This window comes from Robertkochia solimangrovi (genome assembly GCF_007279655.1).
Classification (GTDB): Bacteria; Bacteroidota; Bacteroidia; order Flavobacteriales; family Flavobacteriaceae; genus Robertkochia; species Robertkochia solimangrovi.
Genome location: NZ_QKWN01000006.1, coordinates 403700 through 457827 on the forward strand (window position 1 = coordinate 403700; position 54128 = coordinate 457827).

General features: G+C 40.5%; 45 protein-coding genes and 1 other RNA gene (1 of these 46 cut by a window edge). 23 read left to right on the forward strand and 23 right to left on the reverse strand.

Translation table 11 applies throughout. The features are described from left to right. The 3 genes from DMZ48_RS10020 to DMZ48_RS10030 form a co-directional block, all read right to left on the reverse strand. Positions 1–1983, reverse strand: the 5' portion of a protein-coding gene (locus DMZ48_RS10020; protein WP_143954996.1) for an adenosylcobalamin-dependent ribonucleoside-diphosphate reductase. The gene continues 573 nt to the left of window position 1, outside the view; the window shows 1983 of its 2556 coding nt (coding positions 1–1983); its start codon is at positions 1981–1983; its stop codon lies off the left edge, out of view. A gap of 373 nt (positions 1984–2356) precedes the next feature. Continuing rightward, a complete protein-coding gene (locus DMZ48_RS10025; protein WP_143954997.1) occupies positions 2357–3535 on the reverse strand; it encodes an AIR synthase related protein in 1179 nt (392 codons plus the stop codon). A gap of 310 nt (positions 3536–3845) precedes the next feature. Next, complete coding sequence (locus DMZ48_RS10030; RefSeq protein ID WP_143954998.1) at positions 3846–6032, reverse strand: glutamine synthetase III family protein; 2187 nt, start codon at positions 6030–6032, stop codon at positions 3846–3848. A 277-nt stretch (positions 6033–6309) separates the two neighbouring features. Here DMZ48_RS10030 and DMZ48_RS10035 point away from each other — a divergent pair, with 277 nt between their 5' ends. Beyond that, entirely contained in the window at positions 6310–7332 is a 1023-nt protein-coding gene (locus tag DMZ48_RS10035; RefSeq protein ID WP_143954999.1) for a glutamine synthetase beta-grasp domain-containing protein, read from the forward strand. Between the two features lie 788 nt (positions 7333–8120). On the opposite strand, the gene DMZ48_RS10045 is transcribed toward DMZ48_RS10035, so the two are convergent. Beyond that, positions 8121–9056, reverse strand: a complete 936-nt coding sequence (locus DMZ48_RS10045) for a calcium/sodium antiporter (RefSeq protein ID WP_143955001.1) — start codon at positions 9054–9056, stop codon at positions 8121–8123. A 185-nt stretch (positions 9057–9241) separates the two neighbouring features. On the opposite strand from DMZ48_RS10045, the gene DMZ48_RS10050 reads away from it, so the two are divergent. From DMZ48_RS10050 to DMZ48_RS10060, 3 genes are all read left to right on the forward strand, one after another. After that, a complete protein-coding gene (locus DMZ48_RS10050; protein ID WP_143955002.1) occupies positions 9242–9604 on the forward strand; it encodes a BlaI/MecI/CopY family transcriptional regulator in 363 nt (120 codons plus the stop codon). Positions 9605–9680: 76 nt separating this feature from the next. Beyond that, positions 9681–11714: a M56 family metallopeptidase gene (locus DMZ48_RS10055; RefSeq protein WP_162558700.1), complete on the forward strand. Its 2034-nt coding sequence runs from the start codon at positions 9681–9683 to the stop codon at positions 11712–11714. 120 nt (positions 11715–11834) lie between these two features. Further along, the gene (locus tag DMZ48_RS10060; RefSeq protein ID WP_143955004.1) at positions 11835–11987 is read left to right on the forward strand and encodes an SsrA-binding protein; all 153 of its coding nucleotides are present in this window, start codon (positions 11835–11837) and stop codon (positions 11985–11987) included. Here DMZ48_RS10060 and DMZ48_RS10065 read toward each other — a convergent pair. Next, complete coding sequence (locus DMZ48_RS10065) at positions 11984–12496, reverse strand: adenine phosphoribosyltransferase (protein ID WP_143955005.1); 513 nt, start codon at positions 12494–12496, stop codon at positions 11984–11986. The two genes, DMZ48_RS10060 and DMZ48_RS10065, sit on opposite strands and share 4 nt — an antisense overlap. 190 nt (positions 12497–12686) lie before the next feature. On the opposite strand from DMZ48_RS10065, the gene DMZ48_RS10070 reads away from it, so the two are divergent. The 3 genes from DMZ48_RS10070 (at position 12687) to DMZ48_RS10080 (ending at position 16109) form a co-directional block, all read left to right on the forward strand. Beyond that, on the forward strand, positions 12687–13478 hold the full coding sequence (locus tag DMZ48_RS10070; protein ID WP_143955006.1) for an N-formylglutamate amidohydrolase: 792 nt from the start codon (positions 12687–12689) through the stop codon (positions 13476–13478). Positions 13479–13480: 2 nt separating this feature from the next. Further along, a complete protein-coding gene (hutF, locus tag DMZ48_RS10075; RefSeq protein WP_143955007.1) occupies positions 13481–14860 on the forward strand; it encodes a formimidoylglutamate deiminase in 1380 nt (459 codons plus the stop codon). Positions 14861–15113: 253 nt separating this feature from the next. Next, complete coding sequence (locus DMZ48_RS10080) at positions 15114–16109, forward strand: 2-hydroxyacid dehydrogenase (protein ID WP_143955008.1); 996 nt, start codon at positions 15114–15116, stop codon at positions 16107–16109. 57 nt (positions 16110–16166) lie between these two features. Here the strand turns inward: DMZ48_RS10080 and rny are convergent, their stop codons facing one another. The 4 genes from rny to DMZ48_RS10100 all read right to left on the reverse strand — a co-directional run bounded on the left by rny (position 16167) and on the right by DMZ48_RS10100 (position 18562). Then, complete coding sequence (rny, locus tag DMZ48_RS10085; RefSeq protein WP_143955009.1) at positions 16167–17732, reverse strand: ribonuclease Y; 1566 nt, start codon at positions 17730–17732, stop codon at positions 16167–16169. A gap of 49 nt (positions 17733–17781) precedes the next feature. Further along, a non-coding RNA gene (gene ssrS, locus DMZ48_RS10090) (6S RNA) lies at positions 17782–17901 on the reverse strand. A gap of 63 nt (positions 17902–17964) precedes the next feature. Next, positions 17965–18255, reverse strand: a complete 291-nt coding sequence (locus DMZ48_RS10095; RefSeq protein ID WP_143955010.1) for a cell division protein ZapA — start codon at positions 18253–18255, stop codon at positions 17965–17967. A gap of 16 nt (positions 18256–18271) precedes the next feature. Continuing rightward, on the reverse strand, positions 18272–18562 hold the full coding sequence (locus DMZ48_RS10100; protein ID WP_143955011.1) for a hypothetical protein: 291 nt from the start codon (positions 18560–18562) through the stop codon (positions 18272–18274). A 173-nt stretch (positions 18563–18735) separates the two neighbouring features. On the opposite strand from DMZ48_RS10100, the gene DMZ48_RS10105 reads away from it, so the two are divergent. The 3 genes from DMZ48_RS10105 to DMZ48_RS10115 all read left to right on the forward strand — a co-directional run bounded on the left by DMZ48_RS10105 (position 18736) and on the right by DMZ48_RS10115 (position 23548). Next, a complete protein-coding gene (locus DMZ48_RS10105) occupies positions 18736–20421 on the forward strand; it encodes a M23 family metallopeptidase (protein WP_143955012.1) in 1686 nt (561 codons plus the stop codon). Positions 20422–20489: 68 nt separating this feature from the next. Next, complete coding sequence (locus tag DMZ48_RS10110) at positions 20490–22898, forward strand: TonB-dependent receptor (RefSeq protein ID WP_242009175.1); 2409 nt, start codon at positions 20490–20492, stop codon at positions 22896–22898. Continuing rightward, the gene (locus DMZ48_RS10115) at positions 22898–23548 is read left to right on the forward strand and encodes a hypothetical protein (RefSeq protein WP_143955013.1); all 651 of its coding nucleotides are present in this window, start codon (positions 22898–22900) and stop codon (positions 23546–23548) included. The genes DMZ48_RS10110 and DMZ48_RS10115 overlap by 1 nt, the downstream gene beginning before the upstream one ends. 3 nt (positions 23549–23551) lie before the next feature. Here DMZ48_RS10115 and DMZ48_RS10120 read toward each other — a convergent pair whose 3' ends face one another. Beyond that, positions 23552–24700, reverse strand: a complete 1149-nt coding sequence (locus DMZ48_RS10120) for a cysteine desulfurase family protein (RefSeq protein ID WP_143955014.1) — start codon at positions 24698–24700, stop codon at positions 23552–23554. A 91-nt stretch (positions 24701–24791) separates the two neighbouring features. Between DMZ48_RS10120 and DMZ48_RS10125 the strand changes: the two genes are divergently transcribed. Continuing rightward, complete coding sequence (locus tag DMZ48_RS10125) at positions 24792–25700, forward strand: hypothetical protein (protein WP_143955015.1); 909 nt, start codon at positions 24792–24794, stop codon at positions 25698–25700. Between the two features lie 12 nt (positions 25701–25712). Here DMZ48_RS10125 and DMZ48_RS10130 read toward each other — a convergent pair whose 3' ends face one another. Both DMZ48_RS10130 and DMZ48_RS10135 read right to left on the reverse strand, forming a co-directional pair. Then, positions 25713–26261: a Smr/MutS family protein gene (locus DMZ48_RS10130; RefSeq protein ID WP_143955016.1), complete on the reverse strand. Its 549-nt coding sequence runs from the start codon at positions 26259–26261 to the stop codon at positions 25713–25715. Between the two features lie 35 nt (positions 26262–26296). Next, positions 26297–26485: a hypothetical protein gene (locus DMZ48_RS10135; RefSeq protein ID WP_143955017.1), complete on the reverse strand. Its 189-nt coding sequence runs from the start codon at positions 26483–26485 to the stop codon at positions 26297–26299. Positions 26486–26594: 109 nt separating this feature from the next. Here DMZ48_RS10135 and DMZ48_RS10140 point away from each other — a divergent pair, with 109 nt between their 5' ends. Further along, entirely contained in the window at positions 26595–26882 is a 288-nt protein-coding gene (locus tag DMZ48_RS10140; RefSeq protein ID WP_242009176.1) for a DUF2752 domain-containing protein, read from the forward strand. A 10-nt stretch (positions 26883–26892) separates the two neighbouring features. Beyond that, positions 26893–27231, forward strand: a complete 339-nt coding sequence (locus DMZ48_RS10145) for a CCC motif membrane protein (RefSeq protein ID WP_143955018.1) — start codon at positions 26893–26895, stop codon at positions 27229–27231. Between the two features lie 67 nt (positions 27232–27298). On the opposite strand, the gene DMZ48_RS10150 is transcribed toward DMZ48_RS10145, so the two are convergent. Beyond that, positions 27299–27751, reverse strand: a complete 453-nt coding sequence (locus tag DMZ48_RS10150) for a DUF5362 family protein (RefSeq protein WP_143955019.1) — start codon at positions 27749–27751, stop codon at positions 27299–27301. A gap of 79 nt (positions 27752–27830) precedes the next feature. Next, complete coding sequence (gene rocD, locus DMZ48_RS10155; protein WP_143955020.1) at positions 27831–29075, reverse strand: ornithine--oxo-acid transaminase; 1245 nt, start codon at positions 29073–29075, stop codon at positions 27831–27833. A gap of 156 nt (positions 29076–29231) precedes the next feature. Here rocD and rlmD point away from each other — a divergent pair, with 156 nt between their 5' ends. From rlmD to DMZ48_RS10170, 3 genes are read left to right on the forward strand one after another with little or no spacing between them, the layout of a single operon-like run. Next, a complete protein-coding gene (gene rlmD, locus DMZ48_RS10160) occupies positions 29232–30644 on the forward strand; it encodes a 23S rRNA (uracil(1939)-C(5))-methyltransferase RlmD (RefSeq protein WP_143955021.1) in 1413 nt (470 codons plus the stop codon). A gap of 10 nt (positions 30645–30654) precedes the next feature. Then, on the forward strand, positions 30655–31179 hold the full coding sequence (locus tag DMZ48_RS10165; RefSeq protein WP_143955022.1) for a DUF6452 family protein: 525 nt from the start codon (positions 30655–30657) through the stop codon (positions 31177–31179). Beyond that, positions 31160–31927, forward strand: a complete 768-nt coding sequence (locus DMZ48_RS10170; protein WP_143955023.1) for a DUF6048 family protein — start codon at positions 31160–31162, stop codon at positions 31925–31927. Before DMZ48_RS10165 ends, DMZ48_RS10170 begins: the two co-directional genes overlap by 20 nt. A 2-nt stretch (positions 31928–31929) precedes the next feature. Here DMZ48_RS10170 and DMZ48_RS10175 read toward each other — a convergent pair whose 3' ends face one another. Beyond that, on the reverse strand, positions 31930–32160 hold the full coding sequence (locus DMZ48_RS10175; RefSeq protein WP_143955024.1) for a hypothetical protein: 231 nt from the start codon (positions 32158–32160) through the stop codon (positions 31930–31932). A 24-nt stretch (positions 32161–32184) separates the two neighbouring features. After that, positions 32185–33342: a THUMP domain-containing class I SAM-dependent RNA methyltransferase gene (locus DMZ48_RS10180; protein WP_143955025.1), complete on the reverse strand. Its 1158-nt coding sequence runs from the start codon at positions 33340–33342 to the stop codon at positions 32185–32187. Between the two features lie 165 nt (positions 33343–33507). On the opposite strand from DMZ48_RS10180, the gene DMZ48_RS10185 reads away from it, so the two are divergent. From DMZ48_RS10185 to DMZ48_RS10200, 4 genes are all read left to right on the forward strand, one after another. Next, positions 33508–34197: a ZIP family metal transporter gene (locus DMZ48_RS10185; protein WP_143955056.1), complete on the forward strand. Its 690-nt coding sequence runs from the start codon at positions 33508–33510 to the stop codon at positions 34195–34197. Between the two features lies 1 nt (position 34198). Continuing rightward, entirely contained in the window at positions 34199–34627 is a 429-nt protein-coding gene (locus DMZ48_RS10190) for a DUF4268 domain-containing protein (RefSeq protein ID WP_143955026.1), read from the forward strand. Positions 34628–34764: 137 nt separating this feature from the next. Beyond that, positions 34765–36933: an Ig-like domain-containing protein gene (locus DMZ48_RS10195; protein ID WP_143955027.1), complete on the forward strand. Its 2169-nt coding sequence runs from the start codon at positions 34765–34767 to the stop codon at positions 36931–36933. Positions 36934–37050: 117 nt separating this feature from the next. Then, positions 37051–39213 carry an Ig-like domain-containing protein gene (locus tag DMZ48_RS10200; protein ID WP_143955028.1) on the forward strand — a complete coding sequence of 721 codons (2163 nt, stop codon included), beginning with the start codon at positions 37051–37053 and terminating at the stop codon, positions 39211–39213. Positions 39214–39314: 101 nt separating this feature from the next. Here DMZ48_RS10200 and DMZ48_RS10205 read toward each other — a convergent pair whose 3' ends face one another. From DMZ48_RS10205 to DMZ48_RS10225, 5 genes are all read right to left on the reverse strand, one after another. Beyond that, on the reverse strand, positions 39315–40814 hold the full coding sequence (locus tag DMZ48_RS10205) for a class I adenylate-forming enzyme family protein (RefSeq protein ID WP_143955029.1): 1500 nt from the start codon (positions 40812–40814) through the stop codon (positions 39315–39317). Positions 40815–40828: 14 nt separating this feature from the next. Continuing rightward, on the reverse strand, positions 40829–41815 hold the full coding sequence (locus DMZ48_RS10210) for a 3-oxoacyl-ACP synthase III family protein (RefSeq protein ID WP_143955030.1): 987 nt from the start codon (positions 41813–41815) through the stop codon (positions 40829–40831). A gap of 90 nt (positions 41816–41905) precedes the next feature. Beyond that, entirely contained in the window at positions 41906–44371 is a 2466-nt protein-coding gene (locus DMZ48_RS10215; RefSeq protein WP_143955031.1) for a TonB-dependent receptor, read from the reverse strand. A 49-nt stretch (positions 44372–44420) separates the two neighbouring features. Continuing rightward, entirely contained in the window at positions 44421–45350 is a 930-nt protein-coding gene (locus DMZ48_RS10220; protein ID WP_162558701.1) for an alpha/beta fold hydrolase, read from the reverse strand. 4 nt (positions 45351–45354) lie between these two features. After that, on the reverse strand, positions 45355–46917 hold the full coding sequence (locus DMZ48_RS10225) for a sodium:solute symporter family transporter (RefSeq protein WP_143955033.1): 1563 nt from the start codon (positions 46915–46917) through the stop codon (positions 45355–45357). A 426-nt stretch (positions 46918–47343) separates the two neighbouring features. Here DMZ48_RS10225 and DMZ48_RS10230 point away from each other — a divergent pair, with 426 nt between their 5' ends. The 3 genes from DMZ48_RS10230 to DMZ48_RS10240 all read left to right on the forward strand — a co-directional run bounded on the left by DMZ48_RS10230 (position 47344) and on the right by DMZ48_RS10240 (position 51835). Beyond that, positions 47344–48081, forward strand: a complete 738-nt coding sequence (locus tag DMZ48_RS10230; protein WP_143955034.1) for a beta-ketoacyl-ACP reductase — start codon at positions 47344–47346, stop codon at positions 48079–48081. Next, positions 48081–49472: a hypothetical protein gene (locus tag DMZ48_RS10235; protein WP_143955035.1), complete on the forward strand. Its 1392-nt coding sequence runs from the start codon at positions 48081–48083 to the stop codon at positions 49470–49472. The genes DMZ48_RS10230 and DMZ48_RS10235 overlap by 1 nt, the downstream gene beginning before the upstream one ends. A 203-nt stretch (positions 49473–49675) precedes the next feature. Continuing rightward, on the forward strand, positions 49676–51835 hold the full coding sequence (locus DMZ48_RS10240) for an Ig-like domain-containing protein (RefSeq protein ID WP_143955036.1): 2160 nt from the start codon (positions 49676–49678) through the stop codon (positions 51833–51835). Positions 51836–51899: 64 nt separating this feature from the next. Here the strand turns inward: DMZ48_RS10240 and trhA are convergent, their stop codons facing one another. Both trhA and DMZ48_RS10250 read right to left on the reverse strand, forming a co-directional pair. Next, complete coding sequence (trhA, locus tag DMZ48_RS10245) at positions 51900–52520, reverse strand: PAQR family membrane homeostasis protein TrhA (RefSeq protein WP_143955037.1); 621 nt, start codon at positions 52518–52520, stop codon at positions 51900–51902. A gap of 112 nt (positions 52521–52632) precedes the next feature. Next, the gene (locus DMZ48_RS10250) at positions 52633–53895 is read right to left on the reverse strand and encodes a serine hydrolase domain-containing protein (RefSeq protein ID WP_143955038.1); all 1263 of its coding nucleotides are present in this window, start codon (positions 53893–53895) and stop codon (positions 52633–52635) included. Between the last annotated feature and the right edge of the window lie 233 nt (positions 53896–54128).

Here is a 54128-nt window from a genome sequence, read left to right on the forward strand (position 1 = left end):
CTCTTCTTTCTTTTCTTCATTGGAGATAAGCACTCCTGAACGGGAACCGTCACGATATACGGTTACTCCTTTACATCCAACTTTCCATGCTTCAAGATATAGAGAACCTACCAATTCTTCAGATACATCATTTGGAAGGTTGATCGTTACACTTATCGAATGATCGACCCACTTTTGAACCTGACCCTGAAGACGAACCTTACTCAGCCAGTCGACATCATTTGACGTCGCTTTGTAATATGGAGACTTTTCGACAAGCTTATCCAGTTCTTCCTGAGAATAGGCAATAGAAGTATCGATACCGTTCACTTCCATCCATTGTTTGAATCGGTGATGGAACACTACATATTCTTCCCATGAATCTCCAACTTCATCCACAAAGTCAATACGAACATCCTTATCGTTCGGATTCACCTTTCTTCTTCTTTTATATACGGGGAGGAATACCGGCTCGATACCCGAAGTAGTTTGTGTCATTAAGCTTGTAGTTCCGGTAGGTGCAATGGTAAGCAATGCGATATTTCTTCTACCGTATTCAAGCATTTCATAATATAATTTTTCATCTGCTTCCTTAAGACGCAGGATGAATGGATTATTCTTTTCCCTTTCGGCATCAAATATTTTAAAGGCACCTCTTTCTTTTGCCAGGTGAACTGAACCTTTATAAGCTTCAATCGCCAATGTCTTGTGTACAAGTACCGAGAATTCTACTGCCTCAGGACTACCATATCTAAGGCCGAGTGCTGCAAGCATATCTCCTTCAGCGGTAATTCCGATCCCTGTTCTTCTACCCTCTTCAGCTTTTTTTCTGATGTTAAGCCAAAGATTACGCTCTACACCTTTGATCTCAGCAGATTCAGGATCTGCATCGATCTTAGCGATAATGGCATCGATCTTTTCGAGTTCCAGGTCGATGATATCATCCATCATACGCTGTGCCGCCGCTGCATGTTTCCCGAAAAGCTTAAAATTGAATTTCGCTTTTGACGTAAACGGATTCTCTACATAAGAGAAAAGGTTGATCGCCAGCAAGCGACATGAATCATACGGACATAACGGGATCTCTCCACAAGGATTCGTAGAAACGGTCTTATAGCCCAGATCAGCATAGCAATCCGGCACTGACTCCCTGATAATCGTATCCCAGAACAGGATACCGGGCTCAGCAGACCTCCATGCATTGTGAACGATCTTAGACCACAGATTACGAGCTTTGATCGATTTAGTCACCACAGGATCCTCAGTATCGATCGGATATTGTTGGGTATAATCGATATCCGCGTCAACGGCTTTCATAAAGTCATCATCGATACGCACAGAGACATTTGCTCCAGTCACTTTCCCCTGCTCCATCTTGGCATCGATAAAATCTTCCGCATCCGGATGTTTAATGGCTACGGAAAGCATAAGCGCTCCTCTTCTTCCATCCTGCGCCACCTCTCTGGTAGAATTTGAATAACGCTCCATGAACGGCACAAGTCCGGTTGATGTCAAAGCTGAATTCTTTACTTCAGATTTCTTTGGTCGTATATGAGATAGGTCATGGCCTACCCCTCCACGACGTTTCATCAATTGTACCTGCTCCTGATCGATCTTCATCACTCCGCCATAAGAATCGGAGTTGCCCTCGTTTCCGATCACAAAACAATTGGAAAGTGAAGCGATCTGGAATGGATTCCCTATTCCCGCCATCGGACTCCCCTGAGGAACGATATATTTAAAATTTCGGATAAGCTCAAAGATCTCATCCTCTGACATCGGATTGGCATATTTTACTTCGACCCTTGCCAGCTCACGAGCGATCCTGCGGTGCATATCGTCCGGAGTTAATTCAAAAATATTTCCTTGAGAGTCTTTAAGGGCATATTTATTTACCCATACTCTTGCTGCAAGATCATCTCCCTTGAAGTAAGCAAGCGATGCCTGATAAGCTTCTTCCTGAGTATAAATCCTTTGCGTGGCAGTAGCAGTACCTGATTGCATAATTATACGGTTTGAAATGAAAAGTTAAACTGAGAAATCTGTTCAAAAGTAGCTAAAAAATGAATAGTCGTAAAAATAAAATTTCTCAAAGTTTACAAGTAAATTGATTTATTAAATTGATTATCAATCATTTATGAATTTATCAACACAAGAAAGTTTACAACTTTTACAACTTAATGAAAAATGACATGTATCATATTTTACAAAGCTTTTCCCGGTGAAAACAAAATTAAAAATGAAGAAAAATCCCACATATCGATAGTATGTATGAGTGATGTCAGGCGATTATCCAAAGTATTTCATCTATGGCAATACCTTCCCGTTCCGAAAACACTATCTTCGAAACCATACACTCAAAACATGGAACTGAATTTTAATACTCGAAGGTTCCCTTATCGCTTTTAATGGTAAGTTTTTTAGTAGCAGATGCTTCAACTCTTCCGATGATACGCGCCTCGATTCCAAAAGACCTCGAAATTTCCATGATATCATCTGCAGCACCCGGATCAACATACAGCTCCATGCGATGTCCGCAATTGAAGACCTGATACATTTCTTTCCAGGAAGTTCCGGACTCCTTCTGAATGAGTTCAAAAAGCGGCGGAACCGGGAAAAGGTTATCTTTAACAACATGGACATTATCTACAAAATGCAATACTTTGGTTTGCGCCCCACCACTGCAATGCACCATTCCATGGATAAAAGAGCGATCGATCTCAGAAAGGACCTTCTGGATAACCGGCGCATAGGTACGGGTTGGTGACAACACAAGTTTACCTGCATCAATAGTAACCCCTTCTACGGCATCGGTAAGTTTAACGGTTCCGGAATAGACAAGATCATCGGGTACATCATGGTCAAAACTTTCCGGATACTTTTCCGCGAGATATTTAGCAAATACATCATGCCTTGCCGAAGTAAGTCCGTTACTCCCCATCCCGCCATTATATTCCGACTCATAAGTCGCTTGTCCGAAAGATGCGAGTCCGACGATCAGATCACCATCTTTGATATGAGCATTATCGATCACATCACTGCGCTTCATTCGAGCGGTAACTGTTGAATCAACAATAATGGTTCTAACGAGATCGCCGACATCGGCAGTCTCTCCTCCGGTAGAATGAATCTCAACACCATACTCCTTCAGTTCAGCGATAAGCTCTTCAGTACCATTGATGATCGCTGCGATCACCTCTCCCGGGATAAGATTCTTATTCCTTCCTATAGTAGAGCTTAGTAGTATATTCCGGGTGGCTCCAACGCATAAAAGGTCATCGATATTCATTATAAGTGCGTCCTGAGCGATCCCTTTCCACACAGAAAGGTCTCCGGTTTCCTTCCAGTACATATAAGCCAGAGAAGACTTGGTACCGGCACCATCAGCATGCATAACCAGACAATAGTCTTCGTCTCCCGTCAGATGATCAGGAACGATCTTACAGAATGCCTTTGGGAATAATCCTTTATCGACATTTTCAATTGCTTTATGAACATCTTCCTTAGAGGCAGAAACTCCTCTCTGGGCATACCTTTTACTTACTTCAGAACTCATTCCAGAATATTTTGCACAAAAATAACCTTTAAAAAAAAAGCACACAAACAAAAGTTTGTGTGCTTAAACGAGAGTTTTACCTCTCTTACCCCTTTTTGTGATTCCGAAACTTCCTTAGACCAAGTCTTTAGAAGACTCTGAAATCACCAGATTAAATTGATTAATAGCATTTCAAATATAGTAAATCGTCATTAACATTTATTATTCCGATCCATTAAATTAGACGGATTGCACAACATTTCGACAAACTTTTTAAAAACTCAGTTTAAATACCCTTTTCAAATAAAAGTCGGTCATACACCGATTTTCATTACTTTGTAAACAGTAATTCGCGATATTTTGTCAGCGGCCAAAGGTGATCATCGACCATTAATTCGAGCTTATCACAATGGTATCGGATATCTTCAAAGAACGGCAACACCTTCTCGCAATATGCATCGGCCTTCAATTGTGCATTCTCCATTTTATTGGCCAATCGGCGCTCTTCGGTCATATTGTTCACTTTGGAATTTATCTCTGCAATATGGTGTGAAACCGATTCGATGATATCCATCTGCTCCGATGCGAGTTTTTTGAAATCTGACCCGAACACTTCTTTGAGTCCTTTAACATTTTCAATCAACATATTCTGATATCGGATCGCTGTCGGGATCACATGATTCCTTGCGATATCTCCCAACACCCGCCCCTCGATCTGGATTTTCATGGCATATTCTTCCAATTCAATTTCATGCCTTGCTTTTAACTCCACAGAGCTCATCACTTCCAGCTTTTCAAAAAGTTCGACAATCTCTTCAGTGATCCCTGCTCTTAATGCCGCTGGTGTCGTTTTGTAATTTGTGAGTCCGCGTTTAGCTGCCTCCTTCTCCCAGAGTGCGCTATACCCGTCTCCTTCAAAACGAATTCTTTTGGATGCTTTGATATATTCCCGAAGCACATTAAATACAGCCTCATCTTTCTTTAAACCCTTCTTATCGATAAGCTGATCGACCTCAGCTTTAAAGTCCTTCAACTGTTTTGCCATGATCGTATTTAGTACTGTCATTGGTTTAGCACAGTTCGCTTTGGAACCCACAGCCCTCAATTCAAATTTATTTCCGGTGAAAGCAAAGGGTGAAGTCCGGTTTCTATCGGTATTGTCGAGGAGGATTTCCGGGATCTTACCTACTACATTCAGTTTAAGATCGGTCTTTTCCTGAGGGGAGAGCTTACCCTTAGATACATCTTCCAGCTCATCCAGCACTTTTGTAAGTTGTGACCCTATAAAAACGCTGATGATAGCGGGAGGCGCTTCATTAGCTCCCAGCCTGTGATCATTACTTGCAGAAGCAAAGCAGGATCGTATCAGTGCTTCGTTGTCATGAACTGCTTTGATCGTATTGATAAAGAAAGTCAGAAACTGCAAGTTCTTCATCGGTGTACTCCCCGGACTCAAAAGGTTTACCCCGGTATTTGTGGATAGTGACCAGTTGTTATGTTTACCGGATCCGTTGATGCCGGCAAAAGGTTTTTCATGAAACAAGACCTTAAAATTATGTTTATCGGCAATCTTATCCATTACATCCATCAATAATGAATTATGATCGACCGCCAGATTAGCCTCTTCAAAGATCGGGGCAATTTCAAACTGATTCGGCGCTACTTCATTATGACGGGTCTTTACCGGAATTCCCAATAACATACATTCCTGCTCAAGATCTCTCATATAATTAAGGACACGATCCGGGATCGATCCGAAATAGTGATCATCGAGCTGCTGCCCTTTTGCAGGTGAATGCCCTAACAACGTTCTTCCCGCCAGCACGATATCAGGCCTCGAACTGGCCAAAGCCTTATCGACCAGAAAATATTCCTGCTCCCACCCGAGTGTCGCATTTACCTTGGTAACATTTTTATCAAAATATTTAGCTACTTCGGTGGCTGCCTGGTCTACTGCCTGAAGCGCCCTTAGCAACGGCGCCTTATTATCCAGCGCTTCACCGGTATAAGAAACAAAAACAGTAGGTATACACAACGTAGTACCATATACAAAAGCGGGAGATGTAGGATCCCAGGCGGTATACCCTCGGGCCTCGAACGTATTCCGGATTCCTCCATGAGGAAAACTGGAAGCATCAGGCTCTTGCTGCACCAGTTGATCTCCCCCGAATTTTTCTACGGCATGCGCATTGGAAACCGGTTCAAAAAAGGCATCATGTTTTTCTGCAGTAGCACCGGTAAGCGGCTGAAACCAGTGTGTATAATGAGTCGCCCCCTTTGAAAGCGCCCAATTCTTCATCGCTGCTGCAACCTCATCAGCCAGCTTTCGATCGATTCTGGCTCCCACTTCCATAGAATCCATCACGCTCTTAAAGGCATCCTTTGAAAGAGTTTCCCGCATGACCATTTCATTAAAAACATTTTTCCCGAATAACTCAGAACGCTTCCCTTTTATGGTAACGGAAACCGGCTTTCTTTTATAGGTTTCGTGTACCGCCTTAATACGAAATGTCGCCATAATTTGTTATAAATTATTATATTTAAGTACCTATTGTTCTATAAATAACAACCGACAGAAAAACCGGTTTTGAAATGACAGCAAAAGTCTGAAAATAATTTATTTTTTGGGCTGTCAGCCGGATAAAATTAATAAATTTCGAAAATACCCCTTTAATAAATAGGGTATCCGTAAAAATATTTATGCCCTCAGGAAAATCACCCTTCATTTATTATGGGTTTCAGAAAAAAATATATTTTTGCTTATTAGAATGTTCAATTTAAACTAAATCTAAGTTATGAGTAAGGCTAAACTTGAGTACATCTGGTTGGATGGTTATCAGCCAACACAGGAACTTCGAAGTAAAACCAAAATCGTCAATGATTTTGACGGTAAATTAGAAAGCTGCCCGATGTGGTCTTTTGACGGTAGTTCTACACTTCAGGCTGAAGGAAATTCTTCCGACTGTCTTTTAAAACCTGTTGCGATCTACCCTGATCCATCAAGAGAGAATGGTTATTTCGTTATGACCGAGGTTTTAAACCCTGACGGAACTCCACACCCATCGAACGGTAGAGCGATGATCGATGATGATGATAATGATTTTTGGTTTGGATTTGAGCAGGAGTACTTTATTATGGACAATAAAACAGACCTTCCACTTGGTTTCCCAAGAGGTGGTTTCCCTGGTCCACAAGGACAATATTATTGTTCTGTAGGTGGTCGTTACACCTGGGGTAGAGATCTTGTTGAAGAACATCTTGATCTTTGTCTGCAAGCCGGACTCAACATTGAAGGGATCAACCAAGAGGTTGCTCCGGGACAATGGGAATATCAGAACTTCGCAAAAGGCGCTAAAAAAGCCGGTGATGAAATCTGGGTTGCCCGTTACATCCTTAACAAACTGACAGAAAAATACGGTTACTATATCGAATTACACCCGAAACCAATCCACGGAGACTGGAACGGGTCAGGAATGCACGCTAACTTCTCTAACGGAACACTTCGTACTGCTGGAAGTAAAGAAGTTTACGAAAAGATCTGTGAAGCGTTCAGACCTGTTACTAAAGAACATATCGCCGTTTACGGTGCCTACAACGATCAACGTCTAACCGGAAAGCACGAAACTCAATCTATCGATCAGTTCTCTTACGGAGTATCTGACCGTGGTGCTTCAATCCGTATTCCAATCGCAACTGTAGAAAGCGGATGGAAAGGATGGTTAGAAGATCGTCGTCCAGCATCTAACGCCGATCCTTACAAGGTTGCTGCAAGAATTATCAAAACTGTTAAGTCTGTAGACGTACCTGTAGAGGCATAGTAGATTTTAACTAATTCCATGATCGAAAAGGCTATTCTGTTTAACGGAATGGCCTTTTTATCTTTTATGTTACAATGTAACAGGTTGCTTTGTGCCTTAGTCGGTAAACAGAAAACGATAAACAGAAAACGGTAAACGGATCACAGCTTACTGCTTCACTGCTTTACTGCTTCACTGCTTTACTGCTTTACTGATTTACTTTGTTACCATGTTACGGGGTGACTTGTGACGGGATACAGATAACGGAAAACGGAAAACGGAAAACAGAAAACAGAAAACAGAAAACAGAAAACAGAAAACAGAAAACAGAAAACGGAAAAACAGATAACAGAAAACGTTCAACGCTATTTAGGGATGTTCAGGAGAACAGATTACAGTTTACTGCTTCACTGATTTACTGATTTACTTTGTTACCATGTTACGGGGTGACTTGTGACGGGATACAGATAACGGAAAACGGAAAACAGAAAACAGAAAACAGAAAACAGAAAACGGAAAAACAGATAACAGAAAACGTTCAACGCTATTTAGGGATGTTCAGGAGAACAGATTACAGTTTACTGCTTCACTGCTTTACTGATTTACTTTGTTACCATGTTACGGGGTGACTTGTGACGGGATACAGAAAACAGAAAACGGAAAAACAGATAACAGAAAACGTTCAACGCTATTTAGGGATGTTCAGGAGAACAGATTACAGTTTACTGCTTCACTGATTTACTGTTTACCAACGTCACAATGTAACATCGTAAAAGGCTACACCGTGACGAAAAAACCTAATCGCTCAATCACCGAACGGTAAGATAAACGAACACAGCATAGCACCCCAGTAATACAATACCATCTCTCCACCCAAGTCGTAATCCTTTCGGAAAAAATACAAGTGGAAGAATCAGGAATGATACAGCAAGCATCCAGTATATATCGTTAGTAAGCAATCCGGCATCTACTATGGTTATAGGTGTAATCATAGAAGTTATTCCAAGCACTGCCAGAATATTGAATATATTTGATCCGATCAGATTCCCCAGGGAAATCGCCTTTTCCTTTTTTAATACCGCAATCACAGAGGCAGCCAACTCAGGTATACTCGTGCCTACCGAAACTACGGTCACTGCAATAATACGTTCGCTCACATTATAGAAACGCGCCATCCCTACAGCCCCCCTGATCAACAATTCAGAGCCTCCCCAGAGTGCTACACCTCCAAACAACAGGTACAGAACCAACTTCACTGCCGAAAGCGGCTCCCCTACCTCCTCCACCTCATCAACAACAGCAGGCTTTTGAAAACGCAAAAGATAAATAAGAAATACAATAAGAAAAGTAAACATCATCCCGCCTTCCAAACGATCGAGCTTTGCATCTGTAATGACAAAACCAAACAACATAATGGAGGCGATCATCATCATCGGCCAGTCAGTTTTATAGAAGCTTCGCTCCACATCAATCGATGATAACACTACCGTTATACCCAGTACGAAACCGATATTGGCAAGATTCGACCCAATAACATTTCCCATCGCAATATCAGGAAACCCTTCAAGCGCAGCATTAACACTCACTATGAGTTCCGGAGCTGATGTTGCAAACGAAACAACGGTCATCCCGATCACGATTTTCGGTATCTCGAGCTTCAGTGAGAGATCCACGGCAGCTTTAAGCAACCAGTGTCCACCCATAACCAATAATACGAGTCCGATAACAATAAGAAGAAAGTTCATAGAGGTCTGTTTAGCCTGTAAATATAAGCATACCAAAATTTCTTTCCATCGAAATTACCCGATTAACCTTCTCCTCATTTCCGGGCAGCACAAAAGCTGAAAACTATAATTTTAGTTAAAAAACTACAAATATAGTTGTATAACTAAAAATCTCGTTATATATTCGAACTCAAGAAAACAGTGTTATGCAAAAACTGACAAATAAAGAAGAGGAGGTGATGAAGATCATCTGGAAACTCGAAAAGGCTTTCGTCAAAGAAATCCTCGAGGAGTTTGCCAATGATGACCAGAAACCACACTACAACACCTTGTCAACGATCGTAAGAAATCTGGAAGAAAAGGGATTCGTCGGTCACAAAGCCTTCGGAAAGACCCATCAGTATTTTCCTTTGGTTGCCAAAGAAGACTATAGGAGCAAATATATCAGCACCGCTATAGAGGATTATTTCAATAATTCCTACAAGAACCTGGTATCCTTCTTTGCCAGGGAAGAAAAGATCAGTGCTGCCGAGCTCAGAGAGATCCTTGATAAAATCGAAAATAAATGATATTGGAATTATGATAGTATATTTAATAAAATCAAGCGCTCTTTTAATATTGTTCTGGGTCATTTACCGGGTATTTTTGAGCAAAGAAACTTTCTTTAAACACAATCGATTATTCCTCATGACAGGCTCCGTTATCGCTGTGTTGCTCCCTTACTTTGAAATAATCAAAACAAAAACAATCACCCTGCATCAGAATCTGATACAACCCTCTTTCAACATTTCCGAGACTACACCGGAAGCCCCTGCCGTTTCGACCGAAGACCTCCTAACCTATATATATGTTGGTGGATTGCTATTTTTTGGAATACGCTTTTTGATACAATTATTATCGTTATACAGACTTAGCAGACAATGTAAAAGATCCATTGACCGAAACTTTGTGCTTCTAACGCATAAACACATAGAAACTCCCTTCTCCTTTTTCAGATACATCCTGATCAACCCTGATCTTTATGATGAAAATGAATTCCATACCATCATGGAACACGAGAAGATACACGTACGCCAATGGCATTCACTGGATATTATATTTATGCACCTCCTCACCATTGTGCTATGGTTCAATCCATTTACATGGCTCTACCGTAAGTCCGTTGCTCAGAATCTTGAATTTCTTGCAGACAAAGGTGCCAGTGAGATCACAGAAAGCAGTAAAGCCTATCAATATATCTTATTGAAACAACACACAAATCATAATCAATTATCGATCATCAATCCATTTTTTAATTCATTAATCAAAAAACGAATAGTTATGTTACATCAAAATCCCTCTAAGAAAAGAGACTTATTCAAGCTTGTCCTACCACTACCCTTCCTGTTAATTTTCACACTGATGTTCAATACCAGAACCGTGGCTCAGTATAAGGTAATTCAGGAAGAAAAAATGGTAAACAATGAAGCGCCGATCACCAAAACTTCCTTTATTCTCTCCAATAAAATGTCAGACAGCGACCTGGAAAGTTTAAAAAAAGATCTTAAATCGGAATACGATCTGGACTTCGATTATAGTCGGGTAAAACGCAACGAGGACGGACTCATATCCCGACTCAAGGTAAAACTACAGCAAGGCAGCAACAAAGCAAGTGCCAGCTATGAAGTACCTGATGGGATTCCTGCGCTGGAACTCGGAGTAAAGAATGGAGATCAAATCTTTATTCATAAGAATCATGAAGCACCTGCAAGTACCGGGAATTTTGTGATTAAGACCGCTGGGAATGGTGGAGCCGACACCATTCAGGAAGTGATCGTTAAAGGATATGGCTCTTCAGGAGCATCGAACGATCATAATGCCGTTTGGGTTACAGAAGAGTCTGGTGATGATTCTTTGAACAAGGCAGTTACGGTTACCGGTTATATCTTCAAGAATAATAACGATAGTACAACCGTCAAGGGACTCGACACTTCTTCTACGAAAACTTTTACATTCACCACTGAAAATGACGACGCGCATACCATCGTCAAAAGTACCGGAGGAAACACTGCACAATGGATCCAATCTGATAGCGCTAACACTCCTTACCAGATTCAGATCAAAGAGGTAAACGAAACAAAATCTGAAAATGGTGAAAAGCAATTTAATGTCACCGTAAGTGAAGATTCAGGCAATGGAATGACCTGGGTAACCCGTGAAGAACAGGATACCGTAAAAACTAAAAATAAGATCGTGATCCGTCAGACTTCTGAAAAAGGGAATGGCATGGTTGTGACCACCAATCAGGAAGGTACTCCCTTATACATTCTTGATGGTAAAGAGATCACCCAGGAAGAATTGCAGAATCTCAGCCCTGAGAACATCGCTTCCATAAGCGTACTAAAGGATCACAGCGCTACAAATGTCTATGGAGAAAAAGGAAAAAACGGAGTTATCCTGATCACATCAAAGACCAATGCGGGTCAGGCTAAAACCATCACGGAGAAATCTACATTCATTGTTGATGCAGAAATGGAAGGAGCCTATTTCGAGATCGATGGAAAACCCGCTACTTCTGAACAGGTTAAGAATCTTGATCCTTCAAAAATTGCTTCCGTAATGGTCTTTAAAGGAGAACAAGCCATTACCAAATATGGTGATAAAGCTAAAAAAGGTGCGATCATTATCAAGATGAACTAAAATACCCACTTCCATACTTTGAGAACACCCGAATACAAATCGGGTGTTTTTTTTTTGGATGAAACATCAGATAAACAGGATGCTTACACCAACTCGAAAAAAATTGGTATTTTCACATTTATGAAAAAATCAATCTACAAGTTTCTGGCAAAATTGAATAAAATCGTTCTGCCATCCTATACAAAGAAAAGACTGGATCTCGCTAAAGCCAGTAAATTACAGCTAGCCATTATCGGCTGGAGGGCCTGGGTCACCAAAAGGGCTATCGACTAATATTGTAGCAGGCTTTCGATCGATCTTCCTTTAAGCAGCTCTGCACCTTTCAGAAAGGTCAATTCCATCAAAAAATTCAACTGGATCACCTCCCCTCCTAAACGTTCCACAAGGTCGCAGGCAGCTTTTGCGGTACCTCCGGTAGCGAGTACATCATCATGTATCAAAACACGCTCTCCAGGTTGGATTGCATCGGTATGCATTTGCAAACTATTCGTTCCATACTCAAGGGAATAATCTTCTGTAATCGTTTCAGCAGGTAGCTTCCCCGGTTTACGTACCGGAACGAAACCACATTGCAAACGCTCTGCCAGCAGCATTCCAAAGAAGAATCCGCGGCTTTCCATAGCAACGACACGATCGATATTTTTTCCCGAAGAGAATTCATACAACTGATCTACCACATAACGAGTAGCCTTATAATCATTCAATAGCGGGGTTATGTCCTTAAATAGTACTCCCGGCTTTGGAAAATCGGGAATATCCCTGATAAATGTAGTGAGTTCCATAGTTTGATAACCGTAATTTCTACGCTATAAATATACGTAAACTTTGTGCGTTTATAAATCTTATAACAGAGTTGCCCTATAGGATAAAGACTTAAAATTTAGCGACTAATCCACAAAAATTACTTTGCTTCCATTGAGCTGAAGCCATTAAGGTTTCTTATTTTCGCCCTCAATAAATGAATGATCGATCATGGAAATCTATACAATTACAGAACCTACCACCACTCCGGTTCCGATAATTATCAGTTCCCCGCATTCAGGAACTGCATTCCCGGAGGATATACGTGCCCAATACAAGAAGGAAGCTGTCGATAATCCTGATGACACCGATTGGTTCATCGACCGGCTTTACGATTTTGCTCCTTCTATGGGAATTAAAATGATCTCTGCAAATTACAGCCGATGGGTGATCGATCTGAACCGGGATCCCGAAAGTAAACCCTTATATAATGACGGCAGGGTGATCACTGCACTAACTCCGGAAACCGATTTTAATGGAAATTCCATTTATGTGGGCAGTACACCTGATTCAGAAGAAGTAAGCAGACGTATAAAAACCTATTACCAACCTTATCATGCAAAAATCGCCGGCATGCTGGCGGAATATCAGGCAAAATTCGGAAGGGTACTGCTCTTTGACGCACACTCCATTCGGAAAGTAGTTCCGGGGATTCGCTCTGAAGCCTTCCCTGATCTAATTCTGGGAGATAATGACGAAACATCTTGCAGCAAGGAACTAATCGATATCGCATATAACGCACTTTCCACTGCTGATTACGAACTCATGCATAACCACCCGTTCAAAGGCGGATATATAACAAGGTCGTTCGGTGATCCGACTCAGAATATACATGCGTTACAATTGGAAATGGCAAAAACGAACTACATGAACGATGATGAGACCGAATACCATGAAGAAAGGGCAGCTGCAATACGAAAAGTATTGCAGGGAGTCTTTAACAACCTGATTGAAAAGATCTGAATATGAAAGCGCAAAAAGAACTATATTTTAAAGGACTACTCCAAAAAGAGGGATGGCTGGAAAATGTTCGTGTCGACCTGGATGATGAAGGGAAAATTTTAAACATCTGCCCAGATATTAAGCATGACACAGCTTCGGGATTTGCGATACCGGGATTCCAGAATGCCCATTCACATGCATTTCAGTACGCAATGGCCGGACTGGCGGAATACCATCGCACCGGTGCCGCTGCCGATGATTTCTGGTCCTGGAGAACTGCGATGTACGATCTCGCGTTAAGCATTTCTCCGGAAGAACTGGAATCCATCGCCACGATGCTTTACGCAGAAATGCTAAGGCACGGATACACTTCCGTGGCAGAATTCCATTACCTTCATCACGATCCTGATGGTAAACCATACAGTGACCTTTCAGAAATGGGATCGCGACTGATCGCAGCTGCAAAAAAGACTGGAATACGTATCACCTTGGTCCCTATGTTCTATCAGACCGGAGGTTTCGGACTTCCCCCCACTGAAAAACAACGCCGCTTTCTTTCTTCCTCCCCCGATGATTATTTTAAACTGCTGGAAGCTACTGAAAAAGCAACAACCTCCTATGAGGGCGCAAGTAGTGGAATCGGGCTCCATTCTTTACGTGCAGGCAGCACTGATGCTATCAAGGAAATATGCCGCACCTATAAAAAGGACCGACCTTTCCATATTCACCTTTCAGAACAATTGAAAGAGATCGAAGATTGTTTTGCTTACTATGGCAAAAGACCGGTAGCCTGGTTCTCTGAACAGGTAGCTCTGGATAGTAACTTCCACCTGGTTCATGCCACGCATCTAGACGACAGTGAATTAAAAACCATTGCAGGATCCGGAGCCAATGTGGTTATCTGTCCTTCCACCGAAGGAAACCTGGGAGACGGGCTGTTCAGGTTCAGAGAATATATGGACCTTAAAGGCAATTGGTCTATTGGAACGGATAGCCATGTCGGACTCAACCCTCTTGAGGAACTAAGGATCCTGGACTACGGCCAACGATTGATTTCCCACAAAAGAAATACCTTTGTCACCCCTGAAAGCGGCGACAGCGGCTTGAATGCAATCACCATGGCATGGGAGTCCGGCAGAACTGCAATGGGAGCCTCTATAGAATCATTCTTCAAAAAAGGTGAACCATTTGATGCCGTAGTCATGAAATCAGAGAGTCCATTGATCACCACCGCTTCCACAAAATATCTGTGTAACACCTTCCTCTATAGTGCAGATGTTTCCGATATGGAGGGCACCATTGTCAATGGTAACTGGAAAGTGAAGTCAGGAAATCTTCCGGAACAAGATAACATCCAGGCTTATTTTAAGGATACATTACTCAAACTCGGAACACGAAAATAAAATCAATTCAGGCAGGCAATTCTTCATCTGCCTGGGTTTTAAGTTACAATGTTACTTGTTACTATGTTACTTGTTGCGGGTTACTGGTTACTGGTTACTATAAAACGTAGTTACAAACCTCATAACTGATAATTCAAAACTTACAACTTATCTTAATTCACATAACGAAGCAGTATGCTGTAAACTGTTTTGCATAAACTATTTTCTGTTTTCTGTTTTCTTAATAAATTTATGGAAATAAGTAGTGACTATTATGAGAATAGCTGTTTTCAGTACCAAGTCCTTCGACCGTGAATTCTTTGAGCGATCGAATAAGAATTTCACTGATATTCATTTGAAATTTTTCGATGTCCCCCTCAATACAGACACCGCTAAGTTGACTAAAGGATATGAAGGTATCTGTGTTTTTGTAAACGATCAGCTCAATGCGGAAACCATTGCTTTATTAAAGGAAAATGATGTAAAACTGATTGCCTTACGTTGTGCAGGATTTAATAATGTCGACCTTAAGGCAGCTGAAGAACACGGTTTGAAAGTCGTCAGGGTTCCAGCATATAGTCCACAGGCAGTAGCGGAACATGCTCTTGCGCTCATCATGACCTTGAACAGAAAGACCCATAAGGCTTATAACCGCGTCAGGGAAGGAAATTTTTCACTGGAACGCCTGATTGGCTTCGATGTACATAATCGGACGGTAGGCGTAATTGGAACCGGTAAGATCGGCATGCATTTTTGTAAGATTATGCAAGGGCTTGGTTGTCGCGTTATCGCTTATGATAAATACCCTTCAGACACGGTTAAAGGTATGGGGATACCATACGTCACTCTGGACGAACTCTTTGCACAAGCCAATATCATTTCACTACATTGTCCGCTGACTGAAGAAACAGAACACCTGATCAATGAAGTTAGTCTTAGTAAGCTTAAGAAAGGCACCATGCTAATCAATACAAGTCGTGGTGCCCTTATCGACACCACCTGCGCCATAGAAGCACTAAAGTCAGGACAGCTAGGTTATCTAGGCATTGATGTATACGAGCAGGAAGAACAACTATTCTTCCGGGACCTTTCGGAAAGTATCATCAAAGATGATCAGATCATGCGACTGATCTCCTTTCCCAATGTATTGATCACCGCTCATCAGGGATTTCTAACCAACGAAGCACTGGAACAGATCGCAATAGTGACCTTAACCAATATCGAACAGTTCTCCAAAGGCCAGAAACTGGAAAACGAAGTTGTATTATAAAAAAAGGGATGCTGTCACTACGTCAGCATCCCTTCTATATGGTTAATTCCGAAGAATTTATTTTGCGATATTAACCGCTCTTGTTTCTCTTATCACGGTTACTTTTACCTGTCCGGGATAGGTCATATCCGTTTGGATCTTCTGAGAAATTTCAAATGACAGTTCAGAAGCTTTGTCATCACTTACTTTCTCACTTTCAACGATCACACGAAGTTCTCTACCTGCTTGAATAGCATAGGCCTTTTTAACTCCAGTGAACGCAAATGCGATATCTTCAAGGTCTTTAAGACGTTGAATATATGAATCAAGCACTTGTCTTCTGGCTCCAGGTCTGGCGCCGCTGATCGCATCACAAACCTGAACGATAGGCGCAAGAAGCGTTTTCATCTCTATCTCATCGTGGTGAGCCCCGATAGCGTTGCACACATCCGGTTTCTCTCCGTATTTCTCTGCCCATTCCATACCCAGGATTGCGTGAGGGGTCTCAGTTTCAGAATCCGGTACTTTACCGATATCATGGAGCAACCCTGCGCGTTTCGCAAGTTTTGGATTAAGTCCGAGTTCAGCTGCCATCACCCCACAAAGTTTAGCAACTTCTCTGGAGTGCTGTAACAGGTTTTGCCCGTAAGAAGAACGATATTTCATACGTCCAACCGCTTTGATAAGCTCCGGATGTAACCCATGTATACCGAGATCTATTACGGTTCTTTTTCCAACTTCGATGATCTCTTCTTCGATCTTCTTAGACGTCTTTTTAACGACCTCTTCAATTCTCGCCGGGTGAATACGACCGTCTGTCACTAGTCTGTGTAGCGATAAACGTGCAACTTCACGTCTTACGGAATCAAAGCAGGAAAGAATGATCGCTTCCGGCGTATCATCAACGATGATCTCAACACCGGTGGCAGCTTCGAGTGCACGAATATTTCGCCCTTCTCTACCGATAATACGTCCTTTAACGTCATCAGATTCCAGGTTAAATACCGAAACACAGTTTTCGATAGCTTCTTCGGTTCCAATACGCTGAATGGTATTGATAATAACTTTCTTAGCCTCTTGTTGCGCGGTAAGCTTTGCCTCTTCCATGGTATTCTGAATAAAGGCCATAGCATCGCTTTTCGCATCGCTTCTAAGCGATTCGATCAATTGAGCTTTCGCCTCTTCTGCTGAAAGTCCGCTGATCACTTCTAATTGTTCGATCTGGCTTTTATGAAGTTTCTCCACTTCACTTTGTTTCTTATCCAGATAATCCAGTCGGTAATCATAATCCTTTACCTTCTGTTCGATCTCTGTATTGAGCTTTTTATTTTTAGCCAGCTCGTTGGAAACCTGAGACTCTTTATCTCTGGTTCGTTTTTCGGCATCTGCCAGTTTTTTATCCTTGGCAATGATCACCTTTTCGTGTTCTGCCTTCAGTTCGAGGAACTTCTCCTTAGCCTGGAGTATTTTATCTTTCTTAATACTCTCCCCTTCGTTCTTCGCTTCCTTTACTATATTATCGGCTTCTTTCTTAGCGTTTGAAATGACCTTTGAGGCATTTCCTCTTTCGAGCACTTTAGCTATTACAAACCCAATGACTATTCCTAAAACCCCAACGATAATCCATAATTGCGTTGTATCCATCTTAATTTATATTTAAAAAAAAAGCCTACATCGGCCTTGAGTTTTGTACAAACTCCATAAAACAGGTTTAAGGCTACCAGACTGATCAAGGATCCGCCCATTCGGTAAAACCGAAAGCGGCTTGCTTTAACAATCCGAACTCACCTTTTTTATAGTATTCTTGTTGAGTTTGTCAAAAAAAATGCAACCAATGTAGGCAGTAACATTATACTATTTAAAAGAACGTAAGAACTTAGCTCATATGCTTAGATAGCAAACTATCAAGCGCTTTTAAGCGCTCTTCGAGTACTACGTTTGTATTTTCTTTATCGATACTCTTTTGTTCCACCTGAGACGCGAATTGCAGTGCGCACATCGCCAGAACGTCCTGTTTATCTCTAACAGCATAATTCTGTTCAAATTTCTTTATCAAAATATCGATGTTCTTTGCAGCCTTACGGAGCCCCTCCTCCTGGTCGGGGTCGATCGTCAGGGGGTAAACCCTGTCCGCTATAGACAACTTAATTTTAAGTTTCTCTCCCATAGGTTATTTTAGAACATTATTCGGAAAGCTGCGCGATACACTGATCAATTTCCCGAATTAAAGTATTTATTTTAAGCTTAGCTTCAGTCTTGCTTTCATTACTGCCAAGCATTGAATTCGCAAGTTTGAGTGAGCGGTATTTCTCCTCCCATTCCTCTATGGAATGCTGGAGATCTTTGACCTTGCCTTTAGATTTCATCAATTCTTCAGACAACCTGATATTTTCACGGCGTTGCTCTTCGATTTTTAGCAACAACCGATTTACTTTACTTTCCAGTGAATCAACGATTTCCAGAATATCACTCATGAATGCTCTATTCAATACGTATATTTACAAAGTTAACATACCTGAGTATACCTCGCAATACCTGAGAAAAATTTCTTTACCTGTTAATATTTGCATGAAAAATCCGTTAAACCTCATATAGTTTTCATCTTTTTAAAGCATTTAATTATTTTAGCTTCCCAATGATTTATGTTATGCGGTACACCCTTTTATGTCTGACCTTATTCGTCTCCTTTATTCACGCACAATCTTCGTATCCAACGGATGCCTTCGCACCACCACTGGACATTCCTATAGTATTGGCGGGGAATTTCGGAGAATTACGGTCGAACCACTTTCATGCAGGACTCGACATAAAAACAGAACAACGCGAAGGTCTGAAGGTACATGCTTCTGCCACAGGATACATTTCCAGGATCAAAATTCAGCATTACGGCTATGGGAAAGCTATATACATTCAGCATCCCAATGGCTACACTTCTGTCTATGCCCACTTACAAAAATTTGCTCCAGAGGTTGAAGCTTATATCAAAAAACTGCAATATGAAAAGCAGTCTTATGAGGTAGAAGCTTTCCCTAAACCCTCAGACCTGAGAGTGGAACAAGGTGACATCATAGCCTACAGTGGGAATACCGGGGGGAGCGCAGGGCCACATTTACATTTTGAGATTCGTGACGGAGCACAAAAACCTATAAATCCACTTTTCTTTGGTTTTGACGTTAAAGACACCGAAGCCCCCCGTGTTCTGGGTATATTCGCATTTCCTCTTTCCGAAGATGCCAGCGTAAATCACAGTGGTAATACGATGCAGTTACAATTGCTCGACCAGCATGATGGTACTTTCATCACACAAAAAGTCAATGCTACCGGCACCATAGGATTCGGTGTCAATACTTACGACAGACAGGATCTCGCTTTTAATAAAAATGGCGCCTATACGGTCAGACTTACCGTTAACGGAACTCCAAACTTCGGTTATAGTTTCAACACCTTTTCTTTTGGAGAAAGCAGCTACATAAACACGATGATCGACTATGATCGTTACACCAGTAAAAATGAACGTGTTCAAAAACTCTTCCTCGAACCCTACAACAAGTTAAAGATCTATGACACCAACATCAATAACGGACTGGTAAAGATCGAAGAAGGTCAATTCTATAAAATTATGCTGGAAGTCTCAGACTTTATGGGAAATACTTCTACAGTAATCATCCCCGTTGAAGGTAAAAAGGAAACTATTACAGATCCTAAAAAAGAGGAAAAGACGGAATATTATCTGTTATGCAACCGAGACAATATGTATGCTACTGAGAAAGCAACGGTATTCTTCCCTGATGGTACCTTCTATCATAATTTCTACCTGAACCTGAAAGAAGAGAACGGTGTGGTCAAAGTACACAGCGATAATCTTCCTGTCAAAAACAGATATACACTGAGTATAAAGGATGCTTCTGTACCGGAAACAGAAAGAAGACAAACCTTTATCGCTCATCTGAATGACAACGGAACACTTTCCTATCAAAACACCTACAGAAAGGGAGACGTATACAGTACAAGAACGAAATCTCTCGGTAGTTTCACCCTGGCTAAAGACACTACTGCACCCGTAGTTAGACCGGCCAACTTCCGCGATGGACAATGGCTCACCAACTATAATTTTCTAAAAATAAAAATATCAGATGACCTCAGTGGAATCAGTTCCTATGATGGCTATATCGATGGCAAATGGGTTTTGATGGAATACGAATACAAGGACAATTCCCTCAGTTTCAATTTTGATGATCTGCATTTCGAAGGAACAAAACACACTTTAGAAGTAAGAGTAAAGGATAATGTAGGAAATAGTACTATTTTTAAAGCAGACTTTTACCGGAAATAAACGTGCTCAAATTCAAAGGCTTCCGATTCATTCTTTTTGTCACATTTTCAATGCTGACCCTGAATTGCATGGCACAGACCGCCAATGTCAGAGGAATCATTCTCGATGAGGAGCAACAACCTATCGCCGGTGTCGCAATTCATTCCGATCATTTCCTGGGTAATAGTGACGAAAACGGATTTTATTCCATCGATCTGAATACCAACCACCAAACAGAACTTATCTTTTCTCATATAGGTTATAAAAGTGTGCGTATTAAGATGGCACTCCAACCTGGTGAATCCTTAGAATTCAACCCGGTGATGTCGGTACACATCGAGCAAATCGGGCAGGTGATCATAACTGCTTCAGGGAACAGACAGATCGACGGCTCTGTAAAACATCTAAGCCCGGAAACCATTCGCCGTATTCCCGGAGCCAATGCTGGAGTGGAAAATTTACTGCGAAGTCTGCCTGGAGTAAATTCAAATAATGAACTCAGTACTCAGTATAATGTAAGAGGTGGTAATTTTGATGAAAATCTTGTTTATGTGAACGGTATTGAAGTCTATCGACCTTTTCTTATCCGATCAGGACAACAGGAAGGATTGAGCTTTATCAATACAGATCTGATCTCCAATATCGCTTTTTCTGCAGGAGGTTTTCAGGCTAAATACGGAGACCGGATGTCTTCAGTTCTCGATATCACCTATCGCGAACCTGAAAAATTCGGGATCGGTGCGGAAGCCAGTCTCCTGGGTGGAAGTATTTTTTTTGAGACCGCTTCCAAAGACGGCAGTTTTACTGCTCTTGTGGGTGCACGTTACCGCGACAATCGCCTATTGGTTAACAGCAAGCAAACAGAAACGAACTATAATCCGGTTTTTGCAGATGTTCAGGGATTGATCAGCTACCGCCTGAATCCCCAACTCAAACTTAGCTTTTTTGGAAACCTAAGCACTAACCGATATAATTATGAGCCCTTAACACGTCAAACCAATTTTGGCACCATTGCGGAACCCATGGCTCTGGTCGTCTATTATCAAGGCCAGGAAAAGGATCGGTACAATACCCGTTTTGGAGCACTTCAGGCCGATTACCATCCCGGTAGTAAAACACGATTAAACTTCACAGGCTCTGTTTACCACACCACTGAACAGGAATATTTTGATATTCTTGCACAATATCGTCTCGGCGAGGTAAACTCAGATATAGGTAGTGAAGACCTCGGCCAGGTGGGTTATACCACTGGCATCGGTTCTCAATTGAACCATGGGCGTAATCTGCTGGACGGACTCATCATTTCTGCATCGCATAAGGGAAGCCACGATATTGAAGGAAACCTTATCGAATGGGGTATACGCTACACTCATGAGAATTTCCGAGACCGCTTGCAGGAATATGAGATCATCGATTCTGCCGGATTCTCTATAAGACCTCCATTGCCACAATTTCAAAATGACCAGCCATACTCTCCCTATTCAGGTGAGCTGGAAGCATATCAAAACATACAAGCGCAGAATGATGTAAATACCGATCGAATAGCCGGATTCATACAATGGAGCAAACGATTTCAAATGAATGCAGGTGTCCTACAATTCAATGCAGGACTCAGAACACAGTATTGGAACGTGAATGACGGTCATGAAAATTCCTCCCAAATGATCTGGAGTCCGCGCGCACAGATCTCTTATAAACCGGATTCCGGAGCAGATATGGTATTCCGCATGATGGGTGGTTTATACCAACAACCGCCATTCTACCGGGAACTCAGGGATTCAACAGGTACGGTAAGACCACATGTAAAAGCACAATCCTCCTGGCATATTGTTGCCGGTCATGATATCGCTTTTAAAATCTGGAAACGTCCTTTTAAACTCACCTCAGAACTCTATTACAAGAACCTATGGGATGTCAATCCGTACACACTGGAAAATGTAAGGATCAGGTACAGAGCTACCAATAATGCGAAAGCTTATGCCTACGGAGCGGATCTCAGGCTTAACGGTGAATTTGTGGAAGGCACAGATTCCTGGTTTAGTGTTGGTTATATGAGAACCGAAGAAAATATCGATGGACAAGGATTTATTCCCAGACCTACTGACCAGCGCCTGAAATTTGCCCTATTGTTTCAGGACTACGTTCCGACGATTCCGAATCTAAGACTATACCTGAACGCCGTTTACAATACCGGGGTGCCAGGAGGATCTCCCAGCTATGCCGATCCGTACGATTATCAATTCCGACTACCGGATTACAAAAGAGTGGATCTGGGTATCAATTATGTGTTCACCGATGCCAGAAAGCGTTACCCAAAAGGACATTGGCTATATAAATTCAAGGAATTGTACGCCGGGTGCGAGATTTTCAATATTTTTGACATCCGGAATTCGATAACGAACACCTGGGTGAGGGATGTATATTCCAAAAGACAATATGCAATTCCAAACTATATGACCGGAAGGGTGTTCAACGTAAAACTTGGAATGAAGTTCTGATGAACAAAAAAATCTTATTATTGCTGATTGCCTTTTCAGGCATAATGACGGGGTTCGCACAGAAAAAGAATATATACGAAAGCAGCTCTTTTGATGAATTGAGTAAAGATCATAAGACCGTTGCCATTCTCCCTTTCAAATCAAGACTCGAACTTGACAACTCTGATCACCTTTCAAAAGAAGAAATCCATGAAATGGAGATCATTGAGGCTTATGAAGTTCAGAATGCTTTGGAGCACTATTTCCTTAAACGTGATAACCGCAGGAGCTATCGCGTGAACTTCCAAAATGTAAAGAACACGAACGCCATTTTAGCCAAAGCAGGAATAACCCCTGAAAATCTCGATATCCACACGGTTCATGAGCTTTGCAAAATCCTCAATGTGGATGCATTGATCACTGGAGATATAAGTTTAAATACGCTGATTTCACAGGGAGTTACCGATTCATTCAGTTTTGTGGACTTCTTTACCGGAAAAAGTGATTATGGCCGTATTGCCATAAAGCTAAGTGACGGAGCCACCGGAAAACTTCTCTGGAAATATGAAAAAGAGATCAATAAAAAATCGGGTAAGAATACCAATGCAATCATCGAATCCATGATGCGTCAATCCACAAGAAAATTCCCGTATTCCCGGAACAACGATTAAGTTTCAGGATTCACCATATTCCTTTAGAACCTCAACAACGGTATCCAATTCTTCTTTGGTATTATACCTGGAAAAGGAAAATCGAACTGAAGGTTTTTTCATTTCCGTCTCATCCAACATTTCCTGTAACACATGAGACCCTAAACTACTTCCGCTTTGACAAGCACTACCTCTGGAACAAGCGATACCTTTCAGATCGAGCTGAAACAATAAAAGGGAGGCCTTATCTTCAGAAAAAGGCAATCGAACATTTACCACATTGTAGGTGCTCAATTCCGGATCTGCTCCTCCTCCATTGATGATTGTTCCCGGAATAGCATTAGTCAGCGCTTCAATAAAGTAACTTTTCAAACCGGAAATATAGGCTTGTTCCTCTTCGAGATTCGCATAAGCCTGTATCAATGCCTCTTCCAGTCCGATGATATTATGATAAGATTCAGTACCTGCCCTCATCCCACGCTCTTGTTCACCTCCAAGAATTAACGGATTAATTCCGATACCTTTACGAATGAACGCAAACCCGACCCCTTTTGGTCCATGAAATTTGTGGGCAGCGGCGGTTATAAAATCCACTGGAGTAGTACTGAGATCCAGTTCCCAATGACCCACCGACTGCACCGTATCTGAATGGAAATATGCATTATGCTCCTTACAGATCTTGCTGAAGGCTTCCAGGTCTATTCTGTTTCCGGTTTCGTTATTGATATGCATAAGACTCACAAGTGCTGGCCCCTCCGAATCGCTTAATATCTCCTTTAATGAGTCCGGGTCTGCACTACCTAACGAATTCAATGCCACATAGGAGATACGTGTTCCGAACTGCTTACTCAAAGCTTCGAGTGTATGAAGCACAGCATGATGTTCAGTTTTGGCACTTATAATATGCTTCACTCCAAGGTCTCTGACAGCAGCGACCAATATCATATTATCGGCTTCAGTTCCTCCGGAAGTGAATATAATCTCCGCAGGAGACACCTTAAACTGCCTGGCGATGGTTTTCCTGGCTTTTTCGATCTGAGCCTTGGCGGCTCTACCAAAACTATGGGTAGAAGAAGGGTTTCCATAACATTCTTCCATGCCTTTCACCATTCTTTCCAGTACTTCAGGACGAATTCTTGTAGTCGCTGCGTTATCGAGATAAATATTTTGCATAGGGGCAAAATTACTTGAAATAAAATTATCAGCAATAAATTTCGTTATCCATAGGGATATCTTACTTTTGCTCTGGAAGAAAATTAAAGGGATGAAAAAAATCTTTCTGTCACTATCACTGTTATTCTTTGTTGCTTGTAACGACGGGGATTTCACCATTGAACAATTAAACTTTGATGACGCTCCGGTTGAGACCCCCTGTGGAAGTCTCCTTTTATTTAAGATCGGAGATGGTGATAATGAGGCCTTAATGATAGAACTTCAGGGAGAGAGCACCGACATTTTCACTTCCCTACCTTCCGAAGGCAATACAAGAACCTATACGATCGATAACAGCAGCGTAAAGGTACTTTACAGAATATTTGACGGAGATGTATCTACTTCTTACTTCTGTAATGATGTACCTGCTACTACCCCTAAACTCTCTGAAGAATGGTATGCAACGGGTGGAACCATTCAAATCGTTACCAGTTTGGTGGAAGATGATGATGATGGCTTACCAGCCAGTATGGAAGGAGCGGTTTACAATGAGGACGGATCGATCGACTGGGAAAATTCCCAGGATACCGACGGAGATGGCATTCCCGATTGTCTTGATATCGATGATGACGGTGACAACGTACTCACGGAAGACGAATATACAATCGTAGATAATGAGTTGGTGTTAACGGATACCGACAATGACGGAATCCCTAACTATCTGGACACCGATGATGATGGTGACGGTGTTGATTCAAGACTGGAAGATCTCAACGGAAACAATAACCCTGCCGATGACATTCAAACCGGAAACACCGAGCCAAACTACCTCATCAGTTCCTTAACCGATATTACTTCTCAAACCATCGGCAGAAGAACTCACAGGTATATCGTTACGTATACTAATGAAATAAGTATCATAGACGGGTTCCAACTGATCAGTGATGATAAGAAAGTAAAGTACGACGTGCCGAGTTATGAATTCGGAACTTATGAGATTTCGACGACCGTTACCGAATAGATCTTAGTTCAACTATAACCGGGTGTTCTGTGGAATATAAACCTCGGTGGCACCTAAACCGTATTTCTGATAATCTGCATCATACCAGGAAAGTCCTTCATATCTTGAAAAAAGGTATTCCAATTCGGTACGCAGTACACCTTCCCCTACGCCATGAATAAAAACCACCCGCTGAATTCGTTTGGATATTGCGAAGTCCAGTTTTCTTTTAGCGGTGTCCACCTGCAGTATAAGCATATCGTGATTCGCGAGATTTCTATACTCATTAGTGAGCTTGTGGATATGCAGATCGACCTCCATAGGAGGTTGAGTCTTATCCCTTTTTACAGAGGTCTTTCGCTTTTTCAAACCCTGCTGCTTATCTTTCAACGCACGATAAGCCTCTAAATTACTAACCTCCATAATTCCGTCATTCGGCAGCAATATCAACTCTCCCGGACTAAGTCGAAGGTCGAAACCATCCTCTGTAGTGACCAGTACCTCACCCCCGACAACACCGGTTACCACACCTTTGAGTTGATCATCTATTGTTTCTACCCTGTCTCCCGACTTAAATGCCATATCCTGAATTTTTTAAGAATCTAATAAGGGAAGTCTTACTCCTGATCAGCCTTCCTGTTATCTTTGGGATTATCCTTTACCCATAATTGAGTAGATCGATAGAGTCCGAACATCATCAAAACAAAGCCAAGAATTTTCAGGTAGATATGATAAGCCTCTTCATTATCGAAAGTAAAAACAAGAATCGCTCCGGCTATCACACAAAGTATAGAAATAATCTTCATTATATGAGTTTTTGTTAAAATTCCGGTAACTTTAACCGGGCTACAAAAATAAGACTTTGTAACCAGAGGGAAGTCTGAAGCGAAAAAATAATCTGAAATCAACTGAAAGATGCTATTAGTCGATAGATTTATGCTCCCCTGTCTCAACAAGAAGCTTTTTGGTGTTGAGTGTATGGGTTGTGGAATGCAAAGAGCATTCTGGCTTTTGATCGATGGTAAATTTTCAGAAGCTTTTTTCATGTATCCTGCCATATACACCCTCATCCCCCTATTTGCATTCCTGATCGTAAAAAACTTTTTAACCATAAAATACGCTAATAAAATATTGGTTATTTTAGTTACGATTAATATCGCAATAATAGCAGGCAATTACTTATTAAAACTATTAAATCACTAAATATTCAACTATGGAACAAAAAATGCCAAATACAACCCTGATCATAATTCTGGGGATCTTCGGTTATATATGTTGCTGTTTTGCCGGACTGGGAATCATCCCTTCTGTAATCGCTTTCTTTCTCTCCAGAAAGGCTGAACAGATCTATGCTGCAAACCCCGAAGTTTATCAGGATAAAAAGAGTACGATACAAGCAGGGAAGATCGTCGCTATCATCGCGGTAGTACTCAATGTGCTACTGATCGCCCGAATCATTTATAACATCGCTTCGGTAGGCTGGGATGAATGGATTCAAAATATACAAGATGCTTATCAGGAAGCTATGGAACAGGCTGCGCAGCAACAATAATATTCTCATAGTTCAAAAATAATAAAGGGGGCTTTCGCCCCCTTTATATTTAGATATGGACCTCGGCCTACATCATAGAGGCTCCGGCTAAAAATATCATCGAAAAAATAAAGATTAAGCCATATAAACTTAGCATCACAATCATAAGAATACCGACGTACTTAAATTGCTTCTTTAAAAATTCAAAACCATCCTGAAGCATCATTGAATCATTACCGTTCAGAGCTCCTTTTAATTTCTCAGAGAATTTAAACAGATAATAAACAGGAAAGAAATATATCACCGCTAGAACAAGATAGACTATTGTGAAAACGGAGCCTCCTGCAGCCATCATGGCATCGTCATAATTTGGCATGAAAGCAAAAATAGCTCCATAGAAGAACGCTAAAATAACCATCAGGCCGATTCCGATAAATCCTACGATCGCAAGGAATTTCCCCCATTTGGCTACTTCTTTTAAAAAATCGATGCTTTTATGGGTCAAAGCTAAACCTTCATTGATGTTTGGTTGGTTATCCATAGTAGATGTGTATTAATTATTATAAAAAAGCCGACTTTTCGGTCGGCTTTCAAAAATAACAGAATTTTTTAATTAAGATCTACTTTTCAAATTTTCTGAGCGTATTTGTGATGATGGATACGCAATCCATCAATTGATCTTCAGTCATTACCAATGGAGGAGCGAATCGAATGATATTTCCATGAGTTGGTTTAGCGAGTAAACCATTTTCTTTTAGGGCAAGGCATATATTCCAGGCCGTTGAACTTTCAGGATCATCATTGATCACAATTGCATTGAGCAGTCCCTTTCCCCGTACGAGTTTAGCAATACTACTGGTCTTAATATATGTATTCAATTTATCACGGAAAATAGCACCCAGTCTTTCTGCATTTCCTGCCAGATCTTCATCCAGCACCACCTGCAACGCCTCCATCGCAACGGCTGCGGCCACTGGATTTCCTCCATAAGTACTTCCGTGTTGCCCCGGCTTGATGACTTCCATAATGGAATCATTTGCCAGCACGGCGCTTACCGGGTAGGCACCGCCACTTAGTGCTTTCCCTAATACCAGCATATCTGGTTTGACCTCCTCATGATCAACTGCGAGGATTTTGCCGGTTCGCGCAATCCCGGTCTGAATCTCATCTGCGATAAACAGGATTCCATATTCTTCACAAAGAGCCTTGGCTCCCTTCAGGTAACCCGCAGAGGGCACATATACTCCCGCTTCTCCCTGAATGGGCTCCACCAGAAATCCCGCGATATGTGGGGTATTTTTAAAAACCGTTTCAAGCGCATCGAGATCATCATAAGCCACCTTAACAAATCCAGGCGTGTAAGGACCAAAATTCTTTCTGGCCTCTTCATCATTTGAGAAGGAAATGATAGTGGTTGTCCGACCATGAAAGTTATTTTCACAAACTACGATATTCGCTTTTTCTTCCGGTATACCTTTTTTCTCATAGGCCCATTTACGACAAATCTTGATCGCGGTCTCAACCGCTTCTGCTCCCGTATTCATCGGCAACAACTTATCAAAACCAAAGAATTCCGTGGCATACGCCTCAAATCTTCCCAGCATATCATTATGAAATGCTCTTGATGTGAGTGTTAGGGTCTGAGCCTGCTTTGTCATCGCTGCGACGATTCTCGGATGACAATGACCTTGATTCACCGCAGAATAGGCGGAAAGAAAATCATAATATTTCTTTCCTTCCACATCCCACATATAAACACCCTCGCCCCGGCTTAATACGACCGGTAACGGGTGATAATTGTGTGCTCCATGTTTAGCTTCAAGTGCAATTGCATCCGCTGAAGTTAACTTTTCCAATACTTGCATTGTTGTATTTTAAAAATGATACTTTACCATTCCTTCTTTAAGGAGAGAAATCATCCGTAGGAGTGCATGCAATTTACGTTTTTTTCGACGTTCCATCAAAACCGGGAACTTAAATCTCTCCCTTAAAAACTCAACAAAATACCCTATTTTTGCCGCATGTCGAGAAAGAACAAAAAACAGTATTTTGAGAAGGTGACCGTGATCGATGCGGGTGCCAAGGGAAAAGGTGTGGCAAAGGCGCCAGACGGAAGGGTTATTTTTCTTCCGCATGCTGTTCCCGGAGATGTCGTGGATGTACAGACTTTCAAGAAAAGACGGGCTTATTTTGAAGGTGAAGTGGTCAAAATACATGAAGCATCACCCCGAAGAACTGCACCGGTTTGTGTTCATTTTGGAGTATGCGGAGGGTGTAAATGGCAAAACATGGCCTATGAATCACAACTTTATTTCAAGCAAAAGGAAGTTGAGAACAATCTTCGCAGGATCGCTAAAGTGGAATTGCCGGAAATGAGTGATATCCTTGGGTCAGAAAAGCAATATTTCTACCGAAATAAAATGGAATTCTCCTTTTCAAACAACCGCTGGCTTACGCGCGCAGAGATTGAAAGCGGCGAAGATGCAGGTAGTAAAAATGCTCTTGGGTTTCATATTCCCGGCATGTGGGATAAGATTCTCGACCTGAAGGAATGTCACCTTCAGGAGGACCCATCCAATGCGATGCGTCTCGAGATCAAACGTTTTGCTGAAGAAAATGATCTCTCTTTTTTCAATACACGGGAACAATCCGGATTATTAAGAACATTGATGGTTAGAACGGCCTCCACCGGTGAGATCATGCTTTTGATCCAATTCTATGATGACGACCATGAAAAAAGGGAATTGCTGTTAAACCATATCGAAAAAACGTTTCCTGAAATAACGTCATTGCTCTATGTAATCAATCAAAAGGCCAATGATACTATCTATGATCAGGAAATAATTTGCTTCTCAGGCAGGGATCATATCTACGAAGAAATGGAAGGCCTCCGCTTTAAAATAAATGCAAAAAGCTTCTATCAAACAAATTCCGATCAGGCCTATGAACTTTATAAACTGACTCGGGAATATGCAGGATTAACCGGTGATGAACTGGTGTATGACCTGTATACCGGAACGGGAACCATCGCACAGTTCGTGGCAGCAAAAGCCAAAATGGTGATCGGTGTAGAGGCGGTGCCAGAAGCTATTGAAGATGCAAAAACCAATGCTAAAAATAACGGAATCGAAAACGTACGTTTCTATGCGGGAGATATGAAAGAAGTCTTCAATGAAGGTTTTATCGATGAGAACGGACATCCCGATGTCATTATTACAGACCCGCCGAGAGACGGTATGCATAAAGATGTTGTGGAGACTATTCTGAACATTGCACCACAGAAAGTAGTCTATGTAAGTTGTAACAGTGCAACACAGGCGAGAGATCTTGCAATGATGGATCACCTGTATCAGGTTACTCGTGTAAGACCTGTGGATATGTTCCCTCAGACCCATCACGTAGAAAATGTTGTACTTTTAGAACGAAGATCTTAATTTTAGCCTCGTGAAGAAAATTCTAGTGATCCTTTCAATTGCCGTGATTCTGTTCACGGTTATCAGTGCCTGTGAAAAAGATGATATTTGTCCGCCCGGCTCCGGAACCACACCGTTACTGGTGGTAGGCTTCTATGATATTCAGGATCAGGAAACCGAAAAAAGTGTCGTACGATTGAGAGTTGTCGGTGAAGGCCAGGATGATCCTGTGAATACCTTTACTGATAGAAGCTCCGTATCAGAGATCAGTTTACCCCTGAAAAGTTTTGAAAACTCCACCACTTTTGCGGTTATCAGTGATTCGGCGGATGACGATAATGGAGTCGAAACAGGTAATATTGATTCTATTCGATTTGATTATAATGTTCAGGAAAAATACATCTCCCGCGGATGTGGATATTCCGTGACATATACCCTTCAGGAAGTCACCTTAAACCCAGGCGGATCCGACGATGATGAATGGATCGTTTCCTATGAGTTACCCGTAAGAGACATAACACCTTTAGACACAATTCATGTTAAAATATACCATTAATATACTTTTCATATTCGTTTCCGTATTTGCTTTGGCACAGGAACAAGACAGCATTGTCACCAGTACCGGAGAGGTATATCGACAGAAATACGGATTACGGGTTGGTGTCGACCTGAGTAAACCGTTACGTTCGTTTCTCGATGACGATTATAAAGGGCTTGAACTGGTGGGAGATTTCCGAATTTCGCAAAACCTCTATGTCGCTGCTGAGCTAGGAACCGAAGACAAGATAACCCGTGAAGATTATTTCACCTTTCAAACACAGGGTAGTTATCTTAAGGCCGGGATAGACTGGAACACCTATGAGAACTGGTATGGTATGTCAAACATCATCAATCTTGGGGCTCGTTTCGGAGTCAGCACCTTTAGTCAGGACCTCCAGGAATATCAAATATATTCTGAGAATCAATATTGGAATGAAACCGGAAGCGGATTACGGGGAGAACAATTTCTTGGAGAATATAGCGGTTTATCGGCACAATGGATTGAATTCGTACTCGGCATGAAGGTAGAACTCTTCAACAACCTGTTTTTAGGGGGGAGTGTAAGACTGAACTATCTCATCAATGATGTATCTCCAAATGAATTGGACAATCTTTACATTCCCGGATTCAATAAGGTCACCGATGGAAGTAAGATCGGCGTGGGTTATAATTACACGCTAAGCTACCTTATTCCTATTTTTAAGACGAATAAGCCTGCCCCCAAAAAAGAGGAATCTGAAGAAGTTCCTGCTCGCAAGAACTGATATTATTTGATCTCGGTTACCCCTTTTTTAAAGATCCATTTCATAAATAGCTTTTCTCCCTTCATACCGTTGACGACGGTAAATTTTGGTGCAAGAAAAATGGTAAGAATACCCGAAAGAATAAAGGTGATTATATAAGGAACTGCCAAATACGTCAACAGGAAGCGAAAGATCAGATAAATAGGAATGAACACCAGAACGTTCAACAAAAGAGATTTCGTTTTCAGATTCATTTTCATCAGAATAAAGATCAGGTTTTAATTATTATATTTTGCCTTTTTACTACCCGCATAGATCTCGAACTTAAGCAAACGGCTATCCAGCTTTCCATTATAGAGATGTATCTTTCTGGAAGGACGTAAACCAACGCTTTTTATCGCTTCCAGATTGGAAGAAATGAACCAGGCCTCTGTATTTGGATACCCCTGTTTAAGGGTATCGCCAATATGTTTATAGAAATTCTCTATATCGATCTCCAGACGTTGCCCATAGGGTGGGTTGAATACCATATGAAGTTTCTCCTCTCCCTCTTTGGTACTCTCAAAGAAGTCTTGTTGATCTACAGTAATATAATTTGAGAGATTCGCATTCTTGACATTATCAAGAGCTTTGCGAACAGCAGATGGTGCTTTATCGAAAGCGCGTATCTTAAAATGGAATTCACGTGTCTTTTTCATACAACTGTCAAAGATCTTTTCAAACAGCTCTTCATCATAATCCTGCCATTTTTCGAATGCAAATTCTCTTCTATTAATGTTTGCAGGTATATTACAAGCGATCATAGCCGCTTCAATAGCCATGGTACCACTTCCACACATCGGATCCATGAAATCGCATTGTCCATCCCATCCACTTAACAGAAGAATCCCAGCTGCCAATACTTCATTAATCGGTGCCATATTGGTCGCTGTTCTGTAACCACGATGATGCAATGAGCTTCCGCTGCTATCGAAGGAAACATTACACTGATTTCCGTGAATATGAATATTGATACGCAGATCCGGATGTTTAAGATCCACATCGGGGCGTTTCCCATAACTATCCCTGAACCGGTCAACGATAGCATCCTTGGTTTTCAATGCTATATAATGGGAGTGATTGAATAATTTTGAATTCACCGTGGCATCGATCGCAAAAGTCCCGTCTACTTTCAGGTATTGTTCCCATTCGATACGATTGATACGGTTATAAAGATCCTGCTCGCTTCGGATAAAAAATGACTTCATAGGCTTCAGGATCTTGATCGCTGTACGGAGACTTAAATTAGCCTTATACATAAAGCCCAGATCTCCTTCAAAGGAAACACTTCGTATCCCTTTCTCCACATTGATCGCACCCATTTGTTTGAGTTCCTTTTCGAGGATCTCTTCCATCCCATGCATGGTCTTGGCCAGCATCTTGTAATTATTTGCCATTTAAATATCCGATTGAAACGCAAAAATACGTTAATTTAGCTGCGTGGGTAAACTTTATTTAAAAGTACAACCAATGTAATGAAGATGCTAAAGGTCCGACTACCCATCCTCAGTTTTTAAAATTTTCAAACCAGATAAACCTTTTCACAGGTACAGATCCAAATGATGAATTACCTATTACCCATATTCGCTGTTTTGGCCGGATATCTTTTTGTGATCACCTTTAAACCAAATGATCCGAAAAAATTAAAGCTATTACTGGCCTTCAGCGGAGCATTTCTTCTTTCGATTACGGTCTTTCACTTACTCCCTGAGGTCTATCACCAGCACGACCATGAACAGGAAGATTTCGCAAAAAATACAGGTATTTTTATAATGCTTGGAATTTTGCTCCAGATATTTCTTGAGTTCTTTTCCAAAGGTGCAGAGCATGGACATATGCATTTCAATAAAAATATGACGACATTCCCATGGCTCCTTTTTATCAGTCTTAGTATCCATGCCTTTCTGGAAGGTTTTCCAATTCATGATCATGATACCCTTGTATACGGGATCGTTGTTCACAAATTTCCGGTGGCTGTGATACTCAGTACTTTTTTCATCGAAGCCAAAATATCTAAGACGAAGGTTCTTTCGTTCCTGATCCTGTTTTCATTGATGACACCCGCTGGTACATGGTTGTCGGAATATGCGGTACTGCTTAAGGACTACCATCGTCAGATCACTGCTTTAGTCATCGGAATATTACTTCATATTTCTACCGTTATCCTTTTTGAAACTTCGGAAGGTCATAAGTTCAATTTTAATAAACTCATCGTGATCATGGTCGGGATCGTGGTCGCATATTTCATGTAGTATGTTCAGTAAGGAGGAATCGAAAAAACTCAGACAGGAATTCTGGATCAGCTTTGGAAAATCATTTCCACGGAAATGGGTATTGTACAATACCAAGATCAAAGATTTCAGTTTTAAATTTTATTTCGACACCAAGAAAGCCATGGTGGTTCTTGATATAGAAGATGAAGACCTGGAAAAGCGTATTCACTACTATGAAAAAATGCAGTCTCTGGAATCGGTTTTAAAAGAAAATTATCTTCCCGAAGCCATTTACGAAGACATCTATTTCCTGGACAACGGCAAGGAGATCTCAAGAATATTTGTACTGAAGGATGGCGTCTGCATTCACAACAAGAATACCTGGCAGGAAACTATGGTATTCCTGAATGAAACCATGGCCAAATTCGAAGAGTTTTTTGAAGATTTTCAGGATTTTATAAAAAATTAACCCGATTTGTTTAAGGTCTCTTCGACGAAAAAACCCTCTCAGGACTAACTAACGGTTAGTATTATATATTTTAACATATTTCATAGTGGCAGGAATATATTATCTAATATATTTATGCAAAATAATTCCTACTACTGATGAAATTAAATACTATTAAGTTTCACTTCTTATTCCTACTTTTTTTATTGATAATAGCATGCAGTGATGACGAAAAAGATACTCCTGATACTATTCCGCCAACAGTAAGTTTTGCCATTAAGGGCATCGAAAGTTCAGATTCCTCCTCCCCGGTTATCGGAACACTGCTTGAGTTAGAGGTCAATGCCGAAGACAATGTTGGCATAACCAAAACCGCTGTTTATCTCAATGATGTAAAATTAGCAGAAGGCAACAAGCAACCATTTAATTATTCACTGGATCTGAACGACGTCGCATCCAAAAAGGCTGGTCAGGAAAACAAAGGAAATACAACTTCAGCTCTTGAAGTAAGAGCTTATGACCTGGCCGGTAACGAAGGTTCCGCAAGTAAGAGTATCATCATTGATCGTGAAATTCCGACTATCTCTGGGGTAAGTATTGAAAATGACACCATACTACACGGTGACAATAATACTGTGGCGTTCATTATGCTTGATGATCAGGGAACTATTACGCCTAAAGCAACCCTCGATGGAAATGAAATTCCAGTAGAGATCAATGCAGACAAAGGAGTGCTGATCATTAATACCTCAACACTGGAAGATGGCACGCATAAACTCATGATCACTATTACGGATGCACTGGGCAATACCACTGAATATACTGTCAATTTTATTTCAGATAATACCGGACCAGAAATACTACTCGAAAACATAACTGAAGGTGCCATCCTCGACGGTCCAATTTCAATTGATCCACTTTTAACTGAAAACTTTTCTGAGGTTGACTCTGTGAAGATCTATATGAATGATAAATTGATCAGTAAACAGGCTTTCTCCGAATACGAAGCCTTTGAAATCGATCCAGAGTCACTCGATACCGGAGCGTCTACACTAACCATCCGGGTATCTGACAAATCCGGGAATTCCAGTGAATTAATAATTAACATCTCTATTAAAAGAAAATTATTCAATGTTAACATACCGGAAGATCTTTTAAATCAATATGCAGCACTATGGGTGGTCATCTCTGAAAATGACGGAAGTCTGATCTCCTACCAACAGTTGGAGACAGCCAATGAAGATATTCCTATTCATGCCCCGGGTGAATTCCCTAAGGATAAAAAATATATGGCCAATTTTTTTGCGGTTGCCTTCAACAACAGGTTGGGAGGATCCAGCATACAACAAATTGACCGTAACTCTTTCACCGAAATGAATTTTACCGTGAACAGCACAGCGGCATATACGCCACAATATTTCGAAGCTGAAGGATTTACAGAAATTGATGGCAGCATTAGAGATTATATTACCGCTACCGGTTCTGGTTACAAATTCTATGTAGACAATTCAAATGAACCCTTAAAAATAAGAATGAATAAATATAATATAGGATATACTCCCGACTATTACTATTTCCTGCTTTCTAATCGTTATAACGAATTTCTCGGTTCCTATAAGGTTTCATCGGATATAGGTGATGATTTCGTTTTAAAAAAATCAAATTTTAATAACGATAGTTACACTGGATATTATATAGAATATCCAAACAACCCGGAGGGAGGAGGTCACTCTGAAGTATATGGATTTGAAAATCTGGAAGATTATAACAATGATCACTATCATATGGTTTCACATGTTTTTTCCACAGTTGCTACAGAAACCTATAAACCAAGGATTTACTATAGTATTTTAAAAGACTTTGAATATTATTATCACGTGACTAAATGGGGTAAATATTACACCCAAAGAAAAGGTAAACCTTCAGCCCCTAATATTCCGGGATGGGAAAGCACACATAGCTTTGATGGTTCATCCCTTCAAATAAGTACTACTGGTACAGGTCATCAGATAGGTCGTGCTTCAATTAATGACGACCCTCAAAGTATCGTATTATCGATAACCTATCCAAGTAATCTAACAGATGCGATCAATTTACCAGAAATGCCTCAGGAGTTTTCATCACTACCATTCTATTCCAATTATACTTCAGGGAATCTCACCATCAGAAATACAGCCTTAGAATCAGTTGAGTCCGTAAACACTTATGAAGAGTACTTAAGTGTCATTCTTTCAAAAGACATAGCACCTAAGGATCTTAAACTGGACGCTGATATGATTCTGGAAAATGGAAATTCCACTTATTCGATAAAGGATATTGTGTTTTAATTACTGTCTGAAAATTAGGTGAGAATAACAATTAACCAGATACTACCCAATAATTAATTTAAATTATCTCAATCTTTAGTTCCGCACTTACAACCATAAATGTGATTTACAATAATTATGAAAAACATATCCTTTAAACTGATCTTCCCCCTCCTCCTAATATCAGTGATTTCCTCATGTAGCAAGGATGAAAAAGAGATACCAGACACCACTCCTCCGGAAGTGAGTTTAACCTTTATGAACATACCCGAAACCGCCGCTGGAGAAACACCTGTTGTATCTACAAAGATCGACATCGAAATAAATGCCGACGATGCCAAAGGCATAAAATTAATAGAGGTCTTTTTGAACGATGTAAAAATGGCAGAAGATGACACCCCGCCATTTAAATTCAGTATAGACCTTTCAGAGTACGAGTCGAAAACCTCTAAAATTCAGAATAAAACGCAACAGTATTACACTTTAAAAGTTACTGCTACTGATAATTCCGGAAATAAGAATTCCTGTGAATCGGAGATTATCATTGATAACAGTCTTCCAACCATCTCAGAATTTTCTTTGGAAGAAGGAACGATCATCAACGGAGACGAGTTTCCAATATCATTTAAAATGGAAGACAATCAAGGTATCACGGACTATACTATATCGCTTGATGGTAATCCCGTTGAAATCACTGTTGAGGGCTCATTATACACTCTGAATTTGAAAACCACCACAATTCAAGATGGAGAACATTCCATTTTTATAATTGCAAAGGACGCAGCAGGAAATACCGCAGAACTCCAACAAAAATTCATAGTTGACAATACAGGTCCTGAACTCGAAATCACAGGATTGACGGAGTATCAGCTCCTGGATTCTCTATTGACTTTTACTGGAAAAACTACTGATCAATATTCAGAAATTGAAAGTGTCGAACTGATCTTAAACGATACCGTTATTTTCAAACCGGAATCCTTAAATCAGTTTACCTATGAAATGGAAGCTGAGAATTACAGAACAGGAATGCATTCATTGGAAATTAAATGTACGGATGCATTGGGCAACGCATCAGTAAACTCGTATTCCATAGATGTTAAAAGAGTACTTTTCAAGCTGAAAGTTACTCCGGATTATTTTAGCAATAACAGAACAGATGCTTTGTTATTTGCTTCCAGAATGGATGGATCTCTTATCTCAGAAATGTGGTTCAATAATGGTGATGACATTACTTTGCATGCCCCGGGTGAATTCGATTCTGAGGAAGAATACATGATCACCTTCTTTGTGAAAAATCCGAATAGTGGTTTTTCGATCGCAGACAATTATACTCTTTATGGGATCACGCGAAAAGAAAAACGGCATACTGTATTCAAAAAAAGATCCCCCATGTACCCTCAGCTTAAAAAAAACTACGAATTGACAGGATTTGGAGTCAATGAAACATTCAGAAGTGGGGCGCTCGACCACAACGGTATCATGTCCGATGGTCAATTCCTTCTAAGCACCTATAAACAAACAGAGGTTGCGGAATCCGACTTTGCTTTTTTAATTCTCAATCCCTACGGCGAATATTATTATTCAAAATTGAAAAAGCCATTAGATCCCTCCAAAACCTCAATAGACCGATCAGAATTCAGTAATGAAAATGTAGATTATGCACCCGTTTCGATGCCAGGGATAAATGAAAGCCTAAGCGCTAGAATGTATGGATTTACCAATGAGACTGCATATCTGTACAATCAGTATCATCTATTATATCACAACAGTATCACTATGGGACAACTTCCCTATGTAAATGATTTTTTCAAATATCGAACAGAAATCTATCTTAGTGAATATAAATATGAACATCAAGGGCTCCCGCATGAAACCTATACATTACCCGATTGGTCATTAGAATACAATATAAATGGCAAAAACATCCAGTTAACTATTACCGGTCAGGAACACGAGATAGGAAAGGTGATTATTTCAGAATACCTCACGGAAGTTTCACAACGTTATGATTGGAAAATCGTTTTTAACAGTCAGACCAAATCCAATATTGTATTACCTGAACTTCCCGAAAGCCTTAAGGAATTTGAATTCTATTCGTTCTTTGAGAATAACACATTAAATATCTTTCAAGCTGAAATTACCGATTTTTCAGACCTAAACGGGTTTGCAGATTATCTTGATAAAATATTCACAGCTGGAGCCGAGAATCATCATTTGATTTCTGATGAAGTTAAAACACTTTATCAGGTAAATTCAGGTAAAAATGCAGGCAGATATATTGGCGAAGGTTTCCCTTTCTAGATTTATTTATATCACCTAAAATTAACCTTCCTCTATAAATAAAAAAGTTTCCTCAGTACTGAGGAAACTTTTTTATTACAAATCCACTAAACAATATCAAATCAATTTAGATTTTCAATTACTTTTTCAAGATAACTTTTCAACTTCTTACGATCGAGTTTCCCCGTATCAGATCGAGGAATTTCAGGCAAATACACCAAATGTTTAGGTATCTTGAACTTTGCGAGTTTCTCCATACAGAATTCTTTGACCGTATCTATTGTCAGGCTTGAAACACCGGTATAAAAAGCAACTCCTACTTCACCCCAACGCTCGTCTGGCATACCCATAACGACCACTTCTTCGATCTCCGAAATCTCAGATATTACTTTTTCTACCTGTACCGGATAGACATTTTCTCCTCCGCTAATAAACATATTCTTTTTACGATCAACGATAAAAATGAATCCTTCCTGGTCCATTAATGCAACATCACCTGTGCGAATCCAGTTTCCCTGTAAACAATTAGCGGTCTCTTCCGGCTTATTCCAATAACCCGGCATAACCATAGGTCCTTGTATCCAGAGTTCTCCGGGAATATCCGGCGGACATTCATCACCATGATCATCGGTAATTCTGATGGATACATAGAAATTAGGCTTGCCGATAGATCCTCTTTTGGTTTCTGCAAAATTCTGATGTAAAGAGGTCAGATTCGGTCCGGCTTCAGTAAGACCGTAGCCCTGACGAACCGGAATGCCTTTCTCATGAAATATCCGGATAAGATCTAATGGCATAGCTTCTCCGCCCACGATCATATACTTCAGTGAACTTAAATCCGAAGCACTAAATGAAGGCAGATCCACCAGCATTCTGACCATGGTCGGCACCGCCATAAAAAGATCCAGTCGCTCCTCCTCTATACAACTTAATATTGCTACAGCATCGAACTTTCTAAAAAGAATAATAGTACCTCCATGATGCAAGACTGGCGTCAGTAGTACATTCCATCCCCCTGTATGAAACAGGGGCATCGCATTTAGCGTACGTGTGTTACCGGTAATATTTAAACTTATCTCTGTATTGATACTATTCCAGAACATCATCTTATGGGTATACAACACCCCTTTTGGAAAACCTGTTGTTCCACTGGTATATAAAAGCAATACCGGATCATCTTCATGCAATGCCTCATATACAACCGAACAAGCATCCTGAGTCAGATAATTATAGATAGACTCGGTACTCATTTTAATCAGGGTACATTCCATTGCACAATTCTGTAATTTATCCTGATCAGCGATGAGCATTTTACATTCAGAATCCGTGATCATATAATTCAACTCAGCTCTCGAGAGTCTAAAATTCAAGGGAACCAGCACTACACCTGTCTTTTGCGCCAATGCCAGAAGCACTACCTGAATCACACTATTTTCAGCAAGAATTCCGATTCGGTCACCTTTGGTGAGATTAAATTCTACGGTCCATTGTGCCGCGAGTAGAACCGCTGCTGCATTTATCTGACTATAGGAATACTCAGAGCCGTTCCTCTGCTCCTGGATCGCCACCTTTTCCGGTGTTCTTTCTGCCCACTGAGCAAACCAATCAATCGTATTAATCATAAACGAATCTCTGTTTAAAGTATAAAAGCATTCGCTGCGAAGGAAAGTCCCCCACCGGAACCGATAAAGAACAAGGTATCATTCTCCCGTATCCTGCCGGCAGACCATGCTTCATGAAATGCGATCGGTATACAGGCTGAACCGGTATAACCGTATTCATGCATAACAGTATGCGCCTTATCATTGTTTACTCCTAATATACGCATGGTTTCCCAAATCGCATTGATATTGATCTGCGTGATCAGAAACTGGTCTACTTCGTGGATAGAAATCCCCATATTTTCGGCAAGGCGTTCAGCCAGCGAACTCCACATATGCGGGTTCAGTTCAGGCGGAAATTTCTTGACGAATTTCAATTGCTGATCGTGATTGATCAGTACATCTTCATCAACCGGCATATGCGTACCTCCGGCATAGATACCCATCCAGGTAGCATACTCACCTCTGGTTATCAGCGTTCCGGTTTGATAACCCTTTTTTGGCTCTTCCGTTTCGGTTAATATCACTGCTCCGGCACCATCGGCGAATAAGGTCACTGTTTTTTTATCATGTTTATTCAAATGTTTACTCATCGCATACGCTCCTATGACCAGTACATTTTTGGCTGCGCCTCCCCTGATATAATGTGAGGCTGTCTCTACTGCTGTCACAAAACCAGCGCAAGCAGAATTCAGATCAAAAGTTCCGGCATTTACTGCCTCGAGGCGATGTTGCAGGACCGAAGATGTGGAGGGAGACACGAATTCCGGAGTGTCGGTTGCCACTATAATCAGATCGATATCAGAGGCTCGCATCCCGGCATTGTCCAAAGCCTGTAATGCTGCTTCATAACAGAGATCAACCGTTGACTCTGAGGTAGCACACCAACGTCGATTGTAAATATGTACATTTTCTCTTAACCAACTATCAACATCCTCTCCAAGAAGTTCATTAAAATATGAATTTGGGATAATATTTTCAGGCACATACATGCCTGAGGCTACTATTTTTGCATTCTTCATTCATTATATTTTTAAAAGTCTGATCCTGATCTTTTCAGGATCAGACTGAAATATGTTTCATTAATCAATCCTATTAACTTTTGCAGGAGCTTAGAAATTGAATTTAGTCTCCAGTAAGTAAAGTCCACGTGTTGGCGGAGAAGCTGTAAATTCACGAAGATCCTGATTGAACAGGTTGGTGATCGCCACTCCGAGACTAAACGTCTTACTGAATCTATACCCTGCATTCAGATCAACTGTTGCAAATCCACCAAGAGGTCCATAGTTAAAGGAATCTCCACTTGGTGCATTTTCCACGATCGGCACGCCACGGTATGTATATCCCGGAAGTGTTTCCGACGCGATCTGAAAGCTTGAGAAGTAATTGTACTCCTGAACCCATCGGGTAAAAAAGGTACCATAAAAAGAATTTCCGGAATAATTGATTCCAAGACTCCCTTTATTCTTTGGAGCATTAACCAACACATCAAGGAAATTTACTTCACCATCTTTATTAAAATCATTTTCAGGATTGTTCTTGTCATAAGAATAATCGAAATACGAGTAATTGGCTGTCACACTCAATTTCGGATTGATCGAATAGGTAAGACTCAAATCTGTACCATACGTATTTACCTCTCCGAAATTGATATAAGTAGCAACCAATCCATTATAAATGGCATATCCTGACTGTACTTCTTCAATTGGCGTATCTCCTCTGTGGGAAGCTACACCGATCACGGTTACCGGACTCAGGAAATTCTTGTTGTTATTATAATAGGCATTCGCATCGATATAGAAGTTCTTACCAATCGTACCGCGATACCCTGCTTCATAGGTATTCAGTTTCTCAACATCCTGAGGATCGATCACCGTACCATCGATCAGGGTAAATCCTTCTGCATTACCCAATATCAGCCCTGAAAACAGATCTCCATACATATTCAGAATGGTCGGCGCAGCAATACCCTGTCCGTACGTGATACGGAAAGACCCCTTATTGAATTCCTTGATCAAACCGAGTTTAGGGATAAAATTGGTACCATAAATCTCATGATTATCAACTCTGGCAGCTCCAAGAAACTTAAATCCACCATTCAGATCGTACAATCCATGCACATACCCTCCAAGCTGACCAACTTCAATGAAATCGTTCTCATCCTTATCCAGCAGGTAAGTACCCAGACTGTTCGCACGATCCAGTTGCCACTGGATTCCGGTGACTAATTCCAGTTTATCATTGAAGAAATCGTTACTGTATTGAACTTCCGCGTTCCATCGGTTAGAATCATCCTTAAAAAGTGCACCTGTACTATATGAAAAATCGCCGCCTGCCTCTTCCGGAGTCATACCGGCATCGATTCCGGCATAATATGCTTTGGTTCTATCATCGATTGAATAAGTGTCATCCGTCTTTGAGGTTGTGTGATAAACCTGCGCAAAGAAGTTCCTGGTTTTGAATCGCAGTTGGAAAATATTAATACGCCAATCTACGATCTGATTTCGGCCAACATTCGTTGCTGATAAATAAGTACTGTTGCTATGTCCGTAAGTTGCGATCAGGTCGGTTCCCTGTGAAGGTGAATAGATCGCTGTTGCCTCAGCTTTTAAGAAGCGTACATCAGGATCCAGTTGGAATTCTTCATACCCTTCTTTGATTCCGTCTCTTCCGGGATTTCCATCGGCATCCTTTCTGTCGATATATACAGAATCTGCATACTTAAATTCCTCTGCTCTGGTGTATTCTCCCGTAACTTTAACCGCCCAATGATCATTGAATTTCTTTGCAAATCGTGCTCTTTGTGAATAAAATGCATTTCCATCTCCGTTCACCCCTACATTTGCGACCAGGGTAGTCCCTTCATATTTTCTTGGATCTTTCGTGGTTATATTCAGCAATCCATTATGAGCATTCGGGCCATACAAGGTAGCATTCGGGCCGAGTATTACTTCTGCTTGTTCAGTATCCTCCTTGATCACAGTTGAAAGCGGACCCAAGGGTAAACCGGTGGCAACCAGTGAAGAAAAACGGTTATCAACCACCATGAGGTTCTTGGAATTAAAATTGGAATTAAATCCACGAATATTGAATGCCGGGGTTGCTATACCGGCTCTGAAGTAATCCACCCCCTTCTTCCGGGCCAATAATTCTGCAGGATTTCCGGGAAACTCCTCGATCTCACGCGGACTAATAGAAACTATCGTTGAAGGTGAATTGGTTAGTTTCTCAGGTTTTCTGGAACCTGAATAGATCACTACTTCTTCCAATGACATTCCGGAAGTAAGTTCAAAATTAACATCTTCCATATCACCCGTAACATTCAATGATTTTGTGGATTGAGAAAATCCGACATAGGTTGCTTCCAGAATTAGTTTACCACCGGAAAGTGTCAGCGTATAATCTCCGTTCTCATCGGTGGTAGCACCGATACCGCGATCAGCAACAAAGACCGAGGCCCCTGCGAGTGGCACCCCTTCATTGTCGGTAACCTTTCCAGAGACGGTATATTGCTGAGCGAAAAGTCCTGTCATACAGAACAAAAAGGTCAGCAAAGTGAAAATACTTTTGGTTCTCATAATTTTAAATTGTTTTAGTTAATTGTATCTATTTAAGGTGTATTAGTTTTCATTTTTGGAGTGATTCACAAAAGGTCTGTAATCTTGAAACCACTTTCACAGGTTGGTCCCATATAAGAAAATGCCCGCCGGAATCTATGGTTTCAAATCCGATATTTTCATTCGCACCTTTCAAAGCTACCTTAAGGTCATCGAGGGAAGCATCTGGGTGAAGCAGTTGATTCGGTATCAGATAATCCTGCTCGCCAAAAACGATTAATGCAGGCACATGAAGAGAACTGATCTCATTCATAACAGGCTCATCGAGCATACTCTGGATATTACTGCTAACCGTTTGAAGATACCTGTGATACCTCACAGAATCCTTCTTGATCGCAATGCGATCCTCATACATAAATACAGCATCTTCCGGCAATTTTCCAGAAGCAAAATTGATATCGAAATTCTTTTTGATCTGTTCATCACCTACCCTAGACATCATCTCTGGGGTGGTATACGTGGCAAACCATTCTTTTTCCTTATCATTAAAGATTTCTATACCAGCAGGGGCTATCAGAAACAAACCTTTTAACCAGGATTCTTCGGGATTATCGACCGCTAATTTCATTGCGATCTGCCCTCCCATGGAATGCCCGAAAAGCACGACATTACTTTTACCGGTTTCCCGCATCATATCTCTGATCAATGTTGCATAGGCTGACATTCCAGGAGTAAAATTCACCTGTTCATTTTTACCATAACCCGGCAGATCAAGTGTGATAACATTATAATTTGCTGGTAACCCATCGATAATCTTTCGGAAGGCTTCAGAAGAACTTCCCAATCCATGAAGAAGCACAAGGGTAAGATCGCCTTTCCCGATCTCTGAGTATCTGACAGGCACTTCAGAACCTTTTAAAGGAAAGGTCTTTTCCGTATCATATTGTGCAAACATTGTACTACTCATAAGGATCATCAGCATTGAGACGAGACTTTTCATATAATTATTTAAAACTTTGAGATTGTAACTGACTATAACTACCGTCTGCTTCCTGAACAAACTGCTGAGGCTCGGTATTTCCATGCTTTATTCGCAAAACCAGGAAAATCACTCCAGAAACCATCACGGAAACCATCAGAGCAATAGCGCAGGCTATTGCCGGATTTTTAGGACTTACATCCTTCATATACCAGGTTATTTCCAGGTAATAGACGGAAAAATGAACAATAAGTGCAGTCAAAGCACCGGTTACTGGTATGAGTTTATTTTTACTACGTGTAAATATCCCAAAGAGTACCGGAACGAAAGCTGCACTAAAAAAGGCATACACTCCGTTTTGAGCAAATATTGCAACACTCAAATCAGGTGACCTCATTTGTCTTACAGATAATACAATGGTTAGCAGTGCTACGATCATGGTCACCCATCGATTGATTTTAATCGCCTTAGGATCTGATGCATTCTTCTTCATCAATGGTAGTATCAGATCATTGGTCAAGGTAGTTGGAACACTTTGAATTAAGCCTTCCAGTGTTGACAATCCTGCAGCGATCAACCCGATGATCAATAAAATAGTCACGTAGACCGGAAAGCGAGAAACCACATAGGCAGGAATAATACCATCCATCTGTAGTGCACTGCCACCCTGAATCAGATCTGGAAAAAACGCTCTTGCATAGAACCCGGTGAAAACCACCGAAAAGAAAAGAATGAGGATCAGAATTGTATATAAAAGAAAGGTATTGACCTTTTTATCATCTTTGATCATCAGGGATTTTGTCAGAATATGGGGTTGACAAACGATTGCGATTCCCACGATTGCATTACAAATGAAAACCTCAAAAAAATCTCTGAATAACGGGCTCTCCGGATTGAAAGTTTGTACCAGCATTGGATCTATTACCGCCAGTTTACCAAAAAGCCCATCTTCCCCGGATTCAAAAATCGATTGAAAATCGGAACCCAGCAGAATTACCGCCACCACGATCATAATGACAGCCTGAATGGTATTGGTACGTATCATAGCATTAGCACCACCCAGCATCATATACCCGAAAACTATAATTACGAGTCCGATCATCACATAGATCTCATCAAAATGTAAGGCTTTGCTAAGAACTTTTGAAATCCCAACACAAATCAAGACGATGAAAGTGATCAGCAAAAGAGAAATAAACCCAAACATAAGTTTCAAAAAACGGGAATCAAATCGCTTCCCTAACCAATCAGCTATTGACAAGGACTTTACCGTAACACCATATTTGCGAAAGCGCTTCATCAGAAAGACCAAAGCGATAAAAATTGCTATCGGCATCACAACTCCGAAAGCAAGGTAACCCGATACACCATATAAGGCAATAAAGCCGGGATTTATAATAAAGGTTGCAGCACTGGTCAGCGAAGCGGCTAAAGCAAGAGCCACCGACAGAGGGGCAAATTCCTTATTTCCAACTGCATAGGAATCAAGATTGTCCGCTTCCTCCCTTGACTTTACCACTAAATAACCGATTACGATCAGAAAGACCAATAAAGCAGCTCCAATAATGTATGATGAATTCTCAGTCATGTATTAAATGTTCAATTAACAAAGGCTTAAAATACATTATTATCATTTTTGATATTATTTTTTTGCCTATTTATTCGATAATATTAAAAAGTTTGATTTGCTAAATAAGAATGAAATCGTAATTTTAAGGGGTTGACTTTTTTAATGGATTTTGGAAAAAACCAATCCAGTTGGATACAAATCATCCAATTAGTAGATTCAAATACCTGTCAGAGTGGTTAACACTTAATATAAATACGGATATTAACAGAATTCAGGTATAAATATTAAGATTGTCCATTTTAACATATTCATCTAAAAACCTATTAAAAACAAAGAGATTCAAACTCTTAATATTATGTTTTCTAAAAAGTCAACCCTTAAAACATCAAATGACTAGCTGTATTGAGGGGTATTAATTTGATAGTTTTGGTCAAAACTTAAAATATGGAAAGACTAAAACAAAAAACAGCATTGATTACAGGAGGAGCCTCAGGTATAGGTAAAATGACCGTTGAAATATTCCTGAAGGAAGGCGCCAAAGTGATCTGCTGGGATATGAATGAAGCCAGTGGTGATGCTTTATTGAAGGAATTCGAAGGATTCCCCTTAGAATTTTACGCTGTTAATGTAGCTGATGTTAACAGTATAGCAAAGGCGGCGGCTGTTTTCACTGAAAAACACGGTACTCCGGATATCCTTATCAATAATGCAGGAATAACCCGGGACGCCACATTGAAGAAGATGACTTCGTCCCAATGGCAATCGGTAATAGACGTTAATCTAACGGGGGTCTTTCAATGTACACAGGCATTTGCTCCCGCTATGATGGAAAAAGGCTCTGGGGTAATTCTGAATGCTGCCTCGGTGGTAGGATTATATGGTAATTTCGGACAAACCAACTATGTAGCCACAAAGGCAGGTGTTATCGGTATGACTAAGGTATGGGCAAGAGAGATGGGGAGAAAAGGAGTGAGAGTGAATGCGGTAGCACCGGGATTTATCGCTACAGAAATGGTGGACACTATACCCGAAAATGTATTATCCGATCTTGAACAAAGAACACCGCTCGCCAGATTAGGCCATCCTGAGGATATTGCAAACGCCTATTTGTTCTTAGCATCAGACGAAGCTTCGTTCATAACAGGTACAACATTAAGTGTAGATGGTGGATTGATATTATAATGCAATTAAAAAAATTCAAAGATTTCGCTGATTCGTTACTTCCACTCGAGGTAGCGATACTAACAGCCAAAAGTCAGTTCAAAGACAAGGAAAGACAGGAGATCTTCGAGGTGGTGACACATAATTCACTTTCGGAGAACCACCGATCTTATAATATACAGATCAATAAGCGAAAATATTCTCACCTTATGAATTGGATGCAGACACGACTTGACGAATGCTGCACTGATATCTATTATGAAAGGTTAAACGAGATCGATATTATGATCTCTTCAGACAATATCGGCACTGAGGAGGAGGATCTGCTTCTTAAACTGATCAAGGATTACAAACCACACCATTTTCACTTCATCCGTTTCTACGAGGTTGTTAAAAGCTATTTGAATTTTTTATTGGTCAGGGTCAGACTCAATGATTATGAAATGATTCGCAGCTTTATTCATGAATTTCATGATGATTATGTTCGCTGTAAGGATCTGCATGACCGAATGACTTCATGCGCATCGGATGTCATACGAGATTACCACAACAAACGAATCACCAGAAATTCATTACGATGGATCAACTGGCTACGCAAAAATCTGGATGACAATAGTATCGACGGTCAGAATCAATACCAATGCCTGGTACTTATGTCATACCTTGCTTTGATGGACGACAGCCTGATACAGGAAGTACTACATGCTTACGACCATATCGAAGAGGAGGTCAAATCAGGTCATATGTATTCAAGAAAACTGCTGATCAATTTCTATGGAAATAAACAGTTGCTATTGATGAAACAGCGCAAGCATAATCTGGCCTTGTATTACGGAGAACTTTCAATTCGTCATAAAGGGCCGGATTATGTAATGTACCTGAATAATTATTCCTTCAATCTATTAAAGCTTGGTCAGGCTCCTGAAGCATTATCGATTATGAAGGAATCTCTGGCTGATGTGAAATATATGCGGAACCGATACAATCGAAGTGTTTTTATTTCATCTATGATAAAATGTTATAATGACAATGGCATGTTCCCTATGGCCGAACGCTACGCTGAAAATCAACTTGATCGCTATGAAAAGGATATTCTGGAGCATAACTGGTATCTGTTTTTCAGAAGTATTGCGGAAACACTGATCTACCTGAACAATTATAGCAAACTGAAGAAAATCATTAAAAAATACCAGCTAATCGAACGTGAATCTGCCTTTTTGAATGATTATAAGGGCTTTGCGTATTTCAACTGGTTCATGCTGCTCATCCGATGTAAGAACGGGCAACTGACTGAAAAGAAATTACTGGATACGATTAACAAAGAACGTGATCGTATGCTGAGCACCTTTGGTATAACTCCATCAGAAAATGTCCTGAAACTGATCGATCATTCCCTGAAACAGGCGGTATAATCATTTTCCCTACGAATTCCAGCCCCATCTTCTTATCCATGCATTTATGCGAAAAGTTAATATATCAACCTAAATATCTGGAAAACAAATTGATATAAAGACAATCTTTAATTATAACGGTTTGTATTATGAATTTTAACAGGTAAATATTTTAAAGTAAGAAATTACCTCGTAAATTCATCCAATAATTTATACCCGTTTAAATGAAAACTTCCTCATACTTTACCCTCTTCTTCACCCTTACATTGTTTATCCTTTCCTGTAGTAAAGATGAAAACACACCTGATACGACACCCCCGATTCTGGAATTCAAAATTCAGGGTGTAGCCGATAACTCTTCTGAAGAAATACCCGTGGTAAGTTCGCAGATTGTAATCGAAATCTCGGCTGAAGACGCACAAGGTATAGCCATAGTAGAGGCATTTCTAGATGGAGAACCTGCAGGAAAAGACACGGAAGCTCCTTATGTTATCATGATAGATTTAAACACAATTCAGAACAAAGGGGTGCGTCTTAACAAGACCCAAACTATTCATACTATAAATATCACTGCAACAGATCGGGCTGGTAATAAGACTACGGTAAGTCAAAATGTAATTGTTGACACCGAAAAACCTATTATTTCTGACCTTTCCATTTCGGAAAGCACATTCCTTTCGGGTGAGGAAAATGAAGTTACCTTTAAGGTTTATGATGACACCAAAATTACAAACCTCAAGGTGTTTTTAAATTCTGAACCATTAATCGTTTCATCAACAGACAGTATTCACTCCATTAATATTGATACTTCTATCCTGGAGGACGGAATAAATGAGCTAATCATAGCGGCAGAAGATGAATGTCAAAATAAGTCTCAACTCGCTACAAAGTTTATAGTGGACAATTCAGGCCCAGAAATCACTTATAATTTCGTTCCGGAGGATGCTATAACCGACACCTTGACCACCATTTCACTCATGGCTACTGATGCCTTTTCCGGAATTTCTCTAATCAATCTTTATGTAAATGACAGTCTTGTGGAATCAAAAGAGAGCTCAGAAGAATTAATTTGGGAGTTCGATCCAGATAAATTAGCGACCGGCAAAGCTATTTTTTCTTCCGAGGCTATAGATAGTATGGGAAACACATCATTGAGCAAAAAGATTATCACCATAAAACGAAGATTATTAACGATTAAAATACCATATAATTATGAGAGTACATTAGATGGAACTGCTATTGCATTTGTATCCGACGAAGATGGTAAACTAATGGATACCAAAGTCATTAAGAATGATGAACTTTTGAAATTTCATGCACCGGATACGTATGCGCCTGAAGAAAAATTCAGTGTAACCTTCTACATTCAAAATGCAGGTGCTCATTCATTAGCTAACCTATACACCATTTATGATCTGCAACGTGTTGACAAAAATTTCATAAAACTCAGAACACCTATTTACACAAGCCCATGGCAAAGTCTGGTTTATCAAATGGTTGATTTCGACACAGAAGACAAGCTACGCTCCGCAAGCCAGGATCATTCCGGGGTTCCATTAAACTTAGAATTTCATTTAAATACGTCTTCTTACAGAAATAATATTTTGACACCGGTCAGCAAAGCATATATATATAAATATAATCGCGTAGAAAACTCCTATGCTTATTTAACTTTAGATAAGCCTCTGGATTTCAACAAGACCATTTTATCTAAAAGTGAATTCTCCACAGAAAACACTTCCGAAAACAATGTCAATGTTACCGGAATTTACGAAGCTTTTACCGCGAAAATCTATGGTTTCGAAGATAATGATCACTATCTCAATAATCAATATCATCTTATTTTCAGTGAACCCGTATTAAAGGGAACTGTTCCGTATATAAATAATATGGACAAATACAGAACAGAGATATTCACACGAGACTATTGTGTTATCCATGAAGGTCTACCTCTGACGATGTATGATAAACCAAACTGGACCATAACATATGCCCTGAACAATAAAAATATTCAAATCAACTCTACCGGAAGTGAACACCAGGTTGGTAAATTATATTTGAAGAATGAGTCCAATGATAATCAAGAATATTCCTGGAGAATTCGATTTGATAGTCAGGATCGCACAAGTTTAGTCTTACCGGAACTACCGGAAGAACTCAATTCTTTAGATTTCTACAACTATTATGACAACAATGAACTTCATATAAGACAGGCAGAAATAACCGCATACTCAAATTTCAGCGACTATTTAACTTATATAAAGCAAATTATTTGTAAAGACAGGAATGACCATTTTACAGTATCTGAAAAGTCGGAAACAATTTACAAAGTGTATAATAATGAATTCGGATACCGATATCTGGGGGATCAGGTATTCTGGTAAAACTTAGGACGCAATAATCAATTAGAGATATTGGGATGGTTGAAGCGGTGCATCATATAAAGAATCAGATCACTTCCATGACCATAAAGTAATGGGACACGGCACCACCAAGTACAAAAAAATGCCAGATGACATGATTATAAGGAATCTTTCTGACTGCATAAAATAGTGTGCCTAAGGTGTAGAAAGCACCTCCCAGAGCCATCAGTATTAATCCTGTAGCAGACATTTCCGTGATAAGATTGGAGATATCAAAGACAATAAGCCACCCCATAGCGAGATACAAAAAGAGCGAAAGTTTTTCAAATCGTCCTGTAAAAAAGATCTTCATTACTGTCCCTACGATAGCGATACTCCAGACAATCCAAAAGATCGTCCATCCGGAGGTACCCACTAAACTGATCAGAGCGATAGGAGTATAAGTACCCGCGATCAGGAAATAGATGCTTATATGATCGAGCTTTCGCAGAAACTCTTTCAATTTTAGATTCGTGACGGCGTGATAGATTGTGGAAGCTGAAAACAATAACATCATCGAGAGCGAATACACCACGATACTAAAGGTACTGTATTCACTTCGACCACTATTATAATTGAGGAGGAAGAACATACCCACCAGGGCAAATAAAATTCCTACTCCATGCGAGACCGCATTCCATATTTCTTCCCTTGGTGTTTGATCCATACTGCAAAATTAAGCAGAATTTGGATGTGTACTTTCTTAAGAAATGCTAATTAATGACCGAAAAATATAAATCCGGAAAACTTTAACTTACCCTATTCGGGAACGTTAGAACCTAAGGCATGGTTAAAAATAATTCCAACACCTTTTCCTTAACGGCAAGTTCATAGATCATTCTATGGGTACGATATGGGTACACCCGGTTTGACAAAAAAACGAAGACAAGATCTTTATCGGGTTCAGCCCAAACAAAAGTACCTGTGAATCCGGAATGCCCGAATCCGTCCGGTGCTCCTGAAGGAGCCGGATAAGACTTCTCTACGCTTCTACCGTTATTATCCAGATAAGGCTTATCAAAGCCTAGTCCTCGTCTATTATTATTTTCAGGATACTGTACACGGGTAAACTCTCTTAGTGTCGCTTCCGAAATGTATTGTTTTCCATTATAAGTTCCGTAGTTTTCATACATCTGAATTAAAGCGGCAAGATCATCCGCATTGCTGAACAAACCAGCATTACCAGAAACACCACCAAGCAAACTGGCATTTTCGTCATGTACGGAGGCATTAACCAACTCCTTACGATAGATCGTATCCATTTCTGTTGGCACGATCAGATCAGCAGGATACTTACCCTTCGGATTAAACCACATACTTTCGAGTTCCATCGGACCATAGAAATTCTTCCGGAGATAGTATTCATAGTCTTCACCGGTCAGCTGTTCGATAAGCTTAGGAAAGATTAAAAAAGTGAGTCCGGAATATACATATTTCTTTTCATCACTAACTTTTGAACGGCTCATGATGCGATACATTTTATTATGAAACCGATGGTTGAGATAAAGGGAATCATCAAGTTTTACAGAAAACTTCCTGCTTTCGGTCTTACGAACGAACCTTCGTTTAAAATTCCCCTCGCTGTCTTTAAGAATATATTTCACAAACACGATATACGATTCGAGTCCGGCCTGATGTGCCAGGATTTCTCTCAGGGTTAGCTCTTTTTTGTCTTTATGGTGTCTCCAGGGTTTCCAATAGGTACTAAAAGGTTTATCGAGATCGATCTTCCCTTCATCATAGAGCTTCATCAGGGCAGGAAGCGGTGCTGAAATTTTGGTGACTGAAGCAAGATCATACAAGTCCCGAAGTCTGGTTTTGGTGATACTGTCATAGGTATGATAGCCAAAGGCTTCATGATATACCTTCTGGCCATTTTTTAAAATAAGAACCTGACATCCGGGAAACGCTTCCTTTTTTATGGCCTCATTAATTACCGTGGCCACTGAATCACGAATGGATTCGGGTACTTGTTCATTTAGGTTTTGCGAAAAGGAAGAAAGTGTAAAACAAAGTAAAATGAGGGACAGATAGATTCTCATGAGCTATTTATTGGTCAGCTCACTAATTTAATACAATTCGATTGATTATCGTTTTATTATGTTACGATGTTACTTGTTATGTTGTGGCCTGTCACCTTGTAACGTGTACCTTTCCGCGTGCTAACGCTATACAAACAAAAAACCCTCATCAATAACTGATGAGGGTTTTCAAAGAAGGCAGTGACCTACTCTCCCACTTTCGTAGTACCATCGGCGCTGACGGGCTTAACTGC

Excerpts from the sequence above, each read along its gene's own strand:
- DMZ48_RS10025 (WP_143954997.1), bottom strand. The coding sequence starts at position 3,535 with ATGAGTTCTGAAGTAAGTAAAAGGTATGCCCAGAGAGGAGTTTCTGCC.
- DMZ48_RS10030 (WP_143954998.1), bottom strand. The coding sequence starts at position 6,032 with ATGGCGACATTTCGTATTAAGGCGGTACACGAAACCTATAAAAGAAAG.
- DMZ48_RS10035 (WP_143954999.1), top strand. The coding sequence starts at position 6,310 with ATGAGTAAGGCTAAACTTGAGTACATCTGGTTGGATGGTTATCAGCCA.
- DMZ48_RS10045 (WP_143955001.1), bottom strand. The coding sequence starts at position 9,056 with ATGAACTTTCTTCTTATTGTTATCGGACTCGTATTATTGGTTATGGGT.
- DMZ48_RS10050 (WP_143955002.1), top strand. The coding sequence starts at position 9,242 with ATGCAAAAACTGACAAATAAAGAAGAGGAGGTGATGAAGATCATCTGG.
- DMZ48_RS10060 (WP_143955004.1), top strand. The coding sequence starts at position 11,835 with ATGAAAAAATCAATCTACAAGTTTCTGGCAAAATTGAATAAAATCGTT.
- DMZ48_RS10065 (WP_143955005.1), bottom strand. The coding sequence starts at position 12,496 with ATGGAACTCACTACATTTATCAGGGATATTCCCGATTTTCCAAAGCCG.
- DMZ48_RS10070 (WP_143955006.1), top strand. The coding sequence starts at position 12,687 with ATGGAAATCTATACAATTACAGAACCTACCACCACTCCGGTTCCGATA.
- hutF (WP_143955007.1), top strand. The coding sequence starts at position 13,481 with ATGAAAGCGCAAAAAGAACTATATTTTAAAGGACTACTCCAAAAAGAG.
- DMZ48_RS10080 (WP_143955008.1), top strand. The coding sequence starts at position 15,114 with ATGAGAATAGCTGTTTTCAGTACCAAGTCCTTCGACCGTGAATTCTTT.
- rny (WP_143955009.1), bottom strand. The coding sequence starts at position 17,732 with ATGGATACAACGCAATTATGGATTATCGTTGGGGTTTTAGGAATAGTC.
- DMZ48_RS10095 (WP_143955010.1), bottom strand. The coding sequence starts at position 18,255 with ATGGGAGAGAAACTTAAAATTAAGTTGTCTATAGCGGACAGGGTTTAC.
- DMZ48_RS10100 (WP_143955011.1), bottom strand. The coding sequence starts at position 18,562 with ATGAGTGATATTCTGGAAATCGTTGATTCACTGGAAAGTAAAGTAAAT.
- DMZ48_RS10105 (WP_143955012.1), top strand. The coding sequence starts at position 18,736 with ATGCGGTACACCCTTTTATGTCTGACCTTATTCGTCTCCTTTATTCAC.
- DMZ48_RS10110 (WP_242009175.1), top strand. The coding sequence starts at position 20,490 with ATGGCACAGACCGCCAATGTCAGAGGAATCATTCTCGATGAGGAGCAA.
- DMZ48_RS10115 (WP_143955013.1), top strand. The coding sequence starts at position 22,898 with ATGAACAAAAAAATCTTATTATTGCTGATTGCCTTTTCAGGCATAATG.
- DMZ48_RS10120 (WP_143955014.1), bottom strand. The coding sequence starts at position 24,700 with ATGCAAAATATTTATCTCGATAACGCAGCGACTACAAGAATTCGTCCT.
- DMZ48_RS10125 (WP_143955015.1), top strand. The coding sequence starts at position 24,792 with ATGAAAAAAATCTTTCTGTCACTATCACTGTTATTCTTTGTTGCTTGT.
- DMZ48_RS10130 (WP_143955016.1), bottom strand. The coding sequence starts at position 26,261 with ATGGCATTTAAGTCGGGAGACAGGGTAGAAACAATAGATGATCAACTC.
- DMZ48_RS10135 (WP_143955017.1), bottom strand. The coding sequence starts at position 26,485 with ATGAAGATTATTTCTATACTTTGTGTGATAGCCGGAGCGATTCTTGTT.
- DMZ48_RS10140 (WP_242009176.1), top strand. The coding sequence starts at position 26,595 with ATGCTATTAGTCGATAGATTTATGCTCCCCTGTCTCAACAAGAAGCTT.
- DMZ48_RS10145 (WP_143955018.1), top strand. The coding sequence starts at position 26,893 with ATGGAACAAAAAATGCCAAATACAACCCTGATCATAATTCTGGGGATC.
- DMZ48_RS10150 (WP_143955019.1), bottom strand. The coding sequence starts at position 27,751 with ATGGATAACCAACCAAACATCAATGAAGGTTTAGCTTTGACCCATAAA.
- rocD (WP_143955020.1), bottom strand. The coding sequence starts at position 29,075 with ATGCAAGTATTGGAAAAGTTAACTTCAGCGGATGCAATTGCACTTGAA.
- rlmD (WP_143955021.1), top strand. The coding sequence starts at position 29,232 with ATGTCGAGAAAGAACAAAAAACAGTATTTTGAGAAGGTGACCGTGATC.
- DMZ48_RS10170 (WP_143955023.1), top strand. The coding sequence starts at position 31,160 with ATGTTAAAATATACCATTAATATACTTTTCATATTCGTTTCCGTATTT.
- DMZ48_RS10175 (WP_143955024.1), bottom strand. The coding sequence starts at position 32,160 with ATGAATCTGAAAACGAAATCTCTTTTGTTGAACGTTCTGGTGTTCATT.
- DMZ48_RS10180 (WP_143955025.1), bottom strand. The coding sequence starts at position 33,342 with ATGGCAAATAATTACAAGATGCTGGCCAAGACCATGCATGGGATGGAA.
- DMZ48_RS10185 (WP_143955056.1), top strand. The coding sequence starts at position 33,508 with ATGAATTACCTATTACCCATATTCGCTGTTTTGGCCGGATATCTTTTT.
- DMZ48_RS10190 (WP_143955026.1), top strand. The coding sequence starts at position 34,199 with ATGTTCAGTAAGGAGGAATCGAAAAAACTCAGACAGGAATTCTGGATC.
- DMZ48_RS10195 (WP_143955027.1), top strand. The coding sequence starts at position 34,765 with ATGAAATTAAATACTATTAAGTTTCACTTCTTATTCCTACTTTTTTTA.
- DMZ48_RS10200 (WP_143955028.1), top strand. The coding sequence starts at position 37,051 with ATGAAAAACATATCCTTTAAACTGATCTTCCCCCTCCTCCTAATATCA.
- DMZ48_RS10205 (WP_143955029.1), bottom strand. The coding sequence starts at position 40,814 with ATGATTAATACGATTGATTGGTTTGCTCAGTGGGCAGAAAGAACACCG.
- DMZ48_RS10210 (WP_143955030.1), bottom strand. The coding sequence starts at position 41,815 with ATGAAGAATGCAAAAATAGTAGCCTCAGGCATGTATGTGCCTGAAAAT.
- DMZ48_RS10215 (WP_143955031.1), bottom strand. The coding sequence starts at position 44,371 with ATGAGAACCAAAAGTATTTTCACTTTGCTGACCTTTTTGTTCTGTATG.
- DMZ48_RS10220 (WP_162558701.1), bottom strand. The coding sequence starts at position 45,350 with ATGAAAAGTCTCGTCTCAATGCTGATGATCCTTATGAGTAGTACAATG.
- DMZ48_RS10225 (WP_143955033.1), bottom strand. The coding sequence starts at position 46,917 with ATGACTGAGAATTCATCATACATTATTGGAGCTGCTTTATTGGTCTTT.
- DMZ48_RS10230 (WP_143955034.1), top strand. The coding sequence starts at position 47,344 with ATGGAAAGACTAAAACAAAAAACAGCATTGATTACAGGAGGAGCCTCA.
- DMZ48_RS10235 (WP_143955035.1), top strand. The coding sequence starts at position 48,081 with ATGCAATTAAAAAAATTCAAAGATTTCGCTGATTCGTTACTTCCACTC.
- DMZ48_RS10240 (WP_143955036.1), top strand. The coding sequence starts at position 49,676 with ATGAAAACTTCCTCATACTTTACCCTCTTCTTCACCCTTACATTGTTT.
- trhA (WP_143955037.1), bottom strand. The coding sequence starts at position 52,520 with ATGGATCAAACACCAAGGGAAGAAATATGGAATGCGGTCTCGCATGGA.
- DMZ48_RS10250 (WP_143955038.1), bottom strand. The coding sequence starts at position 53,895 with ATGAGAATCTATCTGTCCCTCATTTTACTTTGTTTTACACTTTCTTCC.